We start from the raw sequence: 55,866 nt of genomic DNA, 5'->3' as shown, positions 1-55,866 counted from the left end.
CGGATCTGTGGTGGTCAGGACCTCTTCACCGGGTTGCAGCGCCTGACTGCTGGAAAGCAGATAGGTGTGCCGCTTCAATGTGCCACGGAACTGGCTGCGGGAGATGACCTCCTGCCCCGGATAGCAGCCTTTGGCAAAGTCAATGCCGCCGATGGATTCGTAATTGAGCATCTGGGGCACATACTGCTCCCGGATCTGCTGGCGGACCATGGGAATGCCGCTTTGGATTTCGAGCCAGTCCCAGGTGGATTCTGGCAGCGCGGCAAAGGCCGGCAGGGTTTGTTGTGAGGATGCGACGATCAGGTAACGCTGGGTGCCCGCGGCATCTGGCAGCCGGACCGCCAGGCGTGCATCATGGTGCTGGCAGGCCCATGGCGCAGCAGCCGGCACCAGAAAATCCGGCATGCGTTCTGGAGAACATGCCAGGCCATATAATGACAGTTCGCTGCTGGCATTGGTCAGTTTGACTTTGGCCCGCAGCACAAACATGGATAATCGTTTCAGGGTGGCTTCCAGCAGGTCGGCCGCACAGATCAGCAGCAGTTCTTCCGGGGTGCTTTTGATCACAATGAAGCTGGCCAGCATGCGGCCCTGGGCAGAGCAGTATGCGGCAAGCCTGGCGTGCTGGGCATCCAGGTGTGTCATGTCGTTGCTGAGTTGTCCATGCAGAAAACTGGCGGCATCCGGCCCGGCCGCCCGGATAATGCCCAGGTGGTTCAGTTTGACGATTCCATGCGTGTTCATATGGGAGACATTGCGGGTAAATTGGAGGAAGTACAGTAAGTATTATGGCTGAACAGAAAGCAACCCAGAAAAAAAAGCCGCGCAAACCATCCTTTATAGGCAGGCTATTGAGCCGGCTGATCATGCTGGCTATTGTGGCGGGGGTGGCGCTGGCTGCCGGGGCATGGTGGTGGATTGATGCGCCGGTGTCGATGACGCAGTCCGCGGTGGAGGTTGAGATTGCCCCGGGCACCTCAGCCCGTGTCGCTGCGCAGACCATTGTGAATGCAGGGGTGCAGACGCATCCGGAACTGCTGTACCAGTATTTCAGATGGTCGGGGCAGGCCCGTGCTATCCGTGCCGGGAGCTATGAATTTACCGCAACTGATACGCCGCGCAGCATTTTGGAAAAACTGGTTCTGGGGGCTGAAACCTACCAGACCATTGTGTTTGTGGAGGGGTGGACTTTTGCCCAGATACGCCAGCGGCTGGCACAGGCGCCCGATATCAAACACGATACGGCGCAGATGACCGATGCACAGATCATGGAGGCGCTGGGCAAGCCCGGAGTCCACCCGGAAGGGATGTTTTTTCCGGATACCTATACGTTCAGCAAAGGCAGCAGCGACCTGCATATCCTGCGGCGTGCCATGCACATGATGGATAAGACGCTGGAGCAGGTATGGCAGGAGCGTGACCAGGGACTGCCGCTGAAAACCCCGTATGAGGCGCTGATTCTGGCCTCTATCATTGAGAAGGAAACCGGCCGGCCGCAGGACCGGTTCATGGTGGCAGGTGTTTTCATCAACCGGCTGAACCGTGGCATGCTGTTGCAGACCGACCCGACCGTGGTTTACGGGCTGGGCGACAGTTACACCGGGCGCATTACGCGCAGAAATCTGGATACCGATACGCCTTATAACACCTACACCCGCGCGGGCCTGACACCAACCCCGATTGCCATGCCGGGCCGGGATTCGCTGCTGGCGGCAGTGCATCCGGCTAAAACCAGTGCATTGTATTTTGTATCGCGGGGTGATGGCAGCAGCCATTTCAGCGATTCGCTGAACGACCATAACCGTGCGGTAGACCATTACATCCGGGGCCGCTCCACACCACCGCGCCCGTCTTCAACTGTGAGTGAGCAATGAACAAACCAACTGGCCACGGTATTTTCATTACGTTTGAGGGCATTGACGGCGCTGGCAAGTCCAGCCATATCGAGCGCACGGCGCAAGCCCTGGCTGCTGCCGGCCGCGAAGTGGTGCGCACACGCGAGCCGGGGGGAACCGCCCTGGCTGAAACGCTGCGCTCATTGGTGCTCAATGACCCGATGGATGCGCTGACCGAGTCCTTGCTGATTTTTGCAGCACGCCGCGATCACCTTGCGCAGGTGATTCTGCCTGCGCTGCAACGCGGGGCGGCGGTATTGTGCGACCGCTTTACCGATTCAACCTTTGCCTACCAGGGGTATGGCCGCGGGTTTGATCTGGAGGTGTTGCAGCATCTGGAACAATGGGTGCAGCAGGGTACGCAGCCGGATGTGACCTTGTGGTTTGACCTGCCGGCTGAGCAGGCCGCCAAACGGCTGGGGCCGGTACGGGTGCCGGACCGTTTTGAGAGTGAACCGCAAGGCTTTTTTGAGCTGGTTGCCAAGGGCTACGCAGCCCGAATGCAGCAGTTCCCACAGCGCTTTGCCAGAATTGATGCGTCATTATCAATTGAGGCGGTGGCCGAGCAGGTGCAGCAGGCCCTGTGCAGCAGAGGGATTCTGTAATGGCCGCAGGCAATGAAGATATGCAGCCGGCACAACTGGCGCCCTGGATCAGCAGGCAGCTACAGGCGCTGGTGCAGCGGCAGGGACATGCCTGGCTGCTGGCCGGGCCTGGCGGGCTGAACCAGTTTGATCTGGCGCTGGCGCTGGCGCGGGCCTGGCTGTGTGATTCGCCGCAGGGGGGAGTCGCCTGCGGGCACTGTGAGAGCTGCCACATGGTGAAAGCGCATACACACCCCGACCTGAGGGTTCTGCTGCCGCAGGAGCTGGCCCTTGCTTTGCATTGGGGTGAGGAAGAGCCGGAGGCTGCCGGCAGCGATGATAAAAAGCGCAAGCCCAGCAAAGAAATCCGCATTGAAGCGTTGCGGTCAATGATTGAATTTACCCAGCGCACGGCAGCGCGCCGCCCGGGACAGGTGGTGGTGATTTATCCGGCAGAGCGGATGAATACGGTATCGGCCAACACCTTGCTGAAAACGCTGGAAGAGCCGCCCGGCCATACACGGTTTATTCTGGTCAGTGAAAACGCGCAGCGTCTGTTGCCGACAATACGCAGCCGTTGCCAGGTGTATCAGATGCACTGGCCTGAGCCGGCAGAAGCTTTGGCGTGGCTGGAGCAGCAGGGCGTTGAAGCGCCACAGGTGTTGCTGGCGGCTGCTGGTGGCCGGCCGGCATTGGCGGTGCAATTGGTTGAGCAGGGGATGACTGCGCAGAAATGGCAGCAGATTCCACGCGGACTGGCCCAGGGGCAAATGGCCGTGCTGGAGGATATGACCCCGGCACAGATGCTGGATACGGTCGGCAAACTCTGCCATGACCTGCTGGCAGTGCAAACAGGTGCAACACCGCGTTTTTTTGATCTGAAACACCTGCCGCAAAAGGTCAACCGGCCACTGGTGCTGGCCTGGTCGCAGGAGATCATGCAGGCCAGCCGCAAAGCCGAGCACCCCTGGAATGCGACTCTTTATGCCCAGGCACTGCTCAGCAGGGCACAGCAGGTGCTGTCAGGCTGAAAACGTGCCTGGCGTGTGCAATAGGGGATAAAACTGCTGGTCCTGTGCAGTTTTACCTCAATGCGGTTTGATTCACCCGTTATAATGAGGGTGTGAAGAAGTAACCCGCTGCGAAGACGATCTATTATGAATGCAAGTGCAAATCCTCAGCCCGTGCCATCTGCTGCACGCCCCAGTGTGATTCAATTGAATATCAAAGGGGTGACGGCACTGTATCTGGCGTATATTTCCCAGTTTCGCCAGGGCGGATTGTTTATTCCCACTTCTAAAAAATACCAGATGGGGGATAGTGTGTATGCGCTGGTTTCGCTGCCGAATAATCCGCAGCGTTTTGCGGTAACGGGCAAGGTGGCCTGGATTACACCGGAGCACTCATCGGGCCAAAGACCGCAGGGCATTGGTATTATTTTTCCTGATAACGAGCAGTGCAAGCAGTTGAAGACGCAGATTGAGGCGTTGCTGGCGAGTTTTGTACCGCATGGGCGTGTAACGCATACCATGTAATTGCTGGTACTTGCTGCCTGCCTTGTCTGCCGGGTTGATCCAATAATGAATCGGTTCATTGAATGAACCGATTTTTACGTAATGGGGTTCCATGTTTGTAGATTCACACTGCCATCTCAGCGATGCTTCATTGGTATCGCAAATGGACCAGGTACTGCTGCAAATGCAGCAGGCCAGGGTCACGCAGGCACTGTGCATCAGCACCACGCTGGCAGATTTTGAGCAGGTACGCCAACTGGCGCATACGCACGCCAACCTGTGGGCCAGCATTGGCGTGCATCCGGAAAATGAACACGACCAGGAGCCTTTGAAATCTGACCTGCTGAGCCGTGCTGCTGATGCACGTGTGGTTGCCATTGGCGAAACGGGGCTGGATTATTTTCAATTTGGTGAGCGCAGCCATGCGCAGATGCAGTGGCAGCGCGACCGGTTCAGCACCCATATTGAAGCGGCGCGCGAGGCGGCTTTGCCGCTGGTGATTCATACACGGGCGGCCGCGGCGGATACGGTGGCCATGCTGAAAGAAGCGGTGAACGGGCCAGGGAAAATCCAGGGCGTGTTCCACTGTTTCACAGAAACCATGGATGTGGCCCGGCAGGCGCTGGATCTGGGGTTTTATATTTCTTTTTCAGGCATACTGACGTTCAAGAATGCGGCGCAGTTGCGTGAGGTGGCGCAAATGGTGCCGCATGACGCGTGCCTGATAGAAACCGACAGCCCCTATCTGGCGCCGGTGCCGTACCGGGGCAAAACGAATATGCCTGCCTACGTGCCATTTGTTGCAGCGGTACTGGCTGACCTGTGGCGTACCGATGCAGCGCATGTGGGGGCGCAGACAACGCGGAATTTTGAAACACTATTTGCAAAAGTAAAGGGTACAGCATGAAAAGACATTATCTGATCCATTATGGAATGCTGGTGTTGCTGCTGCTGACAGGAATCAGCAGCCAGGCGGATAGCCGCAGCGATTTTCTGGATGCGGTTAAAGCCGATGATGTCAGCCAGGTCAAAACCATGCTCAGCCGGGGTGTGGACCCCAATACCAAAGATGCCAGCGGGCAATGTGCACTGGTACTGGCGTTGCAGTCAGATGCGCTGAAAGTGGCTGACGTGCTGATTGCCGACCAGCGCACCGATGTGAACTATCTGAACAGCCATGACGAATCACCTTTGATGATGGCAGCCATTAAAGGCCTGCTGCCGCAGGCCCAGGCTTTGATTGCGCGTGAAGCGCTGGTCAATAAGACAGGCTGGACACCGCTGCATTACGCGGCTTCGCAAAATGACCCGGCGCTGATTGCGCTGATGCTGGAAAATTACGCCTACATTGATGCAGAGTCGCCTAACAGCACAACGCCGCTGATGATGGCTGCGCACTATGGCAGCGATGCCGGTGTGGAGCTGCTGTTGCAGGAGGGGGCGGACCCCGAGCTGAAAAACCAGCAGGGGCTGACGGCTTATGATTTTGCCAAAGGTGCGGAGCGTGCCGAAACCGCCGAAATCATTCTGAAAGCAATGCGCGCACGCCAGCCCGCCGGCTGGTAGTCATAGGGCTGCAGGCCTTCTTAGCTGAATGCCTGCGTGGCGCTCAGCATGCGCTCAACATAGCGCGCAATCAGGTCAATTTCCAGATTGACCGGGCTGCCGGCCTGTAACTGGCCCAGCGTGGTGTTTTGTACCGTGTGCGGAATCAGGTTGATGCTGACCACGGTACCTTTGCCCGCAATGTCGCTGACCTGATTGACCGTCAGGCTCACACCATTGACAGTGATCGAGCCTTTATAGGCCAGAAAACGGCTGAGTTCCGGCGGGGCCAGCACTTCCAGCAGCCAGGATTCGCCTACCGGCTTCATTTGCTGTACATGCCCGATGCCATCAACATGGCCACTGACCAGATGGCCGCCCAGACGGTCTTGCAGTTGCATGGCTTTTTCCAGATTGACCTGGTTGCCCGCCTGGTTCAACCCTGCGGTTTTATGCAGGCTTTCGGCAGAAATATCAATGCTGAAAGTATGGCTGGGCTTGTCGATGGATGTGACGGTCATGCAGGCACCGTTCAGGGCAATGCTGTCGCCCAGTTGTACATCGTCCAGATAGCCTTGCGGGGCCTGTATGGTCAGGTGCAGGCCATGCTGTGATGGCGAGCCGGTATTTTGTGCCAGCGGTGTGGCCTGCTGAATGCGGCCTACGCCGGTGATGATGCCTGTGAACATGATGAAACCAGTCAATTCTTAATAGAAAGATTGTAGTGTGAAGCGGCTAAATACCTGTGCGCATGGGTATAACATGCCCTTACGAACGGCGCACATTGGCCGGATAACGGCGCGCCATCAGCCGTATATCTTCACCAAGCACCTCGACCTGTGTGAAGGTGAAGTTCATGGTGTGTGCCAATGTATCGGCCTGAAAACCGGTGATGAAGTTTTTGCCCTCACCCATCAGCCTGGGGGCCATATATACGAGCAGTTCATCGGCCAGTCCGGCTTTCAGCAGGGCGCTGCTGAGCGTGCTGCCGGCTTCCACGTGCAATTCATTGCATTCACGTTGAGCCAGGTCATGCAAAACCCATGGCAGATCGATATGGCCATCGGCAGACAGGGGCGCGGCGCATATGGCAGCGCCCGCCTGTTGCAGTGCCTGCTGGCGTGCTGTATCTGTGCTGGCGGTGTAGATGACCACCTGCGGGCTGGTTTCAAGCAGCATGGCATTTGACGGTGTTTGCAGGTGGGTATCGACAATGGCGTGCCATGGCTGCCTGGGTGTTTCGCAGGAGCGCACATTCAGTTGCGGATTATCCGCCAGGATGGTGCCGACGCCGGTCAGAATGGCGCTGGCGCGTGCCCGCCAGTGGTGCCCGTCGGCACGAGCCATGCTGCCGGTGATCCATTGGCTTTCGCCGCTGGGCAGTGCTGTTTTACCATCCAGGCTGCAGGCCATTTTCAGCCGCACCCACGGGCGCTGGCGCTGCATGCGTGAGAAAAAGCCGATATTCAGTTCTTCACTGTCATGGGCCAGAACGTCGGTTTCTACCTGAATGCCTGCCGCACGCAGCCGTTCAATGCCTTGTCCGGCAACCAGCGGGTTGGGGTCTGTTGCGGCAATGACCACCCGCGCAACGCCAGCCGCAATCAAGGCATCGGCACACGGCGGTGTGCGGCCATGGTGTGAACAGGGCTCAAGCGTGACGTAAGCGGTGCTGCCCTGCACGGCATGGCCTTTGGCATGGGCATCACGCAAGGCCATGATTTCTGCATGCGGGCTGCCAACCGCCTGTGTATAGCCGCGGCCGATACAGTGGTTTTGCGCGTCCACCAGCACGCAGCCTACCCGCGGGTTGGGGTCGGAGAGGTAAATGGCCTGCTGTGCCTGCTCAAGTGCCTGGCGCATCCAGTGAATTGATTGGTTTTTGTTGGGCATGAATGTCATCAAAACAGTTGTCAACTGCATGGTACTTTACCATGCTGCCACTACTGTACGCTATTTGCAAAAAACAATGGTCCAGAGGTTGGGCATGATTCCCGATGGCTGGCCGTAATTTATACAGGCTGCGACGTGCGCAGCAGCACAATCAGTGCGCCTGCACCGCCTTCCGCAGCGCGTGCCTGGGTATAGGCCAGCACATCGTTTTTTTGCGCTAGCCAGCTCATGACCCAGGTTTTCAGTACCGGTGTTTTTCCGGGAGAGCCCAGGCCTTTGCCATGCACAATGCGTACACAACGCAAGCCCTGTTTGGTGGCTTCACGCAGGAATGCCGACAGTGCTTCGCGTGCTTCGTCGCGACGGTAGCCGTGCAGGTCCAGTTGCGCCTGCAAAGCCCAATGACCGCGGCGCAGTTTGCGTACCACATCGGTGCCAATGCCGGATTGCCGGAACGACAGCGCTTCATCGGTATCCAGCAGCGATTCCACGTCAAATTCGTCTGAGAGTGATTCCTGCAGCACACGCTGTTCGTCCTGCTCGCGCTGTTTCGGGTGGGGAGTAGGTTTGGGTGGGCGGAGCACAACCCGGCCCGTGTTTTTCAGCGGTGTCACGTCACCCATGCTGCTGCGAAACAGGTTTTGCTCAGCCCGCACTTTGTGGGCCTGTTCCTGGGCGCGTTTTTTTTCTTCTTCTGCCTGTTGTGTACGCTGTTGTAATTCTTTTTTGAGTTGCTTCAGGTCGGCCAGGCTGTTGACGGCTTGGGCTGGTGAAGAAACAGCAGAGGGGTTTGAGTGGTTGGTTTTTTTCATTGGGGTGTGCATCGGCACCAAAGTGTGTATTTTATAACAGGCCCTGCTCGGCCATGGAGGTGCTTTGCCCTTTGCCCACAATGATATGGTCCAGCACATGAATGTCAACCAGCGCCAGCGCTTTGGTAAGTGCCTGTGTGACCTGCTTGTCGGCTGACGACGGTGCGGTTTGCCCCGAGGGGTGGTTATGCGCCAGGATGACGGCATGTGCGTTATGCATCAATGCGGCAATGACGACTTCGCGCGGGTAAATGCTGCTGTGTGTCAGTGTGCCGTAAAACAGTTTTTTCATCTCAATCAGGTGGTGCTGTGTATCCAGAAACAGTACGGCAAATACTTCATGCTGCAAAGCACCGAGTTGCAGTTGCAGGTAATCGGTCACCGCTTGAAGGCTGGTGAACACGGGCATGGCTTTGAGCTTTTGTGCCAAAGCCCGGCGTGCCAGCTCCAGCACAGCAATCAGTTCTGCGCGTTTGGCGGTGCCGCCCAGCCCCTTGAACTGTTTGAGCTCTTCGGAACTGGTGTTCAGTAGCCCGGCCAGTCCACCGAACTGGCTGAGCAGTTCTTGCGCCATGGTCAGTACCGAGCGGCCTTTGGTTCCGGTGCGCAGCAGTACGGCCAGCAGTTCCACGTCGGCCAGCGAGCTGGCGCCATGGGTGATGAGTTTTTCGCGCGGGCGCGCATCGGCAGGAAGGGATTTGAGTGACATGGGTGTATTTGTATTTAGCAGATCGGGTTGGTGTGTTGTATGAACCAGTAACAGGAGTTTATGCCTGAACCTGCCGTGGGCAAGCATAAACCTTTAAAATAACATATCTTTATAGCATGAACTGATGGTTCAAAAACAATAACAAGACCCCCTACATACTGATCAAAAGGAATGAAATGACTGCTTCTGTTGTCGGGCCTGAATCTTTTTTGACCTTGCATTATCGGCTGGCCGGTTCCGATGGTGCTGACATCATCAATACGTTTGCGGGCAAGCCTTCCACACTGGGAATGGGCAGCGGAGAACTCTCGCCTGCGCTGGAGCAGGTTCTGATCGGATTGTCGGAAGGTACGCGCAAAGAATTTCGTTTAAACGCCGGAGAGGCTTTTGGCGAGCGCAACCCGGAACTGGTGCAGTGGGTGGCGCGCAAGCTGCTTAAGGAACTGGGAGACCATCACGAAGATTACAGTGAAGGTGATGTGGTGCAGTTTCCAATGCCTGACGGCATTGGCACTTATGCCGGTATGGTGCGTGAAGTCAGTGACTCGGCTGTGAAGTTTGATTTCAACCATCCGCTGGCCGGGCAGCCGGTGATTTTTGAAGTGGAACTGATCGGAGTTTTGTAATGCCGGGAACATCGGGCTCCAAGACCATGTCACCTCAACCATCCGGCGCGGCTGAGCAACCGGTAACGTTGGTGCTGGCTGAGCCGCGCGGATTTTGTGCCGGCGTGGACCGTGCCATTGAAATTGTGGAGCGTGCGCTGGCGATTTTTGGCGCGCCTATTTATGTGCGGCATGAAATTGTGCATAACACCTATGTGGTCAATACCCTGCGTGAAAAAGGGGCCGTGTTCATTGAAGACCTGGCCGAAGTGCCGGCCGGGGCAACACTGGTGTTCAGTGCCCATGGGGTGAGCAAAGCGGTTGAGCAGGAGGCGGCGCAACGCGGTTTTCGCATTTTTGATGCGACCTGCCCGCTGGTGAGCAAAGTACATGTTGAAGTGGCCAAGCTGCGCCGTGAAGGGTATGAGTTCATCATGATCGGACACAAAGGGCACCCGGAGGTGGAAGGCACCATGGGCCAGCTGGATGGCGGCATTCACCTGGTGGACAGCCCCGAAGATGTGGCCTTGTTGCAGCCCGAGCAGTCCGAAAAGCTGGCGGTGGTAACACAAACCACGCTCAGTGTGGACGATACCATGGTGATCATGGAAGCGATCAAGGCGCGGTTTCCCAACATCCGCGAGCCGAAAAAGCAGGACATCTGCTACGCCACGCAGAACCGGCAGGACGCAGTCAAACTGCTGAGCCAGCAGGTGGATGTGGTGGTGGTGGTGGGCAGCCCGACCAGCTCCAACAGCAACCGCCTGCGTGAAGTGGCCGAACGCCGCGGAACACCGGCCTACATGGTGGATAATGCCTCAGAACTGCGGGCAGAATGGTTTGCACAGGCCGGTGCAGTCGGTTTGACGGCAGGCGCTTCTGCGCCGGAATTGCTGGTGCAGCAGGTGATTGACCGGCTGCGCAGCTTTGGGGTGATTGCGCTCAGAAATATGGATGGCATCAATGAAGAGGTGCATTTTCCTTTGCCGAAAGGACTCCGGCTGGATAATGAACAGCCGGTTGCCAGCCGGCTGCGGGGCGGCATTACACCGGATACTGACAAGTCGTACTGAAACCATACTGAGGCGTATACAGTACGGATGGAAAAACGGCGATGTGCATGACATCGCCGTTTTTTAATGGGCAGAACGGGGTTTATTGGCCGACGCCTTCAAACAGGGCCGACGACAGATAACGCTCGGCGGCATCGGGCAGAACCACCACAATGGTTTTGCCTGCAAATTCGGATTTTGCAGCCAGACGGCTGGCCGCCAGTGCCGCTGCGCCGGAAGAGATGCCGGCCAGAATGCCTTCTTCTTTGGCCAGGCGGCGGGCAAATTCAATGGCATCTTCACTGCTGACCTGTTCTACCAGGTCAACGATGGACAGATCGAGTGTGTCAGGAATGAACCCGGCGCCAATCCCCTGAATTTTATGCGGCCCCGATTTGATTGGCTGGCCTGCCAGGTGCTGTGTGATGACCGGGCTGGTGCTGGGCTCTACCGCAACGCTGGTGATTTTTTTGTGTTTTTTCAGGAAACGCGATGTTCCGCTGATGGTGCCGCCGGTTCCAACGCCGGAAACCAATACATCCACCTGGCCTGCCGTGTCTTCCCAGATTTCAGGGCCGGTGGTCTGTTCATGAATCGCCGGGTTGGCCGGGTTTTTGAACTGCTGTGGCATGAAATACTGTGAGCCGGAAGCAGCAATTTCTTCCGCTTTGCGAATAGCGCCGGGCATGCCTTCGGCCCCTGGAGTGAGTACCAGGTTGGCACCCAGAAATGCCAGCACACGGCGGCGTTCCAGGCTCATGGTCTCTGGCATGGTCAGCGTTAACTGGTAGCCGCGTGCTGCAGCCACATAGGCCAGCGCAATACCGGTATTGCCACTGGTAGGCTCGATGATATGTGAGCCGGGTTTAAGCAGCCCTTTTTTCTCGGCGTCCCAGATCATGCTGGCGCCAATGCGGCATTTGACAGAGTAGGAAGGATTACGCCCTTCTATTTTGGCCAGCACGGTTGCGTTTTGACCGACGATGCGATTCAGTTTGACCAGCGGGGTATGCCCGATGGATTGTGAGTTGTCTTTGTAAATGCGTGTCATGATCAATTTCTCCTTATGGGTCTTCTGACAAATAGCATTCAGTTTAATGGGTTAGCAACTGAATTTTCTATTTTTTAAAATATTACTAATATGGTAATATTTATAATATTTTATATGTCAAAGTGTGACAGATAAGGTGCCAAAGTGCAAATACAGAGTTGTTATATTCATATACAGGAAAATTTGTATTTGCTGTTTCCGGTAGCAGTTTCAAAGGGAAGACCGCATCATGGGCGTATCGTTAAAGTGCCAGTATGCGCTCAGGGCGCTTTTTGAACTGGGGCTCCGGCAGGAGGGCTCAAAGTGGGTCCGTTTGCAGGAGGTCGCCCGGGCCCAGGCGGTGCCGGCACGGTTTCTGGAAAATATCCTGAACCAGTTGCGGCGCGGTGGTTTTGTGGAAAGCCGGCGTGGCTTAAACGGCGGTTTCCGGCTGGCACGCCAGACCACCAGCATGCATATTGCAGAAATTGTGCGATTCATGGATGGCGATATTTATTCCGTTGATCAGCACCAGGCCGGGGTGCAGGCGGTGGATACCGTATTTGCTGCGTTATGGCAGCAGGCGCAGGCAGCCATAGAGCAGGTGTATCAGGAAAAGACGTTACAGGATCTGCTGGACGCGCAGGCCGTGCAGCAAACGGTGAGCGATTATGCGATTTAAGGTGTTCTGAGCGTCATGACTCTGGGCGACAGGTGCTGTCGGTTTATAAAAGGGTCATGCGGCTGCTTTGTTAGAATGCGCGTACCAGCATCAACCGGACAAGGTGCCATGCATATGCCTGAAAAATCAACAGAAAAAACGATCCGGCTTTATCCGGACAGAAAAATGTACCTGGGTATTGCAGCAGTCTGCGGGGCGGCATTGGTTATGCTGGCCGGGGCGGTCTATCTGGGGGTGATGGCGTATAACGGCCTGACAGCATTCATCGCCGTGATTCTGGTATGTGTGGCGGGCTGGCTCATTATCAATGTAGCATTTCGCAACAGGGTTTATCTGCAGCTTGATGGCGAGGGATTGACCGCAAGCACTTTGACAGGCAGCCTGCGTTTGAAGTGGGCGGACATCGACGGGTTTTATGTGCCACCAACCAATTCAGAAAGTGACTGGTTGCGGGTGAAGCTGCGCCGGGCAGCGGATGCTGACGGTGTCGCCGCAGGCGGGCCATCATCGGTGCATGATATGGATTCTTTTAAAGTGATTTCTCTGAATTACGGCATGAACAGTACGCTGGATCTGGCCAATTTGCTGGGTGCGCATTTGCAGCGTTACCGCCAGCAGCATGCGCAAGATGAAAACGGCAGTGACCAACAGCCATAGGTAAAAGATGTGAGGGGAGAAGCGATGAATCAGAAGATGCAAAATGGCGTGACCCGGCTTTATCCCGATCAGGCGTCGTATTTCATCCTAGCAGGGATGTGCATGACATTTATTCTGCTGGTGGTGTTGGGGCTGGGTGTTAAAACGATTGTGTTCAACTGGATCAGCGGGCTGATCATTGCCGGTGTTGCGCTACTGGCAGGCTGGGCCATTCTGGTGCTGTGTTCTCCTGGCCGGGTTTCTCTGCAGTTGGATCAGGACGGGTTGACGGCCCGCACTTTTTTCAGTTGTTTGAAATTGCGCTGGGCTGATATTGAAGGGTTCTATCTGGTAACAACCGGTGGAGAAACGCCTTCTGAAGAGCTGAGAATTCGTTTATGGGATGTTCCGGGCAAGCTGCCGGAGAAGCAGGACGGGGCGGCTGCGGCAACGTCTTCCGTGCACCAGGTAGGAGACTTCAAGGCGATTCATTGCCGTTATGGTATGCATACGTTTTTGGATCTGGCCAACCTGCTGGATACGCATTTGCAGCGTTACCGCCAGCAGCATGCAGCGGTGGCGGACAACTGAATCACCAGCCTGAATGGGTTGGCTCCATTTTGCTATCTGATCTGTGTACTGGAATAAACGCGGCAAGTGAATCTGTTAGAATGGCGAACACATTTTTAAAGAGGCCACAGGCCCGTATCACCGAGACAAATCTGACATGAAAAGCACGGCAGAGACAGAACAGGCTGCGCCAGCAGGGGCTGCCGCATTGGCGGGGGATGAGCCGCCTCAATTCGGTTTGCTGCGTCTGCTGGGCATGGTGCTGCTGCCGTTTGCACTGGCACATTTTATTTCTTATCTGTTCCGCACAGTCAATGCGGTGGTGTATCCGGAACTGGCGCATGACCTGGGGCTGGAGGCCAACAACCTGGGCCTGCTGACCAGTGCCTACCTGCTGACGTTTGCGCTGGCGCAGCTGCCGATAGGCGTGGCGCTGGACCGTTTTGGTCCGCGCCGGGTGCAGATTCCCATGCTGGCGGTGGCTGCCGCCGGAGCGGCCATGTTTGCCAGTGCCCATACGCTGTGGATGCTGGTGGTGGCCCGCGGGCTGATCGGGCTGGGGGTGGCGGGCTCGCTGATGGCGTCCATTAAAGCCTGCTCGCTCTGGCTGCCACCGCAGAAGTTGTCGCTGGCAACGGCGATTGTGCTGGCTGTCGGTGGCATGGGGGCCATGGTGGCTACCACGCCGGTGCAGTTGGCGCTTACCTATACAGACTGGCGCATCGTGTTTTTATGCCTGGCGGGCGTCACCGTGGCGCTCAGTACAGCAATGTTTTTCATGGTGCCCGAGCATCCTAAAAAACAAAAGACCCGGCTTTCGGATATGACCAGAGCCGTCGCGCAGTTGTACAGCACCTGGTCTTTCTGGCGGCTGGCATTTTATACGCTGTTTGCTCATGCATCATTCATGGCGATTCAGGGGCTGTGGATGGGTCCCTGGCTGCATGATGTCAGGCATCTGTCGCGGCTGGAAGTGGCGAACGTGCTGTTTGCCGGTACCGTGGGCATGGTGGTGGGGTCGCTGGCGTTTGGCTGGCTGACCGATATTTTGCATAAACGGGGATTCAAACCCATACTGGTGTGCGGTGGGGGGCTGGCCTGTTTTCTGCTGATTGAGGTGTTGATGGTGCTGGAGGTGCCGGTCAGCCCGTTTGTGATTGCGGTGGGGTTCAGTTGTTTTGGCTCATCGGCGGCCATGAATTATGCAATTGTGGCGCAGAGCGTGCCGCCGCACCTGATCGGGCGTGTCAGCACATCATACAATCTGGTGATTTTCATGCTTGGTTTTCTGGTGCAGTGGGGGCTGGGCAGCATCATCAATCTGTGGCCGATGGAAAACGGTGTTTATCCGGCAAAAGCTTATCAGGTGGCGCTGGGCATTAATCTGGCATTGCAGATACCGGGATTTCTCTTGTGGCTGAGTTTTAAGCCCTGGCAGCGGGAACGCTAAAACCGTTTGGTTGCTCTGCGAATACGAAAGCAGTGCAGAAAGCATGTATCGGCCAATTATGCTGGCATGGCAATAGTTCATAAGCATTTTGCTTGTATATACGGGTGTGGCAGATTTGCAAGGTGCTAGAATCCGCCCATCACCTGAATTTTAGTGACACATCGTACTACGCTTGGTACCCAGCAGCGTAAAGTGACTCAGGTGTATTCATCATTTCAAGTTGGAAACAAGGACAGATGACAGGCCTGATCCTTAAAGTGAGGCAGTGTACGCCGGCTTAAACAACATGGAGCTGGCTTCGTCCTGGGAACACTATGAAGCAGAAAATTATTGAGGGGCTGCGGCTCGACTACGAGCAGGCGCTCGATCTTGTCAACACGACTCCAAAAGAAGAGCTTTACGCACTGGCCAATGGTCTGCGTAAGCATTTCCACCAAAACCGCATTTCCACCTGCATGATCATGAATGCCAAATCGGGCGCATGTACAGAGGATTGCAAGTGGTGTTCACAATCCAAGTTTTATGAGACCGAGGTCAGCGTGCACCGGTTGGTGGATGTGGACGCGGTGCATGCACATGCCCGGATTGCGCACGATAACGGCGTGCACAACTTTGCCCTGGTGACCAGTGGCAAACGGCTGAAACCGCGCGAGGTCGATCAGCTTGCAGAGATGGTGGTGCAGGTAAAGGCCGATAAACCCCGGATGGAGTATTGCTCGTCACTGGGGTTGCTGCCAAAAGAAGAGTTGCAAAAGCTCTGGGATGCCGGTGTGCGGCGCTACCATTGCAACCTGGAAACCGCGCCATCGTATTTCCCTGAGGTATGCACAACACATACCACAGAGGAAAAAATCGCGACCATCAAAGCTGCGCAGGAAGTGGGCATGAAGATCTGTTCCGGCGGTATCATTGGCATGGGCGAAACCATGGCGCAGCGCATTGAACTGGCCGTGACGCTGCAACAACTGCGAGTGGATTCCATTCCGGTCAATCTGCTGATGCCCATTGCCGGAACGCCAATGGCCAAAATGACGCTGCTGTCTGACGAAGAGATTCTGACCACGTTTGCCATGTTCTGCATTACCAACCCGACAGCGGAAATCCGGTTTGCCGCCGGGCGCGCGCGTATCAAAAATATTTTGGCCAAAGCATTGCAGTGTGGTGTCAGTGCCTCCATGGTGGGGGATATGCTGACAACAGCCAATACCAAAGTCATTGATGATTTTGCATTGTTTGAGCAGATGGGTTATGACTACGCAACCAGACATTGAGCAACTGCTGGCGTTTGACCGTCAGCACATCTGGCATCCGTACAGTCCGGCGGTGCCTGCACAGCCGTGCCACCTGGTGGAGTCGGCACGCGGGGTTTACATTCAACTGGCCAGCGGCGAAAAGCTGATTGACGGTGTTTCATCGTGGTGGGCTGTGATACATGGCTACAACCATCCGCACATCAACAAGGCGATTGTGGACCAGTTGCACAAATTCAGCCATGTGATGTTTGCCGGGTTGACGCACCGGGCAGCCATCTCGCTGACCCGCAATCTGCTGACGCTGGTGCCTGCAAACCTGCAACACGTGTTTTACAGCGATTCGGGGTCTGTTGCCGTTGAAATTGCAATGAAAATGGCTTTGCAATACTGGCATGCGATGGGCCGGCCGCCAAAATGCACGTTTGCCACGGTGCGCTCCGGCTACCATGGGGATACCTGGCATGCCATGTCGGTATGCGACCCGCAGGATGGCATGCACACCATATTCAATAACCGCCTGACCATTCAGCATTTTGCCGATGAGCCGCATTGCCGTTTCGGCGAAACATGGGATGCGCGGGACTTGGATTCGGTGGAGGCGCTGCTTGAGCAGTATGGTGCAGAGCTTGCCGCTTTTATCATTGAGCCGATTGTGCAGGGTGCCGGAGGGATGCGGTTTTATCATCCTGAGTATCTCAAGGCGCTGGCAGCGTTGTGCAGCAGGTATGAGGTGTTGCTGATTGCCGACGAGATTGCCACCGGGTTTGGCCGCACGGGCCGCATGTTTGCATGTGAATGGGCCGGTGTGCAGCCCGATATCATGACGGTGGGCAAGGGGCTTACCGGTGGTTATGTGCCAATGGCAGCGACCCTGGCATCGGCACAGGTGGGCGCGGTTATTTCACAAAATGCGCCTGGAATTTTTATCCATGGCCCGACTTTCATGGGCAACCCGATTGCAGCGGCTGCTGCCAATGCCAGTCTGGAGTTGATTATGGACAGCCCTATTGTGGCGAATGTGGCGTGCATTGAGGCACAACTGAAACAAGGGCTGATGCCGGCCAGAGACAACCCGGCCGTTGCCGATGTGCGTGTGCTGGGTGCCATTGGCGTGATCGAGATGAAAGAGGCGGTGGACCGTGAAAAACTGCAGGCACTGTTTATAGCCAATGGTGTCTGGGCGCGCCCGTTTGGCAAACTGGTTTATCTGATGCCAGCGCTGATCATGGCACCAGACGAACTGGAAAAGCTGATTCGTGGCGTAATGAAAGGTTTGTCAGCCTATGCACCATGATATGCACCCCGATATGCACCGTGATATGCGTCACGAACTGCAGAGGCTCAAAGAGCAGGGGCAGGCACGAGAACTGAAATGCCTTGAATCCAACGGTGCGCTGATTTCGTACCAGGGACGCGATTACCTCAACCTGTCATCCAATGATTATCTGGGTATTTCTGCACGTACAGATTTTCAGAAAGAGTTTATCGAGTCGCTGGACCTGGATCATTTCTGGATGAGCGCATCATCATCCCGCCTGCTGACAGGCAATCACCCTTGCGCGGTGGGGCTGGAAGCGTATCTGGAAAGCCTTTATGGCAAAAGCTGCCTGTTATACAACTCAGGCTACCACGCCAACAGCGGCATTCTGCCAGCCATTACCGGCAAGAAGGACCTGATCCTGGCGGATAAACTGGTGCATGCAAGCATCATTGACGGCATGAGGCTGTGTGCATGTGAATGGCGCCGTTATCAGCACAATGATTACAGCCATCTGGAGCGCCTTTTGCAGCAGGCGCAGGGCAAGTACGAGCAGATTTACATTGTGACTGAAAGCGTTTTCAGCATGGACGGCGACATGGCCGATATTGCCGCACTGGTTGAACTGAAAAATCGCTATGGCGCCAGACTCTATGTGGATGAGGCGCATGGTTTTGGTGTATACGGTGCGCGCGGGCTGGGGCTGGTAGAAGCGCTTGGGTTGTTGGACCATGTGGACCTGATCATGTGCACGCTGGGCAAGGCGGCGGCTTCCGAAGGGGCTTTTGTGGTGTGCGACGCGGAAGTCAGGGAGTGGCTGATCAACCACTCGCGCACGCTGATTTTTACCACGGCGACACCGGCCATCAATCTGGCATGGACGCATTTTGTCATTCGCAAAATTGTGGGCATGACACAAGAGCGTATGGCGTTGCAGGCCATGACAAAGCGCTTTCGCGCACAACTGGCCCGTTTTCAACTATTGGGCAGCTCTCCCATTGTGCCCATGCTGATGGGGGACAACGAGCCCTGCAACCGGTTAGCAGCGCAACTGCAGCATGCAGGGATCTGGGTCATGCCGATCCGCTATCCGACGGTACCTGCCGGGCAGGCACGTATCCGTTTTTCGCTGACGGCAGCACTGAGCGAAGAACAGGTTCAGAAAGCTTATGAAACTGTACTGGCACACACAGAATAATAATTCACGCCTGGTCCTGGTTTTCAACGGCTGGGGTTTTGACGAGCGCGTATTGAGTGCGGTGGATGCGTTGCCGGGTACGGATATTTTGCTGGTGTATGACTACACCACGATTGAGCCGCAGCAACTGGCGTGCGTGCAGCGCTATGCCCGGGTGGATCTGGTAGCGTGGTCGTTCGGGGTGTTTGCCGCCAACTGCTGTGCAGAAGTATTGCCCGTGCTTAACCAATGCATTGCAGTTAATGGAACGCTGCAACCGGTTGATGACCGGTATGGGATTCCCAGGCAGATTTTCCAGTCCACACTGCAAACGTATGATGAGCATAACCGCAAGCGTTTTCAGATGCGGCTGGCCGGGAGTGCCAGTGCATACAAAGCCATGCAGGAACAACTGCCGCAGCGCGATGTGCAAAACCAGTTGGAAGAGCTGAAGGCGTTGGGGCAGTTTTTTCTTACGCCGCCTGCATGCCGGCTGAACTGGACCAAGGCTTTTGTTTCTAACGCGGACAAAATCTTTCCGCCGGAAAACATGAAAGCCGCGTGGGGAGAGTTAGCGTGTGTGCTGGACGGTGAGCACCATGTTGACTTTGCACGTATTTTGCATGAACTGTTATGAGCGCCATTCAACTGGTTAAGTGTCAATTTGAGCGCAGCATGGCCACGTACGACGCACATGCTCAGGCGCAGAAAAAGATTGCATCCAAACTCGCGGAGATGGTGTACAAGACGCTGCCGGACAGGCCAAGGAGGGTGCTGGAAGTGGGCTGTGGCACGGGGCTGCTGACCCGGCAGTTGAATGCCGTTTACCGGCCGGACCAGTATTTTTTAAATGACATCAATGCCAGGGTCAGAGAGATTTTGCCCACGCTGATGCGCGACCGGCCTTATACGTTCCTGTATGGAGATGCGCAGCAGATCTGTCTGCCAAATGAACTGGATCTGGTGGTTTCGGCCTCGTCCTTGCAGTGGATCAGTGATCTGGCGGGCTTTTTGGCAAAAGTGAGGCAGGTGCTGTCTAAAGGCGGGCACCTGTTTTTTTCTTCATTCGGGCCTTCTAATCTGAAAGAAATTGCAGCCATTGAACACCGGGGGCTGGACTACCATGGCCTGAATGAAGTCCGTGCCTTGTTGCAGGCGGATTTTGACGTGCTGTTTTGCTCGGAAGAGGAAATGGTGCTGCGGTTTGATGAGCCACTGGCTGTATTGCGGCACTTGAAATATACCGGCGTGAACGGTGGATTTTCCAGCGTGTGGAGCCGCAGCAGGCTGCAAAGGTTTTGTGAGGCGTATCGGGCAGGCTTTGGCGATGCGCAGGGGGTTTCCCTGACCTACCATCCTACGTATTTTGCAGTGAGGGGACAATGAAACAGACTTATTTTGTGACCGGTATTGATACCGATATTGGCAAAAGCTATGTGACTGGGTTTGTTGCAAAGATGATGGCCGCCCAGGGGCAGAACGTGGTGACCCAGAAGCTGATTCAAACGGGTAACCAGGGCGTTTCAGAAGACATTCAACTGCACCGGCGCATCATGGGGCTTGGATTGTTACCGGAAGATCTGGATGGCACCACATGCCCTGTGGTGTTGAGTTATCCGGCTTCGCCGCACCTGGCCGCAGAAATTGACCACAGCCCGATTGATCTGGAGAAAGTGGTGCAGGCAACAGCCAGGCTGCATCAGCACTATGAAGTGGTTCTGATTGAAGGGGCGGGCGGCATCATGGTGCCGCTAACAGAAGATGTGCTGACGATTGATTTCATTGCGCAGCATCAATTACCTGTGATCATTGCGACAACGCCCAGACTGGGCAGCATCAACCATACACTGCTCACGCTGGAGGCCTGTCGGGTGCGGGGCATTGCCGTGCATATGCTGGCGTATAACGAGTTCCGTGTGGATGATGAAGTTATCAACAAAGGCACCCGGGCGTATTTGCAGCAGTATCTGGTGCGGTTTTTCAGTGGGGCGCAATGGATGGATGTGCCGCACATAGAGGCCTAGCGGACAAAGAGACTGCGCATGGCCGATGGTGTATACAAGGCCTGATCAGGCTTGGGTTTATTGCTGCGTTTGCAATGGCATGCAGGCCAGTGCAGGCATGTATCCGCTTAGGACGAACTTGATTTATCCAGCCCGTGTTCCACCGCATAAACGGCAGCCTGTACACGGCTGTGCAGATCAAGCTTGCGCAGCAGGTTTTGCACATGCACTTTGACGGTGCTTTCGGCCAGGTCCAGTTCACGCGCAATGACTTTGTTGCTGGCACCCTTGGCCAGCCACACCAGCATTTCGCGCTCGCGCGGGGTCAGGCTTTCCAGTTCTTTATTTTGCGTTGAAGGCTGTGGTGAACACAGTTGCGCCACAAGTTTGGTGGTCATTTCAGGCGAGAGTACGCTGTCGCCGTCAACGGCTTTGCGAATGCTGTCGAGCAGGAAATTGGTGTTGATGTTTTTCAGCAGATAGCCTTTGGCACCCATGCGCATACAGTCGCCCAGGTCGGCCGCATCTTCGGATACGGTGAGCATCAAAACGGTCAGGTCAGGGCGGCCGCTGAGTAACTGGGGCAGTGCTTCGCGCCCGTGCATGACCGGCATATCCAGATCCAGCAGCACCACGTCGGGCTGCAACTGCTCTGCCAGCTTGACGCCTTCCAGGCCGTCTGCCGCTTCCCCCACGACTTCAAAATCGCCCTGTTGTGTCAGCAAGAATTTAAGCCCGCTGCGAAAGAGGTTGTGGTCATCAATTAACAGGATGCGTATTTTGTTCTGGCTCATGGGGTACTCCTTTTGGCTCCTGAAATGGGAATGGTCAGCATGACACGGGTTCCTTTGCGGGCATGCGGTGATGAGATGCTGACATTCCCGTTTGCGCGCGCGGCTCTTTCGTGCATGATGCCCATGCCCACGTGGCGGTCCTTTTTCGATAGCAGGGTCTGGGCGTCAAACCCGACGCCATCGTCGTCAATGGTCATGACAAAGTCGTCATTGTTGCAGATGTCTACCCTGACGTGCCGGGCCTGGGCATGTTTGCGTACATTGGACAAGGCTTCCTGCAAAATAAAGACGGCCTGCAACTGCTGCTCTATGTTGAGCTGGGACTCACTGTCTGAAATATGCAGGTCAACCGGTATATTGACCTGCTTTTGAAACCGGTTGATAACGGATTGTACGGCCTGCGGGAAGTCTTCCTGATTGATACGGGTTCTGAAATTGAGCAGCAGTTCCCGCACGTCGTCATAGGATTCCTGCACCCCTTCCTGAATGAACTTGAGGTTTTCAAGCGCCTGTTCACGGTTGTGTTCGCGCAATGCATTTTCGAGCATCTGCACCTGCATGTTCAAGAATGAAAGCGATTGCGCAATGCTGTCGTGCAGGCCTTGTGCCATCAGGTTGCGCTCTTCCACAATGCCGAGCTGTTTTTCCAGTAATGCCCAGCGCTGGTTTTCAATGGAGACGCCAAGCTGGTTGGTGAGTGTTTCAATCAGCCGGATATCCTGTTCGGTCAGGTGGTGGTCGTGTTCAAAATACAGCGTCAGAATACCGATGTCTTTGAGGTTGTGCCGTATATAGAAAATGACGCTGTGGTCAAAAGGCAGCAGGCCGGCATCACGGAACTGTGGGTCATTGGGGTCAATGTGCTGGATGATGATGTTGGACTGGTGCGCGCTGATGCCGCCCAGTATTTTTTCTGATGGCGCTGCTGTTTCGCTGTTGACCAGTGATTCAGGCAAGCCAATGCTGCTGATGTAGTCAAGCTGTTTTTTACCTTTTTCCAGAATTCGGATGCTGCCGGCTTTGGCCTGGCAGATGTCCATGATGTATTTCAGAAAGCCCTTGGCCATGTTTTCCTGCGTTTGTGATTCGTGCAGGAAAGCAGTGATTTCATAAAGCAACTGCAGTTCGTGGTTTTTTTCTTCCAGTGCCAGTGTTTTTTCTTTGACCTTGAGTTCCAGGTTGTCATACAGGTCGCTCAGGTTGGCGGCCATCTGGTTAAACCCGTCGGATACCTCGCCGAATTCGTCATGGCTGATCGGGATGACCCGTGCGGCCAGGTCGCCATGGCTGATTTTCTGGATACCGGTTTTCAGAATGTCCAGCGGACGAATGACAAGCCGCCCCAGGAAGAAGATAGCGACAAATGCCGAAAAGATCACCATACCAATCAGAATGAACTGAAACAAACGCAGCAGCCGGATGTTTTTGGTGTTCTGGATTTCAATGGCTTTGACCAGTGCATCAATCTGGGTGATGAAGTCTTGTGTTCTGTGTAACAGGGCCAGGCTCAGGTCTCCTGTATTGGCCGCCTTTAAAAACTGTTCAATGATCTGGCGCGAGGTCAGGCGGATATCCTGCAGTCGCTGGTGAATTTCTCCGTTTTCGGGGTTTAACCAGCTTTGGGTGTTGATGCGCTCCAGGCGATCCACCACGGTCTCAAAATCGGTCTGTTCCCGGAAGATATCCTGCTGCTGTCCAACCTGACTGGCAAGCGCGGCCATGTGGTACATGCGCTTGCGCAGGCTGCCGGCATCATTGATGGCAACACCGCCGTTTTCAAGCTCCCATGACAGGTTCAGTGTCAGCCCGGTAAACGATACGGCACCAATCAGCCAGATGATGATGGATACCAGCAGTTTGGTCGAAAGGCTGTACAGCGGTTTTTTCATCACAGGGGCCGTTTGTTCTGTCGTCTGTATCAGGGGATATGTCTATGCAGGCTGCCGTAGCGCCCGGCAGGATATGTATGCATTTTATCTCTTATGCATAGCGGTTTGGTAAATGGTTTGTACTAAGCCAGAGTGATTAGAACATCTTACACCGGATGCCAGTGCATTTACTCCCCTTCTGGCCGATAGGTTATTGCAGCGCACAGGCGTATGCTCATCGCATAACTCATTTGTGCAAAAGGTGTGCTTTATGAAAAGTGCTGATTTCAAGGCTTATAGTGTTCTGGCCTCCAGTACGCTGGCCTTTACCGTGTGTTTTATGGTATGGATGGTTTTTGCGGTATTGGGGCTGCCGATTAAGCAGCATCTGGGGCTTTCTGAAACCGAATTCGGGATTCTGGCCGCCACGCCCGTGCTTTCCGGGTCATTGATTCGTGTGCCGCTGGGTATCTGGACCGACCGGTACGGTGGCCGTATCGTGTTCTTTATCCTGATGCTGCTGTGCGTGCCCGCCGTATTCCTGATTCAGTATGCAACGCAGTTCTGGCAGTTCCTGCTGATTGGTCTGTGGGTCGGGCTGGTTGGCGGTTCTTTTTCTGTGGGTACACCTTACGTGGCGCGCTGGTTCCCTGCGCAAAGGCAGGGGCTGGCGATGGGCGTGTTTGGCGCTGGCAACTGCGGTGCTGCGGTCAATAAACTGCTGGCCCCGGCAATCATTGCTGCACTAGGCTGGCAGATGCTGCCAACGGTTTACGCCGTGGTGCTGCTGGTAACGGCGGTTTTGTTCTGGCTGTTTACCTACAGTGATCCGAAGCACCTGGTGCCTTCGACAGTCAAATTTTCTGATCAGGTCAAACTGATGAAAGACATTGCCGTGCTGCGCTACAGCCAGTATTACTCGGTGGTGTTTGGCGGCTATGTGGGGCTGTCTTTGTGGATGGTGCACTACTACCAGGACCAGTACAGCCTGAGCCTGTCTACCGCTGCATTTCTTGCGGCTTGTTTTTCGATGCCGGGTGGGTTGCTGCGTGCGGTCGGGGGCTGGTTTTCTGACTCGTTTGGCGCACGCCGCGTGACGGAATGGGTGTTCTGGATTTGTGCGGCTATTTTCCTGCTGCTGAGTATTCCGCAGGAAAAAATCGGCATGTCGGTCACGATGTTCACGGTGCTGCTGTTTGTGGCCGGTGTGGCAATGGCGGTGGGCAAGGCATCTGTGTTTAAGTTTGTTTCGGACCAGTTCCCGAAAGACATCGGTACGGTATCTGGTGTGGTCGGGCTGGCCGGCGGTTTGGGTGGTTTCTTGCTGCCAATCATGTTCGGTTTTCTGGCCGATATGACAGGCATCCGTTCCAGCAGTTTTGCGCTGCTGTTCGGTACGGTGGCAGTGAGTCTGGTGTGGATGTATATGTCTGAAAGAAAAGATTTTGTGAGGGGACAAGCATGGCAAAATTGATTACTGGTTGGGATCCGGAAGATGCACGGCAGTGGGCCAGTGGCGGGCGCGCCATTGCCCGGCGCAACCTGTGGATTTCTGTTCCTGCGCTGTTGCTGGCGTTTGCGATCTGGCAGGTGTGGAGCGTGGTGGTGGTGAAGCTGCCCAGCGTGGGCTTTGAGTTCACGAAAAACCAGTTGTTCTGGCTGGCCGCACTGCCGGCATTGTCCGGTGCCACGCTGCGTATTTTCTATTCGTTTGCGGTGCCAATTTTCGGTGGCCGGCGCTGGACGGCCGTTTCAACGGCGAGCCTGCTGATTCCGGCGATTGGCCTGGGTATTTGTGTGCAAAATCCGCAGACCAGTTACGGCGTTCTGCTGCTGCTGGCACTGTTGTGCGGGTTTGGCGGCGCCAATTTCAGTTCTTCCATGTCCAATATCAGTTTCTTTTTCCCGAAAGCGGAAAAGGGCAACGCGATGGGGATCAATGCCGGGCTGGGCAACCTGGGGGTATCGGTGGTGCAGTTTGTGGTGCCGCTGGTGATTACCGCCGGGGTTTTCGGCGCGCTGGGCGGTGAGCCGCAACACATGGCGAGCAATGGCGGCAGTACGCCGATCTGGTTGCAGAATGCCGGGTTTATCTGGGTGCCGTTCATTGCGGTATCGGCCATTGCGGCATGGTTTGGCATGAACGATATTGCGTCTGCCAAAGCATCGTTCAAAGAGCAGGCGGTGATTTTCAAGCGCAAGCACAACTGGCTGATGTGCTGGCTGTACATTGGTACTTTCGGTTCGTTCATTGGGTTTTCGGCGGCATTTCCACTGCTGACCAAGGGCGAGTTTCCAACGGTTGACCCGACCCAGTATGCCTTCCTGGGGCCGCTGGTGGGCGCACTGGCGCGCGTGGCCGGTGGCTGGGTGTCTGACCGGGTTCCGGCCAGCAAGGTGACGCAGTACAGCTTCATCATCATGATTTTGGCGGTGGTCGGTGTGATCCTGTGCCTGCCGAATAATGGCCAGGGCGGCAGCTTCATCGGTTTCTTTGTGTGCTTCATGCTGTTGTTTGCCTTTACCGGCGTGGGCAATGCATCGACGTTTGCACAGGCACCGCGTATTTTCTCCACGCTGTTCAGCCGCCGCTCCAAAAACATGGACCCCGCGTTGCAGCACAAAGCCCAGGCCGAAGCCACGCGCGAATCTGCCGCAGTGGTGGGCTTCATGGGCGCTATCGGTGCCTATGGCGGGTTTTTTATCCCGAAAAGCTTTGGTTCTTCCATTGATGCCACCGGCAGCCCGATGCTGGCATTGATCGGGTTTATTGTGTTTTATGTCACCTGTGTAGCGATCAACTGGTGGTTTTATGCCCGTAAAAATGCCGAGGTGCCATGCTGAGGCTGATGAAGTAAAGCGCGTGCAGAAGTAGCCGGGCTACTCCTTTTGGGGGAGCAAGTTTAGCTCTTTTGCACGCCTGACATGCTGCGTTAGGCGAATCGTTTTTTGAGCGCAGTTTAAAGACAATGTAATTATGAAATACCCACAGATGCAATACAACCTACGGAGCGCTGTATGAGTCACATTTTAGACAGGCTGAATTTCTTCAATAAAACAAGAAGCACTTTTTCCGATGGGCACGGCGCTGTTGTAAAGGAAGACCGTCAATGGGAAAACGGCTACCGGCAAAGATGGCAGCATGACAAGATTGTGCGTTCCACCCATGGGGTGAACTGCACCGGCTCATGCAGTTGGAAAGTGTATGTGAAAAACGGGTTGATCACCTGGGAAACGCAGCAGACCGATTATCCGGTAACGCGCCCCGATCTGCCCAACCACGAGCCGCGTGGCTGCCCGCGTGGCGCGTCGTACAGCTGGTATGTGTATTCGGCGCAGCGTGTGAAGTACCCGATGTTGCGCGGGCATCTGGCCCGCATGTGGCGTGAGGCGCGCAAAACGATGTCGCCGCTGGAAGCCTGGGCCTATATTTCTCAGGATGAGAAAAGGGCCAAATCGTATAAAAGCAAGCGCGGTCTGGGCGGTTTTGTGCGCTCCAACTGGGACGAGGCCAATGAAATTGTGGCAGCAGCTAACGCGTTTACTGTGAAAAATTACGGGCCGGACCGGGTGATTGGTTTCTCACCGATTCCGGCAATGTCAATGGTCAGCTATGCATCCGGGGCACGTTACCTGTCGTTGATCGGCGGTGTGCCACTGTCATTTTATGACTGGTACTGCGATTTGCCGCCGGCCAGCCCGCAGATCTGGGGTGAGCAGACCGACGTGGCTGAATCGGCCGACTGGTATAACTCGACCTACCTGATGGTGTGGGGCTCCAACATCCCGATGACACGCACGCCCGATGCGCATTTTTATACCGAGGTGCGCTACAAGGGTACCAAGACGGTAGCGGTGTCGTCCGACTTTGGCGAAATGGCCAAGTTCAGCGATATCTGGATGGCGCCCAAGCAGGGCACCGATGCGGCCATGGCGATGGCGATGGGGCATGTGATCATGAAGGAATTCCATCTGGAAAATCCGTCGGATTACTTTACCGATTATTGCCGCCGCCTGACAGACATGCCTTTCCTGGTGGTGCTGACAGAGGAGAATGGCCGTTTGCTGCCGGGTTACTTCCTGCGCGCCAGCCAGCTGGATGGCAACTGTAACGAAGAAAACAATCCGGAATGGAAAACACTGGTGCTGGATGAAAGCACCGGCGACATTGTGGCACCCAAGGGCTCTATCGGCTTTCGCTGGGGACAGTCCGGCAAATGGAACCTCAAGCATGAGGACGGCAGCGGTAAAGAGATCAAGGCATGTCTGAGTCTGCTGGGTTCACATGATGAAGTGGCGCCAGTGGCATTTGACTACTTTGGCGGTAAAGATGCCAATGATGTATTGCTGCGCAATGTACCGGCGAAAAAGATACGGCTGGCAGATGGTCAAGAGGTTTTAGTGACAACGGTGTACGACCTTTCTGCGGCCAACTATGGTATTGACCGGGGTCTGGGTGGCGCCAATGTGGCAAGCGACTATATGCAGGACGTGCCTTATACCCCGGCCTGGCAGGAAAAGCACACCGGTGTGAAGCCTGAACTGGTGATCCAGGTGGCGCGTGAATTTGCACAGAATGCGCACCAGACACACGGCAAGAGCATGGTGATTGTGGGGGCCGGGCTGAACCACTGGTACCACATGGACATGACGTATCGCGGCATTATCAACATGCTGATGATGTGCGGCTGTGTGGGGCAGAGTGGCGGCGGCTGGGCGCACTATGTGGGGCAGGAGAAGCTGCGCCCGCAAACGGGCTGGACGCCGCTGACGTTCTCGCTGGACTGGCAGCGCCCGGCCCGGCAGATGAACGGGACATCGTTCTTTTATGCACACACCAGCCAGTGGCGCCATGAAAAGCTGGGGGTGGATGAGATTGCCGCGCCGACCTATGGCAATCAGGTGATGCAGATGTCGATGATCGACTACAACGCCAAGTCTGAACGCATGGGCTGGCTGCCTTCTGCGCCACAGCTTTCAAGCAATCCGCTGGACGTGACGCGTGAGGCGGAGGCTGCCGGCAAAGACCCGATTCAGTATGCCGTGGAAGGTTTGAAAAACGGCTCGCTGGATATGGCGTGTAATGATCCGGATAATCCGAAGAATTTTCCGCGCAATCTGTTTGTGTGGCGCTCCAATATTCTGGGTTCATCCGGTAAAGGGCATGAGTACTTTCTGAAGTATCTGCTGGGTACGCAGAACGCCGTGATGAGCGAAGAAGAGGAATGCATTAAACCCAAAGAGATCACGGTACGCCCTGCTGCTGAAGGCAAGCTTGATCTGCTGGTGGTGTTGGATTTCCGCATGTCGACGACCTGCCTGTATGCTGACGTGGTGTTGCCGACAGCGACCTGGTATGAAAAGGATGACCTGAACACATCGGATATGCATCCGTTCATTCACCCGCTGAGTGAAGCGGTGCAACCGCTGTGGGAGAGCAAGACCGACTGGGAAATTTACAAAGGTATTGCCAAGAAGTTTTCCGAGTTGAGCAAAGACTACCTGGGTATGCAGAAGGATCTGGTGCTGACACCGCTGATGCACGATACCCCGCAGGAACTGGGACAGGCGTTTGACGCCAAAGACTGGAAGAAGGGCGAATGTGACCCGATACCGGGTAAAACGATGCCGGCCATGACGGTGGTGGAGCGTGACTATGGCGCTATTTATGACAAGTTCACATCCATCGGCCCGCTGCTGGAAAAAGTGGGCAATGGTGGCAAAGGCATTAACTGGAAGACAGGGCACGAGGTTGAGCTGCTGCGCAAGATCAACAATGTGGTGACCAAGGGCGCGGGCAAGGGGCAGCCTAAGCTGGATACCGCCATCAACGCGGCAGAAATGATTCTGACGCTGGCGCCGGAAACCAACGGGCATGTCTCGGTGAAGGCTTGGGAAGCATTGTCGAAAAATACCGGCATTGACCATACACACCTGGCCAAGCCGCGTGAACATGACCGTATCACGTTCAGAGATGTGCAGGCACAGCCACGCAAGATCATTTCGTCGCCGACCTGGTCAGGGCTGGAAAGCGAAGAGGTGAGCTACAACGCCGGTTATACCAATGTGCATGAACTGATTCCCTGGCGCACGATCACCGGCCGCCAGCAGTTCTATCAGGACCACCAGTGGATGCGCATGTTTGGCGAAGGGCTGTGTGTGTATAAGCCGGCGGTGGATTTGAAGACCACCGAGAAGGTGCTGGGCAAACATGGCAACGGGAACCCGGAAATTGTGCTGAACTTCATCACGCCGCACCAGAAGTGGGGTATTCACAGCACGTATTCGGACAACCTGCGCATGCTCACGCTGTCACGCGGTGGCCCGCATGTGTGGGTGTCGGAAGTGGACGCGAAAAAAGCCGATCTGGTGGATAACGACTGGGTGGAGGTGTTCAACGCCAACGGTACGCTGACCGCACGTGTGGTGGTGAGCCAGCGGGTGCCGGAGACGATGATTCTGATGTACCACGCACAGGAAAAAATTGTCAATGTGCCGGGTGCCGAAGTGTCAGGCAAGCGCGGCGGTATTCATAACTCGGTCACACGCGCCGTGCTCAAGCCTACGCACATGATTGGCGGTTATGCGCAACTGGCCTATGGCTTCAACTATTACGGCACGGTGGGTTCCAACCGCGATGAGTTTGTGGTGGTGCGCAAGATGAAAAAAGTGGACTGGATGGAAGAAGAAGCACAGGGCGCTGTTGCCGCCGAGTGAGTTTGACCCGAACACGATGACGACAAGGATGAGAAAATGAAAATCAGAGCACAAATCGGCATGGTCCTGAATCTGGACAAGTGTATCGGTTGCCATACCTGCTCGGTAACCTGTAAAAACGTCTGGACCAGTCGCGATGGTGTGGAGTACGCCTGGTTTAACAACGTGGAGAGCAAGCCTGGCGTGGGCTACCCGAAGGAATGGGAAAACCAGGACAAATACCAGGGCGGCTGGGTACGGCAAAACAATGGCAAGCTCAAGCCACGCCAGGGCGGCAAGGTGAAACTGCTGGCCAATATTTTTGCCAACCCGAATCTGCCGCAGATTGACGAGTATTACGAGCCGTTCACTTACGACTATGAACGCCTGCAGAATGCGCCGGAGGTGAAGACGCCGCCGACAGCGCGCCCGGTGTCGGTGCTGACCGGCAAGAAAATGGAGAAGATCGAGTGGGGTCCGAACTGGGAAGACGACCTGGGCGGCGAATTTTCCAAGCGCTCCAAGGATGCCCTATTTGAAGGCATCCAGAAGGAGATGCACGCGGCGTTTGAAAATACATTCCTGATGTATCTGCCCCGCCTGTGTGAGCACTGCCTGAATCCGGCCTGTGTGGCAAGCTGCCCGGCGGGTTCGATTTACAAACGTGAGGAAGACGGCATTGTGCTGATTGATCAGGACAAATGCCGCGGCTGGCGCATGTGTATTTCGGGCTGCCCGTACAAGAAGATTTATTACAACTGGACGACCGGCAAATCGGAAAAATGTATTTTCTGCTACCCGCGTATTGAGGGTGGCCAGCCTACCGTGTGCTCTGAAACGTGTGTCGGGCGTATCCGTTATCTGGGTGTGTTGCTGTATGACGCCGACAAGATTGAAACGGCTGCCGCTACGGAAGATACCCAGGATCTGTACCAGTCACAACTGGATGTGTTCCTGGACCCGAATGACCCCGAAGTGCAGGCTGAAGCTCTGAAGCAGGGTATTGCGCAGAGCTGGATTGACGCGGCATGCAAGTCGCCGGTGTACAAGATGGCGATGGAGTGGAAGGTGGCGTTTCCGCTGCATCCGGAATACCGCACGCTGCCGATGGTGTGGTACATTCCGCCGCTGTCGCCGATCCAGTCTGTGATTGAAAGCGGGCTGGTGGGTGAAAAGGGCATTATTCCGGATGTGAAAGACCTGCGTATTCCGGTGCGCTACCTGGCCAACCTGCTGACCGCCGGCAAGGAAGAGCCGATTGTGAAAGCGCTGGAAACAATGATTGCCATGCGCCGTTACATGCGCGCCAAATCGGTTGAAAAGGTAGTGGATGAAAGCGCGCTCAGCGGCACGCATCTGCAGGCCGAGCAGGTGGAGGAAATGTACCGGATCATGGCGCTGGCCGCGTATGACGACCGCTTTGTGATTCCCTCCTCACATAAAGAGCTGGTGGAGAACACGTTTGAAGACAAAGCCTCGTGCGGTTTCAGCTTTGGCAATGGCTGCTCTGACGGCTATAACAAGGACAGTCTGTTTGGTCAGAAGAAAGCGTCTCCAATTGTGTTTTACGGTTCGCGTAAAGACCGGCAGGACAACATTGAAAAGGATAAAAGATGAACGAGACCACAGGCATCTACAAAATTCTTTCAGTGCTGCTCTCGTATCCGCAGCAGGATTTGCTGGATGGCATTGAAGATATCCGCAATGAGCTTAAAAAGCTGTCATTGGGCAATACTTCGCTGAACGTGCTGTTGCACCATTTGCAGCGTACAGACCTGATTGAGTTGCAGGAAGGGTATGTGCTGACGTTTGACCGCACGCCGTCGCATTCGTTGCATCTGTTTGAGCACCTGCACGGGGAAGACCGCTCGCGCGGGCAGGCCATGGTGGATTTGTTGCAGGAGTATCAGCAAGGCGGCTTTGAACCGGCTGGCAATGAGCTGCCTGATTATCTGCCGTTGTTTCTGGAGTTTTTATCGATGTGCTCACTGGACAAAGCGCGTGAGCTGTTAGGAGATGCAATTCATGTGGTGGCGCATATCGGACACAAGCTGGCACAGGCGCAATCGCCATATGCGGGGATTTTCACATTATTGCAGGACCTGTGTCCGGTTCAGGCGCAACCACTGCGTGTGACGCCGGTGCGCGATATGGATGAGGCGCTGGAGAAGTTTGGTCCGAGTACGGAGGGCATGGAGCCGTTGCTGGGCAGCGCCAGTACTGTTCAACCTGTTCACTTTTATGCCAAGGCGCCCGCCGGCGCAGGTCTGAAAGGATAAACAATGAGTTATCTTAATCAATTTGTATTCGGCATTTACCCTTACATTGCCGGCGCGGTTTTTCTGCTGGGTTGTATTGTGCGGTTTGAGCGCGAGCAGTACACTTGGAAAACCGATTCGAGCCAGTTGCTGCACCGCGGTAACCTGAGGGTAGCCAATGTGTTGTTCCACCTGGGTATTATCGGGCTGTTTTTCACCCACCTGGTTGGGTTGCTGACGCCGATTGCGGTGTGGGAGGCGCTGGGCATCAGCCACCAGTTCAAGCAGATGCTGGCGATGGTGGGCGGTGGTATTCTTGGTTCGATCACGCTGATTGGCCTGATCATGCTGCTGTACCGGCGTTTTTCCTCTGACCGGCTGTCGGTGAACAGTACCTGGCGTGATAAGCTGGTGCTGATCTGGATTTTGCTGACGCTGCTGCTGGGGTTGTCGACGATTTTTGTATCAGCCAAGCATACCGACGGGCACGAAATGGTGCGCCTGATGACCTGGGCGCAACACATTGTGACGTTCCGTGGAGACGCTGCCAGCTATGTGGCTGATGCATCCATCATGTTCAAACTGCACCTGTTCATGGGCATGAGCCTGTTTCTGATTTTCCCGTTTACCCGTTTGGTACATATCTGGAGCGGGTTTGGTACGGTGGGTTATCTGGTTCGTCCATGGCAACTGGTACGGCCCAGAAAGTAACCGATTGATTGATAGCTTGCAACAAGCTCCCTTCATTGGCGCGGCATTTGAAAGAGGCCGCGCCTTTTTTATGCAAAAACCAAAGAGGTTAGCGACTTACAGCGTCAACCTTCACCCGTACCGGCTGCGGGTCGGTGCCATCGAGTTTGACGCCGATGTGCTCGGTGTTGATGTAAAGTAACTGGCCCTGCTGCTCAATGCGGGCGCTGATGCTGTAGGTGTGGTTGGCCTGCACCTGGGTCGGATCATAGGTCAGGGTGAAAGAGATGGGCACCTGCTTGCCGGCGGTGTTGATTTCCTGCCGGGACAGCACTTTGGCTGGGGCATCTGCCAGGGAAACGTCATTGAGCGATACGGTCAGTTGCGCATCGGCCGGGAGCGCCATGCGGTTCAGGTAAAACACTTCGCCCCGGATGAAAGCCTGCTGGGCTGCCAGGGGAGCAGAAGTTTTGCCTGCACAGCCTGCGGCAACCATGGCAACAGCGCCTGCGCATAACAGCAGGCCCAGACGTTTGAGTGTATGTGAATGGATCATGGTCTTTTCTCTTTCTGGTCAATAGGAGTGGGAAAATAATACTGGATATACCGGATGCCGACAGGGGCAGTGGTGTAAAGAAACGGCAACAAAGCGGTTTTTGTGAAAACAAAAGAGGGGAAAAGGCCAAAATCACCGTTTGCTGATGACATGAGTGAGAAACGAGGGGGTATGAGACAAATGGTTACCCTTTTCACAGGGTATTTGTTATGATGGAGCTTACCTGATGAAGAGGTCTTCCGGCGTGGTTGCAGACTACAGACCGTGCTGGTTGTCAAACAGGATTGATTGGAAATGACACAGACAAATACTTTGTATGAAATTCACGTGCACGGTGATGTACCGGTGCGGCGGGATATCATGCCAGAGCAGATTGAGCAGGCGTTGCAGCCTTTATGGCGTTTTGCCGGCGCATCGTCGCTGAACGAAGCCGCAGGCAGCCTTTTTCCTGAGGAGCCGGGCGTGACGTTCGACCTCAGTGACTATGTGTTGCGCATGTGCTGGACGGTGGAAGGGGACGATTCTTTTGACCAGGCGGCTGAGGAGCTGTGTCGCAGCCTCAATGAAATTGCGCGCGAAGGCGCCCCTATTGAAGTGAGTTATTTTGATGCCGATGATGACAATGCGGAAGATGAATACCACTTGCTGTTTGTCGGGCCAAACCCGCAGGCGATCCTGAAAGCCCAGCGTGATTTGCTGGTGGAGGATGTGATCGGGGCGATGGAGCGGCATTTTGACGCGGCAGAGCTTGGTGGCGTTGTTGCGGAAATCGATCGTTTATTCAGCCAGCGTGCCCAGCAGATGGAGAGTTCGCTTTTTCCGGTCAATACCATGTGGTCTGAAATTGCTTTGGGCGGCCTGCACGATGCGGGGAAAAGACGGCTGCACTGACGGTGTGATGTCGGCTTTGATGATAAGTATGCGTCGTCATGGCGCTTGTTTTTTTGACCAATAGGGCAGGAGCTTTGCTGCGGGGTAACCACCGCATGCCATGTGCCTGTGACGCCGAAGACGCATGAAAAATTTCATCCAAAACGCGTTGAATCCGGGGGTTAAAGTCCGCGAGGTGCTGGGCTGGGCGATGTATGACTTCGCCAACTCGGGTTATACGCTGGTGGTGCTTACGGCCATTTATGCGCCGTTTTTTACCGGCGTGATTGTGGGCAACGACAAACCCTGGGGGGCAACCGCCTGGTCATGGGCGCTGGCAGTGTCGTATCTGATCGTCATGCTCACAGCCACCACACTGGGGCAATGGGCAGACCGGCATGGCGCCAAACGCAGGCTGTTGATGTTTACTACCGCCGGCTGTGTTGTCACCACGGCGCTGTTGGGGTGGACTGGTGCTGGTGCGGTGGCGCTGGCCATTGCGATGATCATCCTGTCCAACACGTTTTATTCATGGGGCGAAGGGTTCATTGCGGCCTTTTTGCCTGAGCTGGCCAAACGCGAAAAGCTGGGAACCATTTCGGGTTTGGGCTGGGGCATTGGTTACCTGGGCGGCATGCTGACGCTGGGTGTTTGCCTGGCGTATATCCTGTGGGCGATAAAACAGGGCAGAACCGAGGCTGAGTATACGCCGGTGACGATGTGGATTACCGCAGGCATTTATGGCGCATGCGCCTGTGTGACGTTTGCGTTGCTTAAAGAGCGCGCCAAACCGCGCCAGGCACTGCTGCGCAGAGCATCGGTGTGGGCAGAGATAGGGTTGTCTATCCAATCAGTCCGGGCATTTCCTGACCTGCGGCAGATTTTGCTGAGTACCGTGTTTTACCAGGGCGGGGTCGCCGTGGTGATTGCGCTGGCAGCCATTTACGCGCAGGATGTTGTGCACATGACGCAGCAGGAAATTATCCTGATGATGTTTTTGCTTAACATCGCCGCGGCAGGTGGTGCGTTCATGCTGGGCTTTTTGCAGGACTGGCTGGGTCATAAGCTGATGCTGATTGTAGTGCTGCTGGTGTGGGCGATTACCTGTGTTGGCGTATCGATGTGTCACACCAAAGGTGAATTCTGGCTGGCTGCGACCATGGCCGGTTTGTGCATGGGGTCGAGTCAATCCATCGGGCGCGCCATGGTGGGGCTGTTTGCGCCGGAAAAACGGCTGGCAGAGTTTTTTGGGCTGTGGTCGCTGTCGACCCGGCTGGCCTCCATCATCGGGCTGGTCTTGTTTGGCCTGCTGAACTGGATGTTTGGCGCCCGTGTGGGCGTAGGGCTGATTTCCATGCTGTTTGTGGCCGGTATTGTGATGGTGTTGCCGCTGGATGTGCAGCGCGGTATCTGGCTGGCCGAGTTGCAGGATGGATCAGTTGGGGATGAAGAAAAGTCCTGAACGGCAGGGCACAAGCATAGTGTTGTGGGTTGTTCTATAGAAAGGGTACGCAATGAGAAAATCTGTAACGGCTTCGGGTATTGTGGCCACAGGGCCTTATGCGCACGCGGTGGAAAGTGAAGGGCTGCTCTTTTTATCGGGGCAAACGCCGATAGACCCGGTTACCGGCAAGTTGATTCAGGGTGGCGTTGCCGAGCAGACGCAACTGTGTTTTGACAACCTAAAAAGTGTTCTACAGGCAGCAGGGCTGACATTGGACGATGTGCAAAAGGTCAACGTGTACCTGCTGGATATGGGCAATTTTGCGGTGATGAATGCCGTGTATGAAAAGAACTTTTCACAACCTTACCCGGCCAGAACCACGGTTCAGGTTGGTGGCCTGCCGCTGGGGGCGGAGGTTGAAATAGAGATGGTTGCGCGCAGGCCGAAAGCCTGACCTGTGTGTTGAGCTACCACGGCTATTTGCCAGTAACATGATGCTCAAACGGCAGGCATCAAGTCTGGTGTGTCGGCTGGCGCATGTGTTCTGATTTTAAGAAGACCATGTATGCACCTGGGCAGGTGTGCCCGGCAGCCAACGGCTTAATGCCTGGCTCAGCAGTGCAGGGGTTTCATTGGTCCATACGTGAAGTGAGGGCGTTTCGCTAGTTGTCTTGCTGATGGCCGGGGGCGTGGTGGCGCCATTGCCGGCTGAAAATACGGTTTGCGCATGGCGGGCAACGGCAGCGCCGGTATCCAGAATGTGTATTCCAGGCAAAGCCTGCGCAATGCGGTCCCTGATCAATGGGTAATGGGTGCAGCCCAGTACCACCACATCCGGCGATAAAGCCTTTAACTGTGCCGCGTAGCGTTCAACCAGCGTCTCTATTTGTTCGGTGCGGTGGTGTTCAATGGCTTCGGCCAGGCCATCGCACGGGCAAGGGAACAGTTGCAGCGGAATGTGCGTGCTGTCGTGAATGCGTCGTATCAGCGTCTGGTATTTGGCGCTGTTCAGCGTACCGGCTGTAGCCATGATGCCGATGCGGCCGGTTTGGCTGAGCTGTGCCGCAGGTTTGATGCCGGGCTCCACCCCGACAATGGGCCAGCTTTCGCCATACTCATTTCTCAGGGTACTACCGGCTGCTGCCGTAGCGGTGTTGCAGGCAATGACCAGGCCGCAGGTGTGTTGAGTATCGTGCATCCAGCGGGCAATGGTGCGCGAGCGTTCGATCACGTAGGCGTCGCCGCGTTCTCCATAGGGGGCGTAGGCGGTATCGGCCAGGTAGACAAACCGGCGCTGGGGTATGGTTTGCAACAGCGCGCGCAGAATGCTCAAGCCGCCGATGCCGGAATCGAACACGCCGATGGGTGGCAGGGTATCGGGGTTGGGGCAGGGTACAGCAGTGCTGGAAGTGCTGTTGGTGGCGGGTTGCTGCTGGATAAAAAGTGGATCAGTCGACTGCATGGTGCGTGTGCCGGAACAAAACAGGCCATGTGCAGATTATCCGCGCATTTGACAGTCTGTATGAGGGAACGCTAAAAAAATAATGCCAGCAGTGTTTGCTATTTGCTTGGAGTCAAACAGCAACAACTGCTGGCGCAAGACCGGTTTTCGATCAGTTTCAGGCGGTGGCTACCGGGATTTTGCCGATTTTGGCTTGCCACTCGCGCGGGCCGGTAATGTGGGCCGAGGTGCCGGAGCTGTCAACTGCGACAGTGACCGGCATGTCCTGCACGTCAAACTCGTAGATGGCTTCCATGCCCAGGTCGGCAAAGCCAACCACTTTGGCGGCCTTGATGGCTTTGGATACCAGATAAGCGGCCCCGCCCACGGCCATCAGGTAGGCACTCTTGTGCTTTTTGATGGCTTCAATGGCAGTTGGGCCGCGTTCGGCCTTGCCGATCATGGCAATCAGGCCGGTCTGGCTGAGCATCGTCTCGGTGAATTTGTCCATGCGGGTGGAGGTGGTGGGGCCTGCCGGGCCGACCACTTCGTCGCGCACCGGGTCTACCGGCCCGACGTAGTAGATAACCCGGTTGGTAAAGTCCACTGGCAGTTTTTCGCCTTTGGCAAGCATGTCCTGAATGCGTTTGTGCGCAGCGTCACGGCCGGTGAGCATTTTGCCGTTCAGCAACAGGGTGTCACCGGGCTTCCAACTGGCGACTTCTTCGGGTGTGAGTTTGTTCAGGTCCACACGTTTGCTTTTCTGGGTATCGGGTTTCCAGTGCACATTGGGCCACAGGTCCAGGCTGGGCGGGGTCAGGTAGACCGGGCCGGAACCGTCCAGCGTCAGGTGGGCATGGCGGGTGGCCGCGCAGTTGGGAATCATCGCCACGGGTTTGGATGCCGCGTGCGTCGGGTAGGTTTTGATTTTGATATCGAGCACGGTGGTCAGCCCACCCAGGCCCTGCGCACCAATGCCCAGTGCATTGACTTTTTCGTACAGTTCAATGCGCAGTTCTTCCAGTTTGTTTTGCGGGCCGCGTTGCAGCAATTCGTACATGTCAATGTCGTCCATCAGCGCTTCTTTGGCCAGCAATACGGCTTTTTCTGCCGTGCCACCCACACCAATACCCAAAATGCCGGGCGGGCACCAGCCAGCACCCATGGTGGGCACGGTTTTGAGCACCCAGTCAACAATGGAGTCGCTCGGGTTCATCATGATGACTTTGCTCTTGTTTTCCGAGCCGCCGCCTTTGGCTGCCACAATGATGTCGAGCTTGTTGCCCGGCACCATTTCCACATGAATGACCGCCGGGGTGTTGTCTTTGGTGTTTTTGCGCTCAAAAATGGGGTCGTTCAGTACCGAAGCGCGCAGCACGTTGTCCGGGCAGGTATAGGCGCGGCGCACGCCTTCATTGATGGCGTCATTGAAAGATCCGGTGAAACCTTCAAAGCGGATATCCATGCCGATTTTGACAAACACGTTGACAATGCCGGTGTCTTGGCAGATCGGGCGCTTGCCCTGTGCGCACATGAGCGAGTTGGTGAGTATTTGCGCAATGGCGTCTTTGGCGGGGGCGCTTTCTTCACGCTCGTAAGCGCGTGCCAGATGTGCAATGAAGTCTGCCGGGTGGTAGTAGCTGATGTACTGCAAGGCGCCGGCGACGCTTTCGATCAGATCTTCCTGCTTGATGGTAGTCATGATATTTCCGTGGGTTGTATGGTTATTGACGATTCAACACGCGGGCCGCTTTTAAGCTAAAACAATGCTGGCATTGCGATGACTGGTGCCGCATTGGAGAGAAAACCAGCCGGCGTGTATAGTAGCGCATGAAACATTTGCTATTTTGACAAACTTTGTGCCTGGCAGTTTGAGCCAGCACAGGAGACGCACTGATGAATACGAGAATTGAAAAAGATACGTTTGGACCGATTGAGGTTCCTGCTGACCGGTTGTGGGGGGCGCAGACACAACGTTCGTTGCAGAACTTTAAGATTGCCGGCGACCGCCAGCCGCCGGAGGTAATCAGGGCGCTGGCACAGGTGAAGCGTTCTTCTGCGCTGGTCAATCATGCGCTGGGCCTGCTGGATGAGAAAAAAGCCCAGGTTATTGTGACCGCAGCCGACGAGATTATTGCAGGGGAGCATCCGGGGGAGTTTCCGCTGGTGGTATGGCAGACCGGTTCCGGTACGCAGACCAATATGAACGTGAACGAGGTAATTGCCAACCGGGCCAGTGAACTGCTGGGGGGGAAACGTGGCGAAGGCCGCCTGGTGCACCCCAATGACGATGTGAACAAGAGCCAGTCGTCCAACGATGTGTTCCCTACCGCCATGCATGTGGCGGCGGTGGATGCCATCAGCCACAAGCTGTTGCCGGCGATTGATTTGCTGCATGCCACGTTAAAAGCCAAGTCAGAGGCATTTGCCGGTATTGTCAAAATCGGGCGCACCCATTTGCAGGATGCCACGCCTTTGACGCTGGGGCAGGAATTTTCGGGCTACGTGTCGCAACTGGAACACTGCAAGCTGCATATTGAGCTGACGCTGAACCACCTGTGCGAACTGGCGCTGGGCGGTACAGCGGTGGGTACCGGGCTGAATGCGCCCAAGGGCTATGCTGAAGCCGTAGCCAAAGAACTGGCCGGGCTGACAGGCCTGCCTTTTGTGACGGCCCCCAACAAGTTTGAGGCACTGGCTTCCAACGACGCGATGGTCAACGCGCATGGCGCGCTGAAAACACTGGCTGCCAGCATGATGAAAATTGCCAACGATGTGCGCTGGCTGGCCAGTGGCCCGCGCTGCGGTATTGGTGAAATCAGCATTCCGGAAAACGAGCCGGGCTCATCCATCATGCCGGGTAAGGTGAATCCGACACAAAGCGAAGCGGTCACCATGTTGTGCGCCCAGGTGTTTGGCAACGATGTGGCTATTAATTTTGGCGGTGCATCGGGCAATTTTGAGCTGAATGTGTTCAGGCCGATGGTGGCATGGAATTTTATTCACAGCGTGAATCTGCTGGCCGATGGCATTGTGAGTTTCAATGACCATTGCGCGGTGGGCATTGAACCGAACCGTGAACGCATTGCTGATTTGCTGGAGCGTTCGCTGATGCTGGTGACGGCACTGAACCCGCATATTGGTTATGACAAGTCAGCGCAGATTGCGAAAAAGGCGCACAAGGAAGGCAGCAGCCTGCGCGAAGCTGCACTGGCGCTGGGCTATGTGACGGCTGAGCAGTTTGACGCTTGGGTGAAGCCGCAGGACATGGTGGGTGGCCGCCAATAAACCTGTATTTAAGAGCCGCTATCCGATGGGGCGCAATGTCCGGTTGCTGCCCCATTGTTGTTTTGGTATGTTGGGGCGTATGATTCTGCACCCAGCATAATCATTCAAGTTCGGGGGGGGGGGCAGGACTATACGCCACAGAAGATCGCCTTCATCTGGTTAAACAGTTTTTACGGAAATTCTCTGAAAAAACACACTACAATCCGGATAAATTCACTGCAATATAAGTGGCTGCTAAGTGGCCCTCTACACCCATTTGTGTTTAAAAAATGCTTTCATTTATTTTCGCGATCATATGGTTCGGTCTTCTGTTTACGCTCGTTTGGCTAATTAACAAAACGTCGAAAAATGGAAGTTATGGTTTTGGTGCATTTTGTGTCACACTTTTTTTTATATTGACTGGTGTTTTGATAAAAATTTACGCCAGGTTAGGTGGAGATCTGGATACTGGTGGATTGCGTTGCCTGGGTAGGGATTACTTCAACCCTTGTGAAGCAGAACGTTTTGTCGTTGATGGCGCAGACCTTTCATTCTTTGGCTCCATCGTGATCGGCATAGGCGTTATCATCCTGGCGCTTCTTGTCATACGGTATGTACTGGTATTCATATTTTCTTTTTTTAAATAAAACGCCATCAACAGTTAATTTCGCCGTGTCACTGAATGAAAGGCCTCAATAAAAAACGGGTTCTGCGCCAGAATGGCGGCAATATGGGCAGATGGCAAATATCAGCCTAAACAATAAGCAGATAAGTGTTCAGTCGCCAAAGAATACTGATAAAGACAGTCAAAGGCTTATTTTTTAATGATCATCCAGACGATCACGGCGACAACCACGATGACTGCACCGGTGATGAGAAGCCTGACCAGCGGGTTGCTTTCATCATCGTTTTTGCGACCCAGCGAAAAAATATCGATGAAAAAATCGATAATCCATTCGATGATAGACATGGTCTCGTGTTCCTTTGGTTGGCGGTTGGTATGCGCAGCGTATTTATGACACTTTATTGATGATAAGAAAACCGGCGGTGGTCGCAATGATGGCCGTGATGAGGATAGGCCACCAGGGCGAGCGCGATGTGCCCCGTGTCAACCAGTTCAGTGGCTTCACAATGCAGAAATAGAAAAGCTCAACTATGGATGCACACAGTATTTCAACCATGAATGCTTTGTACTTTGCCTGTATGTTTTAGGTGCCTTAAATAAACTTCAATACCACCATGCCGATGACAAGAAGCGCGGCCAGAACCAGCATGAGTTTAAAGAAGAAGGTTCCGGCTTTTCCCAGGGGTTCTGTTCTGTTTTTTTTAGATAAAAGCTCTGGTAAGAGTTCAATCATTGTAAATCCTATCAAAATTTCATGTAACTAAATATATAATTATATGTGAATATAACATGTATATTTTGAAAAATCCTTAAAATAGATGGGGGTGGTCGGAATTGGTTTTCGTGGTCTTAAATGATGAGCCGGCTGGGCTGCATGGAAAAATGGCTACAATGCAAAGCAACGTATCAGCTGATTATTCCCACGTATGAACAACAAAGTGCCAAATCCTGTGCCAAGCATTGGCTGGGTGTCTTTAGGCTGCCCGAAAGCCCTGACCGATTCCGAAGTGATCCTGACGCAACTGAGTGCCGAAGGGTATGCGACATCGCCCAGTTTTGCCGGGGCTGATCTGGTGATTGTGAATACCTGTGGTTTCATTGACGATGCAGTGAAGGAAAGTCTGGATACGATTGGCGAGGCGCTGGCCGAAAACGGCAAGGTGATTGTGACCGGTTGCCTGGGCGCGCGCACCAATGACAAGGGCGGCAACTGGGTGAAAGAGGTGCACCCCAGCGTGCTGGCTGTGACCGGGCCGCATGCACTGCAGGAAGTGATGGATGTGGTGCACGAGCATCTGCCCAAGCCGCATGACCCGTTTACCGACCTGGTGCCGCCGCAGGGTATCAAGCTCACGCCCCGGCATTATGCGTATTTAAAGATCAGCGAGGGGTGTAACCATCACTGCACGTTCTGCATTATTCCGGATTTGCGCGGCACGCTGGTATCACGCCCGATTGGTGATGTGCTGACCGAAGCGAAAAAGCTGTTTGACGCCGGTGTGAAGGAGCTGCTGGTGGTAAGCCAGGACACATCGGCCTATGGTGTGGATATCAAATACCGTACCGGCTTTTGGGAAGGCCGCCCGGTGAAAAGCCGCCTGCTGGAACTGGTGCAGACGCTGGGCGCGCTGGCAGAGCCTTATGGCGCGTGGGTGCGGCTGCATTATGTGTACCCGTACCCCAGTGTGGATGAAGTGATTCCGCTGATGGCGCAGGGGCTGGTGTTGCCGTATCTGGATGTGCCAATGCAGCACGCGCACCCTGATGTGCTCAAGCGCATGAAGCGCCCGGCCAGCGGCGAGCGTAACTTGGAGCGGATTCAGGCCTGGCGCAGCATGTGCCCGGAAATTGTGATTCGCAGCACGTTCATCGCCGGGTTTCCGGGCGAGACGGAAGCCGAATTTCAGTACCTGCTGGATTTCATGCACGAGGCGCAGATTGACCGCGCCGGCTGTTTTGCCTATTCGCCGGTGGAAGGTGCCAAGGCCAATGAACTGCCGGGGCAGTTGCCGCAGGAGGTCAGGGAGGAACGGCAGGCACGCTTTATGGAGGTGGCCGAAGAGGTCTCGGTAAACAAGCTGCAAAAACGCATTGGCGCCACGATGCAGGTACTGGTAGACCATGCGCCGGGCCTGGGCAAAAAGGGCGGGCGTGGCCGCAGCTATGCCGATGCGCCTGAGATTGATGGCGTGGTGCATTTGCTGCCGCCGGAAAAAATCAGTAAGCGGCTGCATGTGGGCGAGTTCACCAAGGCGGTGATTGTGGATGCGCAGGGACACGACCTGATTGCCAGGCCGATCTGAGGCTGTGCTGTCACGAATGCCGTGTTGGCAGGGTACGGTGGTGTTGTATGAGTATACAATGAACAGCATCTATTCTGAATAATAACGGGTGCCATGTATTACCGCTGCGGGCAGTTGGAGCTGATTCATCTGCAGGACTGCCATGTTGCTTATCCTGAGCATAACCATGCTTGCACATTCACGGTGGGAATGGTTCTGGCTGGCGGGGTTATGCTGGAACACCGGCAGCAGGCACGCAGAATTTTACCTGGACAGATGTTCTGGATTGCACCGTATGAAGCGCACGCCATCACGCCTGTATCTGCATATGACATGCTGTCACTGTCGGTTCATACCGACCTGATGCAGCAGGAACATATGCCCACTGTTGTGGGCGTGTTGCAGCAGGCGTTTTCCTGTGTTTTTAGACATGATCATTTGCAGGCTGGTTGCATAGAACGGTTCAGCCAAGCGCTTGAAGCGATATGCGCATGGCAGCAGGTGCATTTTCATACGCCTAGACTTTTGCTGGAAATGAAGCATTTGCAGCAAAGCGCGGGGGATGCAGAAATGAGGCTGGAGCGGTTGGCTGCGCAAGTGGGTGTGAGCAAATACCACCTGATCAGGAAGTTTAAGCGCGAATGCGGGCTGACGCCGCACCAGTTTCAGATTCAGGGCAAGGTCAGAAAGGCCCAGCGCCTGCTGGAGCAAAATGGCGCCATTGCGGGTGTTGCGCAGGATGCCGGGTTCTATGACCAGAGCCATCTGACCCGGCATTTTAAACATCTGTTAGGATTAACCCCCTGCGCATATAAGCGGGTCTTCATACCAATCAGGTTATCAACCGGATATCCGGAGTAATACAGCTTAGTCAAGTGGACATGGTTGTATTTCGAGTGGGTATGTGGAGGTCAAGAATTTTTATCCAAGGGGATTTATATGCCGATGAGTCTACCGCAAGGTATGCAGATGTACTTTCAGAAGTTTGCATTAGGGGAAATGCCTTACAAAGCGTTTGACCAATGGCTATGCTCTCATGCTGCGCAGTTAGAGGAGCATATGGCAGATGAAGCATATTTGAATCTGATATCGACAAATTTCAATGTGTTTGAAGAACGTTTATCAGCTCGAAGGCTGGTTGCGAGTGTACTTCAAGAAAAAGAAATGACATCATGGATAAAAGAGTTAGAAAAAAAAGTTTCTCAAACACTTAAGCAGATAGAGCAGGTATTTCATGGTGTTTCCAGAGAAGGGGGCATTTCACTTTCTCAGGCAGGCGTTTTGGATAAGGGTGGTGCGCATAATGAGTTTGTATCTGTAGCTTTGTTTGATGTGGATAAGTGCTGGCAGGATGTTCCCGACAGTGAGATCGTGCATCATGCAGAAGCGTTGCTTTTTCTAGATGAAATAGGGATACGCTATTATCTTCCCGCATACATGGTGTTTGCATTAAAAAATAGTGGTGTAGAAAAAGGGGCTACCAATATGGATTTTTCATGGTCCATACATATGATTTTGGTTACTCTTTCCTCACCATGTCAAGAAAGAAATGAGCGCTTCCAACTTTTTTCATTGCAACAAAAAGAAGTGGTCTGTCAATTTCTTGCGTTAATGATGATACATCCAATTGGTATTATAGGCGCTGATTACCATGAGGCTGCCTATACAGCCATGACCACGTATTGGAAGCGTTTTTACAAAGAGAGCGAAGGGTTCAAGCTGTCAACATAACGCAGGTATGAATTTGGCAAGCAGGTACAGGCCGTTTTTTTCGGCAATCACTTCGTGCGGCTGTTTTGCAGGTAAAACAGCCAGTGTGCCGGGGCGGTAAGTGATCTGCTTGCCTTCGGTGATGCATTGGCCGGTTCCGGCGATGACTTCATGTGTTTCCAGTTGTGTTGGGTGCGTATGCAGCCCGATGCGTTTGCCTGGCGCGATGCGTACCAGGTGGTAGCTGAATTGCCCGTGGGTATGCGCAGCGGTGATCAGGTGCTTGAGTTCAACGCCTTCAAACTGTGGGTGTTTGTGCCACGGCAGTGTAGCGCAGTTGGTGGTTGAATCGGGTGAGTCGGGTGAATTGGGCAGATGGCATTGGCCTGAGCTGAATTGTTCAAACAGGTTTTGTGTTTGCATGTAGGTGCCTTTCTGAAAAATGGTGTTTTCAGTGTAGGCACGCACTGCGGTTTGGGATTGTACAAAATTGCGCTTTTGGCAATTGAATTGAAAACGCCCCCAAATTCAGGTTTTTGTAACAGGTGGGGCAATGAAATCCATTACCAGTTCGGTGAATTGTTCAGGAACCTCCAGGTTGACGAAGTGCCCGCTTTCTGAAAGTTCTACATAACGTGCGTTGTGCATGGTTTGTGCCATGGCATAGGCTTGTGCGGCAGGAATCAGCGGGTCCTGCCGGCCGGTGATCCACAATGTCGGGCACTGGATTTGCGTGAGTGCATTGCTGCGGTCAAATGCCAACTGGGCTTGCAGTGCCAGTTGGTAAATGCGCGGATGGATGTCGCTCATGCAGCGCATGGCAAGCTCAACGCCCGCAGCATCGGCCTGGGGTGCGGTATAAGAAAGCAGCATGCGGCGCGCCAGTTGCGGCATGGTCTGCCCGCTATTCAACGCCTGTGCGCTATTATCCTGTAGCGTCAGATGGGCTTCGCGTGCATTGCCTTTTACCGCTGGCAGGGTGGCTGCCAGGATGAGTTTATCAACCAGATCAGCACGGCGCAAAGCAACTTCCAGTGCGATCATGCCGCCAATGCCATGGCCTAGCAATACCACCGGGCGTTGTTGTTCATGTTGCAGCGCTTCAATCAGCTGGATGCAACTGCGTGCCATGGTCTGTACCGAATATGGCTCCTGCGGCACGCTGGCCGCATAACCGGGCATGTTCCATGCAACAGAGCGCCAGCGCAAGTTGGCAAAATCTTCTGACTGTGGGGCAAAACTCTGCGCAGTACCGCATGCATCGTGCAGCATCAGAATGGTAGGGCCGGAGCCCAGCAAGGAAAAGGTGGGAAGGCGCATGGAGATGACCCGTCTGCTTAAAATAATTAGATGAAGGTCAATATGAATTATTCAACCCCTGCTCTAAGGAGCGTGTGTTTTTTGGAAAGAGGTCTGTGCAGGGTTCTTCCATACGCATGTGATAGGCAATGCAAACATGCGTATGGAATGAACGGGCGGGTTGACTAACCGATGATGGCCTGGCTTTTAAGCTGTGCAATGGTGTCTTTGGATATGCCAATGGATTGCAGCACTTCGTCGGTATGCTGCCCCAGCGCCGGCGGGGGTGAACTCAATACTGGCGGGGTATCGCTCAGGCGTACCGGGCTGGCCACGGTGTAAACCGGTGCGGTGGTGACGCCATCGACCTGGGTGGGCGGCAGTTCTACACGCAGACCACGGGCCTGCACCTGCGGGTCTTTGAACACGTCAGACATCTGGTTGACCGGGCCGCAGGGTACGGCTTTGCCTTCCAGCGCGTCAACCCACTGCACCGTGGCTTTGGTGCGGGTGACTTCCGAGATCATTGGCACCAGTACCTCACGGTTGATGACGCGTGCCTTGTTGGTGGCAAAGCGTTCGTCTTTGGCCCATTCGGGTTTGCCGATCACGCCACAAAAGCGTTCAAACTGGCCGTCGTTGCCTACAGCGAGCAGCATGTTGCCGTCTGCGGTGGGGAAGGTCTGGTACGGTACGATGCTGGGGTGCGAATTGCCCTGGCGCACCGAGTCGCGCCCGGCGTTGAGGTAGGCCGATACCTGGTTGGCCAGAATGGCGGTGGAAACGTCCAGCAGCGCCATATCCACATACTGGCCTTTGCCGGTTTTGTGGCGCGATTCCACTGCTGCCAGAATGGCCGTGCTGGCGTAGATGCCGGTGAGGATATCAATCACGGCCACGCCGGTACGCATCGGGCCACCGCCTGGGGCATCATCGGGCTGGCCGGTGATGCTCATGAGGCCGCCGGAAGCCTGAATCAGCAGGTCATACCCGGCGCGCGGCGCGTAAGGGCCGGTCTGGCCAAAGCCGGTGATGGAGCAATAGATCAGGCGCGGGTTGAGTTTTTGAAGGCTTTCATAGTCCAGCCCGTATTGTTTCAGGCCGCCGACTTTGTAGTTTTCAACGACGATGTCGCTTTGCTTGGCAAGTTCGGAGATGAGTTTTTGGCCTTCTGGGGTGGAGATGTCCACCGCGACAGAACGTTTATTGCGGTTGCAGCACAGAAAGTAGGTGGCAAGCTGGGTCGGGTCGCCGTTTTCGTCGGCAATGAAGGGAGGGCCCCACTGGCGTGTGTCGTCTCCTACTTTGGGCCGCTCAATTTTGATCACATCGGCGCCCAGGTCGGCCAGTATCTGGGTGCACCAGGGGCCGGCCAATATGCGGGAAAGGTCTAAAACGCGCAGTCCTGCCAGTGCAGAACCGGAGGCGGCGGTAGAAGTTGTCATGCCTTGTCTCCAATCAGATGATTGACCAGGCGAACAGCAGCCAGCCAGACGATATTGGAACGCGGACTGCCTGCCTGTATGTTTGTTATGGAATCGGTTGCGCTTCAAGGGGCGTGTGCCCCTCAAAGTTCAGCAGGACACTTTTGACAGCGCCCTGTTGTCAGCGGTTTCAGTTGGCAAAAGCCGCGAGGCCGGTTTGTGCGCGTCCCAAGATCAGGGCATGGATGTCGTGTGTGCCTTCGTAGGTGTTGACAACTTCCAGGTTGACCAGGTGGCGTGCAACGCCGAATTCGTCGGAGATGCCGTTGCCGCCCATCATGTCGCGTGCCATGCGTGCAATGTCAAGTGCTTTGCCGCAGGAGTTGCGTTTGAGGATGGAGGTGGCTTCCACCGAAGCGGTGCCTTCGTCTTTCATGCGGCCAAACCGCAGGCAGCCTTGCAGCGCCAAGGCGATTTCGGTTTGCATGTCGGCGAGTTTTTTCTGGATCAATTGGTTGGCTGCCAGCGGGCGGCCAAACTGCTTGCGGTCCAGCACATACTGGCGTGATGTGTGCCAGCAGAATTCAGCCGCACCCAGCACACCCCAGGCAATGCCAAAGCGGGCGCTGTTCAGCGCGGTGAAGGGGCCTTTGAGGCCACGGACTTCGGGGAATGCGTTTTCTTCGGGGCAGAAGACTTCGTCCATGACGACTTCGCCGGTGATGGAGGCTTTCAGGCCGACTTTACCGTGGATGACGGGAGCGGACAGGCCTTTCCAGCCTTTTTCAAGGATAAAGCCACGGATCGGGCCGGTGTTGCCTTTTTCGTCAACTTCCTTGGCCCACACCACAAATACGTCAGCAATCGGGCTGTTGGAGATCCAGGTTTTGGCGCCGGACAGTTTGTAACCGCCAGCCACTTTTTGGGCGCGGGTCACCATGCTGCCGGGGTCAGACCCGTAGTCGGGCTCGGTCAGGCCAAAGCAGCCGATGTATTCGCCGGTAGCCAGTTTGGGCAGGTATTTCTGTTTCTGGGCTTCAGAGCCGAACGCGTCAATCGGCACCATGACCAGCGAAGACTGTACGCTGAACATGGAGCGGTAACCGGAGTCGACACGCTCGACTTCACGGGCGATCAGGCCGTAGGCAATGTAGTTCAGGCCGGGGCCACCGTATTCTGGGGCAATGGTCGGGCCCAGCAGGCCCATTTCACCCATTTCACGAAAGATGGTCGGGTCGGTTTTTTCTTCACGGAACGCCATCTGTACACGCGGCATCAGTTTATCTTGTGCGTAGGCCGCAGCCGCATCGCGAATCATGCGTTCTTCTTCTGTGAGCTGCTGGTCAAGTAAAAAAGGATCGTCCCACTGAAATGTGGCGTGCTGCGTAGCGTTAACCATAAAAAGTCTCCATTTATTTTTTAAACATAACCGGATTGGCCATACCGCGGCCCCAGTCTGTAACCGGCAATAATACCGCTTATTCTCTTTTTTGGCAAAGCAGGGGGAACAACTGGTTCCTAACTTGCTAAGGTTTTTGCAGGCACCGGTTTCCAGCAGGTCCAGGCAATGACAATGGCAAGGCACTGCATGGCAACGATACTGGCAACAGAGCCTGGCCAGCCCCAGGCTTCAAATGCCAGCCCTGCGAGCCAGGCGCCGATGGCACCGCCCGAGTAGTATGACAAATTGTAAATGCCTGAAGCCAGTGAGCGGCCTTCATCCACATTGGTTGCAATAAAGCCGATCGAGGCTGACTGGCAGACGAACACGCCTGACGAGCAAATGATCAGGCCGAGAATGACGACCGTTAAAGAGGGAATGAGCGTAATGCAGATGCCTGCAGATGAAAACACCAGCGCCATGATCAGCACTCGCTGGCTGCCCAGTTTGCTGATGAGCCGCCCGGCCAGCGGCGTGACGAAAACGCCAATCAGGTAAACAGCAAACACATTGGCAAGCCCGGCGGTGCTGAGGTTGAAGGGTTCGTGGTTGAGTACGAAGTTGATGTAGGTGAAGCTGGCCACCAGCGAATACAGCACGCAGAACCCGACGGCGCAGGCTGCCAGCAGCCGCTTGTTTTTAAGGTGATGCGACAGCGTGACCAGACCGGCATGAAAGTTGGTGCTGGGTTTGAACTTTTGTGATGGCGGGAGTTGCTTGAACACCATGATCACGCCCATCAGGTTGATGGCTGCTAGCACCAGGAATCCGCCGCGCCAGCCAATCCAGTCGCTGACGTGCCCGGTAATGAAGCGGCCACTGAAGCCGCCCATCACTGTACCGCTGACATAGGCCGTGGTGATGCGGGCGATGTTGGTGGGCGGGAATTCTTCTGCAATATAGGCCATGGTGACCACAACGATGCCCGGCACTGCAAGCCCCTGGCAGAAGCGGAACAGCATCAGCAGATACAGGTTGGTGCATAAAGGAATCAGTGCGGTGGGAATGGTCAGCGCAATGAGTGCAAAACACAATACGTTTTTGCGCCCGATGCGGTCCGACACCAGTCCCATGAAAGGTGATACGGCCGCCATGGCAAACAGGGTGACGCCCACCACCATACCGGCCTGGGTGGCCGTGGTGTCAAAATCGGCTTTGATCATGGGCAGGATGGACTGAATGGCGTACACATCCAGAAAAGCAAAAAAACCGATAAACCAGATAATGACCGGGGATGCGGTCGCGCCTGGCTGGGGTCCTTTGAACAGTGATGAGCTTTTGAGTTTTTGCAAAAACATATGGATCAGGGCCGTGTATGCGGGGGGATATACAGTGCAATGGCCTAAACATTCTGAGTGCTTTGGGGCTATTGCCGACGCCTTTGGGGCTGTTAATCGTACTCTTGCTGCCAAGGGAGAGAAAAACGGTCAATCATTTCAAGCTGCCATTGAGCCGTTGGTACGAGCAGTTCTGGCATGGAAAAAGAGCCCTGAATTTCCGCATCCGACAGGCAAAATGATACGCCAGATAGCCAACTATTGAGGAAAATCATTGTATAGGCCCTGCTGGCATTGCATAATAGAGGGCATCTATGCGTAGAAATATCCCATCCACTCAAGCTTTATTATGTTTTGATGCGGCTGCCCGGCATGAAAGCTACACGCGCGCAGCCCAAGAGCTGGGGCTAACCCAGGGCGCCATATCCAGGCAGATTGCATCACTAGAACGGTTCATGCAGATCCGGCTGTTCCGCCGTACGCGCCATGGCGTTGAGTTGACTGTGGCCGGAAGAGATTATGCCAACCTGGTTGCTGCCAGGCTGGGGGCGCTTGAGCTCGATACGCTGGATGCCATGGCTTATCAGAGCGGCATGGCATTGAATCTGGCAACCATGACCACATTTGCGACCACCTGGCTGATTCCACGGCTGGGGTCTTTGAAGGCGTTGTTCCCGGAAATGGTGATCCATATGGACGCCTTTTCAAAGCCGTTTTTGTTTTCCCAGACCCGGTTTGACGCCGCGCTTTTCTGCGGAGAGCCGGAGGTGATGGATACCTGGTCGGGGGTAACGACCACGCTGCTGATGGAAGAAAAAGTGGTGCCTGTGTGCAGCCTGGATTACATGGCCGAGATTCGGGAGCGCATCGGCAATCGCAGAAAGAAGATGCTGGAGCCGGCTGATCTGATCGGAAGCAACCTGTTGCAGATCACTTCGCGGCCGGATGGCTGGCGGCGCTGGTTTGTTGCACAGGGAACGATACCGCCGGCACAGCCATTCTCCACCCGTGGCCCGCGTTATGAATCGTTTGCGATGATTGTGGCCAGTGCCATTCATAACCTGGGGGTGGCGTTGGTGCCGGAACTGCTGGTGGCAGAGGAATTGCAGGAAGGTAAGCTGATCAAAGCCTGCAAGGCCAAGCGCTGGGGCTACCGGAATTATTATCTGGTGGTGCCTGAGCAGCACCAGAAAAGCAAGATTTTGCAGCGCTTTCAGCAATGGCTGCAAGATGAATTGAAAGCGTATTCCGAGCAGAAATAAGTGTCTTTTACCACGCTGACTCATCATGCAGCGGCGGGCAAAATCTATATTGCTGGACAAAATAAAACGGGGCATCAATGCCCCGCTTCACTTTTTATAGGCTCTGAAAATTTTTCCAGAGCTGTAGGCGCTTATTTTTTGCGCGGTGCTGCAGAATTGATAGCGACCACCGCCTCACTGGTCAGCAGGCGGAACACCAGCGTTTCTTCCAGATACAGCTTGACGCTTTCATCGGAATGGCTCTGGTAGCCAATGGACAGATCGCGCCCCAGGCTGAGTTCAAAGTCACCTCCGCGCATCGACAGGATGAATGCGCCCTGAATTGCCGGAGCCCAGACGATGTCTGCCGGGACCAGGCGGCGAATGTGGCTGATGACCGGGTAGCCGTCGTCGCTGGCTTCGCTCAGGCGGGTGTAGGCTTCGGCGCCCATAACGATGACGTACGGACCTTCCACGCCGGCTAAGCGCAGTTGTTTCAAAGCCGCAGCAATCACATCGGGGTAGTCGTCTGCATCATTGGGCAGCGTCAGTACCGGGTTGGAGGTACCGGCACGCATACCTTCCATGCCCCCGTTGGAGAAGCCTTCAAAAACGATGCGGTCTTCTGCGTAAGCCAGTTTTTCGGCGGCATCTTTGGCAGGCTGCCAGTCGGAATCGTCTGATCCGCGCTCCACCGCATCAATGTCTTCGCGGTTCAGTGTGAAGGGCACACGGAGCTTGACCAGTGGCAGAACCTCATGCTGATAGGTGATCACTTCTTTATCCGAGGTTTTCAGAGGCTTGAGGTGTCCGGTGCCTACCGAAGTAAATTTAGCGCCGTGCGGACCATTGATGTCCACCACGCGGCGCGCGCCCAGGTTGCGCTTGAAGGTGCGAACAACTTCTTCTTCAATTTGCGCCCAGGCTTCATCAGAAACAGGTGCAAGTTCTCTGTGCAGATTATTCATATTCATTCTCCTTGTGCGCAAAGGCTTTAGATCAGTTAATCTTGTTTTGAACAACGTTCATCAAATATTTTGCGGATTTTGCTTCAGCGACCCTATGCTCAATGAGCCATCGGTATTTTTGGATGCAGAGGCCGCAGAGGCTGTCGGTGCGGCAGGCGCCACAGGGGCAGGATTTTCTGCGACATCTTCGGGTGTAATGATCGGTGCTTCTGTCGGCGTAATCGCTTGCGACTCGCGCTCGGCCAGGCTCTCCAGCAAAGGAACAGAAGGAATAAAAAACAATGTGCCCGTGATCGCGGTGCTGAAATCCAGCAAACGGTCGTAGTTTCCCGGTGGGTCGCCAATGAACATGTTGGACAGCATGCGTTCAGTAACTTCTGGGTTGCGAGCATAGCCCAGAAAATAGGTGCCAAATTCACCTGTAGAGGGGCTGCCGAAAGGCAGGTTGTCACGCACGATTTTCAGTTCATTGCCATCTTCATCTGCAATGTTGGTGACGGCATTGTGCGCGTTGGCAGGTTTGACGTCGTCGTCCAGTTCAATATCGTCAAATTTACGCCGGCCAATCGCGCGCTCCTGCTCTTCAACAGGCAGCTTGTTCCATTCATCCATGTTGTGCAGATATTTCTGCACAATCACATAACTGCCGCCCGAAAACTCCGGGTCTTCTTCACCCACGACAGCAAATTCGTAGGCTTCATCGCCGGTGGGGTTCTCCGTCCCATCGACAAAACCCACCATGCTGCGGGCGTCAAAGTAGCGAAAGCCGTGCACCTCATCAACCGGCTCAACGTCACCGCCGAGTTTCACCATGATCTGGCGCGCCAGTTCAAAACACAAATCCATGGTGTTGGCGCGCAGGTGGAAAAAGATATCTCCAGGCGTTGACGGCGCTGTATGTTTATCGCCCCGGTATTCAGGCAAAACATGCAGTTTGGCCGGGCGGGGTGAGCCGAATAAACGGTCCCAGGCGTTGGCGCCAAACCCCATAATCGCTCTGACGCTGCGGCTGGCGTCACGCAAATTGGCGCTTCGGATCAGTGCCGCAAAATCTTCGCAGAACCCTCTGACCGCAGAGGCGCTTTCAGGTCTTTGTGCAATATTGAGCACAATGAAAATGGCATGTAACCCGGCCGGGTCAGTCACTGGCTGATGCTCGTTTGCAATGGATGGTTGTGCAGTATTTGTTGTACTCATGATGTTTGAGGCTTCTTTCATATTGAATTTTCAGCGCAACGGCCATAATGGGCAGCATGAATTATTCTGACTTTATGCCGCCATCGTGTTTGAGTTTAACGTCTATGCACAAGTCCTTGTTATTCAGGCTAAGAGCCCGTTGAATGTGTGTATGTATTTGTCTTGGTATTTGCCCTATTTGGCCGCTGCTGCATCATAAATATAATAAAAGCATTGAAGTGCCACCAGAAAATATCAATGAGCATGGTGCTTATTGAGCGTAACCATGAGGTGGGCTAGGGAATAAATTCGGGTGGCACAATCAAACGGTTTTAAATTGGTAATGGAATGATGGATATTGGTTTAGTCAGTTGGCAGCAGGAGGTTCCTCGTCACTTCACATCTAAAATCAAAAATCTGGCGGTGCAACAATCCTTGACTGGCATGCTGAAAAAAAGGCCACATGCTTTTTCAGTGCAGTTGCTGGCCTTGAAAGCAGATAAAGCTACTGAGCATGGCATATTTTCCCAGGAGCATTCCACATGGATGCGGGAAGTCTTTTTATGCCTGGACGGTGTGCCTGTGGTGCAGGCGCGCAGTGAATGCCGCAACGTACCGGACTCACCGTGGCTGAGCATGCTGGATCGGGGAGAGTCGCCTTTGGGACAGACATTGTTTGGCACACAAGCTCCCACTTTTCAGAGAACCCCGTTTGAATACAACGCAGAGCCCTTGTCAGCCCCGATTTATCAGCAGTGCTGTACGCCAGACGCATTACGCTATTGCCGCCGTTCTGTGTTCCAACTGAACGGCCATGCATTGTTAATGATGGAATCATTTTTGCCTCGGATTGAGCACTTCATGTAAAAAAACAAGCGGTTTGTTGTAATAACATCAAAGATAAACATTGCGGTGTTTGCGGGTGTTCCTCATAGGGCTGACAATCGCTATCGGCTGGTATACGATAGAAGCTTATTGATGTAAAAAACGGGGAATCTGCCCTGTCTTGTAAAAAGTAAAGCCACTGAGAATTAAAAGGAAAATGATCATGAAACTTTATTATTCACCGGGAACCTGTTCACTGGCCTCATCTATCGCGCTGCATGAAGCAGGCCTTCCGTTTGAGCTGGTATTGGTTGACCTGAAAACACATAAAACCAAAGCCGGCGAAGACATGTATGCCATTAACTCCAAAGGCTATGTACCTATTCTTGAACTTGATAATGGCGAGCGTCTGACAGAAGGCGCTGTTATTCTGCAATACATTGCCGATCAGGTTCCGGGCAAAAGACTGATGCCTGAAGCTGGTTCCATGCCACGTTACCGTGCCATGGAATGGTTGAACTACATTGGCACAGAAGTACATAAAAGCTACAGCCCCCTGTTTAACGCCTCTATGCCGGCAGAAGCCAAACAGTTTGCCATAGACAAATTGTCCGTGCGTTTCAAATGGGTGGATGCGCAACTGGCAGGCAAACAATACCTGATGGGCGATGCATTCTGTGTTGCCGATGCTTATCTGTTCACTGTGACCCGTTGGGCGCCAGGCTTGAATGTCCCGCTGGACCATTTTTCAAATCTGAACGAATATATTGACCGGGTAAAAGCGCGTCCGGCAGTGCAGGAAGCGCTGAAAGCTGAAAAGCGGTAACCTTTCTTATTTCCAATTGACAAAAGCCCCTGCCAAGGGGCTTTTTCTTTTTTGGGAGCGTTGAAAGGGGGGAGGAAGGCATTGGATGGAATAGCATAGTAAAAGTCAGGGAGAAGATAGTCACTTGACAATGATGAATGAAGGGTGCTATAGTTCATGTCTTCGCTGAATTACAGCGCAGCTGCAAAGCATGATGAGAGGAAGGCTCCCTGATGAAAAG

At 54.6% G+C, this 55,866-nt stretch carries 56 protein-coding genes (1 of these 56 only partly in view); 35 read left to right on the top strand and 21 right to left on the bottom strand.

Annotated features, from left to right (window positions below; all coding sequences use genetic code 11):
• Positions 1–744, bottom strand: partial view of a CAF17-like 4Fe-4S cluster assembly/insertion protein YgfZ gene (gene ygfZ, locus CUZ56_RS10750; RefSeq protein ID WP_126980401.1) — the 5' portion only. It extends 165 nt beyond the left edge of the window; the window shows 744 of its 909 coding nt (coding positions 1–744); it begins with the start codon at positions 742–744; its stop codon lies beyond the left edge, outside the window.
• A gap of 44 nt (positions 745–788) precedes the next feature.
• On the opposite strand from ygfZ, the gene mltG reads away from it, so the two are divergent.
• The 6 genes from mltG to CUZ56_RS10720 all read left to right on the top strand — a co-directional run bounded on the left by mltG (position 789) and on the right by CUZ56_RS10720 (position 5,559).
• Positions 789–1,874: an endolytic transglycosylase MltG gene (gene mltG / locus CUZ56_RS10745; protein WP_204250883.1), complete on the top strand. Its 1,086-nt coding sequence runs from the start codon at positions 789–791 to the stop codon at positions 1,872–1,874.
• A complete protein-coding gene (gene tmk / locus CUZ56_RS10740; protein WP_126980400.1) occupies positions 1,871–2,500 on the top strand; it encodes a dTMP kinase in 630 nt (209 codons plus the stop codon). Before mltG ends, tmk begins: the two co-directional genes overlap by 4 nt.
• The gene (holB, locus tag CUZ56_RS10735; RefSeq protein ID WP_126980399.1) at positions 2,500–3,510 is read left to right on the top strand and encodes a DNA polymerase III subunit delta'; all 1,011 of its coding nucleotides are present in this window, start codon (positions 2,500–2,502) and stop codon (positions 3,508–3,510) included. The genes tmk and holB overlap by 1 nt, the downstream gene beginning before the upstream one ends.
• Positions 3,511–3,636: 126 nt before the next feature.
• Entirely contained in the window at positions 3,637–4,014 is a 378-nt protein-coding gene (locus CUZ56_RS10730) for a PilZ domain-containing protein (RefSeq protein ID WP_126980398.1), read from the top strand.
• Positions 4,015–4,105: 91 nt separating this feature from the next.
• On the top strand, positions 4,106–4,900 hold the full coding sequence (locus tag CUZ56_RS10725; protein ID WP_126980397.1) for a TatD family hydrolase: 795 nt from the start codon (positions 4,106–4,108) through the stop codon (positions 4,898–4,900).
• The gene (locus CUZ56_RS10720) at positions 4,897–5,559 is read left to right on the top strand and encodes an ankyrin repeat domain-containing protein (RefSeq protein WP_126980396.1); all 663 of its coding nucleotides are present in this window, start codon (positions 4,897–4,899) and stop codon (positions 5,557–5,559) included. Before CUZ56_RS10725 ends, CUZ56_RS10720 begins: the two co-directional genes overlap by 4 nt.
• 20 nt (positions 5,560–5,579) lie before the next feature.
• Here the strand turns inward: CUZ56_RS10720 and CUZ56_RS10715 are convergent, their stop codons facing one another.
• The 4 genes from CUZ56_RS10715 to radC all read right to left on the bottom strand — a co-directional run bounded on the left by CUZ56_RS10715 (position 5,580) and on the right by radC (position 8,952).
• On the bottom strand, positions 5,580–6,227 hold the full coding sequence (locus tag CUZ56_RS10715; protein WP_126980395.1) for a riboflavin synthase: 648 nt from the start codon (positions 6,225–6,227) through the stop codon (positions 5,580–5,582).
• A gap of 79 nt (positions 6,228–6,306) precedes the next feature.
• Positions 6,307–7,461 carry a bifunctional diaminohydroxyphosphoribosylaminopyrimidine deaminase/5-amino-6-(5-phosphoribosylamino)uracil reductase RibD gene (gene ribD / locus CUZ56_RS10710; RefSeq protein ID WP_239442411.1) on the bottom strand — a complete coding sequence of 385 codons (1,155 nt, stop codon included), beginning with the start codon at positions 7,459–7,461 and terminating at the stop codon, positions 6,307–6,309.
• 89 nt (positions 7,462–7,550) lie between these two features.
• Positions 7,551–8,243, bottom strand: a complete 693-nt coding sequence (locus CUZ56_RS10705; protein ID WP_239442408.1) for a Smr/MutS family protein — start codon at positions 8,241–8,243, stop codon at positions 7,551–7,553.
• A gap of 31 nt (positions 8,244–8,274) precedes the next feature.
• On the bottom strand, positions 8,275–8,952 hold the full coding sequence (gene radC, locus CUZ56_RS10700; RefSeq protein WP_126980393.1) for a RadC family protein: 678 nt from the start codon (positions 8,950–8,952) through the stop codon (positions 8,275–8,277).
• 176 nt (positions 8,953–9,128) lie between these two features.
• Here radC and CUZ56_RS10695 point away from each other — a divergent pair, with 176 nt between their 5' ends.
• The gene (locus tag CUZ56_RS10695) at positions 9,129–9,578 is read left to right on the top strand and encodes an FKBP-type peptidyl-prolyl cis-trans isomerase (RefSeq protein ID WP_126980392.1); all 450 of its coding nucleotides are present in this window, start codon (positions 9,129–9,131) and stop codon (positions 9,576–9,578) included.
• Between the two features lie 26 nt (positions 9,579–9,604).
• Positions 9,605–10,630, top strand: coding sequence for a 4-hydroxy-3-methylbut-2-enyl diphosphate reductase (gene ispH, locus CUZ56_RS10690; RefSeq protein WP_126980496.1), 1,026 nt, complete (start codon positions 9,605–9,607; stop codon positions 10,628–10,630).
• An 82-nt stretch (positions 10,631–10,712) separates the two neighbouring features.
• Here ispH and cysK read toward each other — a convergent pair whose 3' ends face one another.
• Positions 10,713–11,660: a cysteine synthase A gene (cysK, locus tag CUZ56_RS10685; protein WP_126980391.1), complete on the bottom strand. Its 948-nt coding sequence runs from the start codon at positions 11,658–11,660 to the stop codon at positions 10,713–10,715.
• A gap of 229 nt (positions 11,661–11,889) precedes the next feature.
• Here cysK and CUZ56_RS10680 point away from each other — a divergent pair, with 229 nt between their 5' ends.
• The 10 genes from CUZ56_RS10680 to bioD all read left to right on the top strand — a co-directional run bounded on the left by CUZ56_RS10680 (position 11,890) and on the right by bioD (position 20,689).
• Complete coding sequence (locus tag CUZ56_RS10680) at positions 11,890–12,321, top strand: RrF2 family transcriptional regulator (protein WP_126980390.1); 432 nt, start codon at positions 11,890–11,892, stop codon at positions 12,319–12,321.
• Positions 12,322–12,435: 114 nt separating this feature from the next.
• Positions 12,436–12,978, top strand: coding sequence for a hypothetical protein (locus tag CUZ56_RS10675; RefSeq protein WP_126980389.1), 543 nt, complete (start codon positions 12,436–12,438; stop codon positions 12,976–12,978).
• A 24-nt stretch (positions 12,979–13,002) separates the two neighbouring features.
• Entirely contained in the window at positions 13,003–13,548 is a 546-nt protein-coding gene (locus tag CUZ56_RS10670) for a hypothetical protein (RefSeq protein WP_126980388.1), read from the top strand.
• A 136-nt stretch (positions 13,549–13,684) separates the two neighbouring features.
• A complete protein-coding gene (locus CUZ56_RS10665; RefSeq protein WP_126980387.1) occupies positions 13,685–14,977 on the top strand; it encodes an MFS transporter in 1,293 nt (430 codons plus the stop codon).
• A gap of 314 nt (positions 14,978–15,291) precedes the next feature.
• The gene (bioB, locus tag CUZ56_RS16030) at positions 15,292–16,248 is read left to right on the top strand and encodes a biotin synthase BioB (RefSeq protein ID WP_126980386.1); all 957 of its coding nucleotides are present in this window, start codon (positions 15,292–15,294) and stop codon (positions 16,246–16,248) included.
• Positions 16,226–17,524, top strand: a complete 1,299-nt coding sequence (gene bioA / locus CUZ56_RS16025) for an adenosylmethionine--8-amino-7-oxononanoate transaminase (RefSeq protein ID WP_126980385.1) — start codon at positions 16,226–16,228, stop codon at positions 17,522–17,524. Before bioB ends, bioA begins: the two co-directional genes overlap by 23 nt.
• A gap of 25 nt (positions 17,525–17,549) precedes the next feature.
• Positions 17,550–18,686, top strand: a complete 1,137-nt coding sequence (locus CUZ56_RS10650; protein WP_204250882.1) for an aminotransferase class I/II-fold pyridoxal phosphate-dependent enzyme — start codon at positions 17,550–17,552, stop codon at positions 18,684–18,686.
• A complete protein-coding gene (locus CUZ56_RS10645; protein ID WP_126980384.1) occupies positions 18,658–19,302 on the top strand; it encodes a pimeloyl-ACP methyl esterase BioG family protein in 645 nt (214 codons plus the stop codon). Before CUZ56_RS10650 ends, CUZ56_RS10645 begins: the two co-directional genes overlap by 29 nt.
• On the top strand, positions 19,299–20,051 hold the full coding sequence (gene bioC / locus CUZ56_RS10640; RefSeq protein ID WP_126980383.1) for a malonyl-ACP O-methyltransferase BioC: 753 nt from the start codon (positions 19,299–19,301) through the stop codon (positions 20,049–20,051). Before CUZ56_RS10645 ends, bioC begins: the two co-directional genes overlap by 4 nt.
• A complete protein-coding gene (bioD, locus tag CUZ56_RS10635; protein WP_126980382.1) occupies positions 20,048–20,689 on the top strand; it encodes a dethiobiotin synthase in 642 nt (213 codons plus the stop codon). Before bioC ends, bioD begins: the two co-directional genes overlap by 4 nt.
• A gap of 107 nt (positions 20,690–20,796) precedes the next feature.
• On the opposite strand, the gene CUZ56_RS10630 is transcribed toward bioD, so the two are convergent.
• Together CUZ56_RS10630 and CUZ56_RS10625 are read right to left on the bottom strand one after the other, a co-directional pair.
• Complete coding sequence (locus CUZ56_RS10630) at positions 20,797–21,462, bottom strand: response regulator (protein ID WP_126980381.1); 666 nt, start codon at positions 21,460–21,462, stop codon at positions 20,797–20,799.
• A complete protein-coding gene (locus tag CUZ56_RS10625) occupies positions 21,459–23,351 on the bottom strand; it encodes a histidine kinase (protein ID WP_126980380.1) in 1,893 nt (630 codons plus the stop codon). Before CUZ56_RS10625 ends, CUZ56_RS10630 begins: the two co-directional genes overlap by 4 nt.
• Before the next feature lie 250 nt (positions 23,352–23,601).
• On the opposite strand from CUZ56_RS10625, the gene CUZ56_RS10620 reads away from it, so the two are divergent.
• From CUZ56_RS10620 to narI, 6 genes are all read left to right on the top strand, one after another.
• The gene (locus CUZ56_RS10620) at positions 23,602–24,804 is read left to right on the top strand and encodes an MFS transporter (protein ID WP_126980379.1); all 1,203 of its coding nucleotides are present in this window, start codon (positions 23,602–23,604) and stop codon (positions 24,802–24,804) included.
• Positions 24,792–26,174 (top strand): NarK family nitrate/nitrite MFS transporter, encoded by a 1,383-nt coding sequence (locus CUZ56_RS10615; RefSeq protein ID WP_126980378.1) that lies wholly within the window; start codon positions 24,792–24,794, stop codon positions 26,172–26,174. Before CUZ56_RS10620 ends, CUZ56_RS10615 begins: the two co-directional genes overlap by 13 nt.
• Before the next feature lie 174 nt (positions 26,175–26,348).
• Entirely contained in the window at positions 26,349–30,047 is a 3,699-nt protein-coding gene (locus CUZ56_RS10610) for a nitrate reductase subunit alpha (RefSeq protein WP_126980377.1), read from the top strand.
• 36 nt (positions 30,048–30,083) lie between these two features.
• A complete protein-coding gene (gene narH, locus CUZ56_RS10605) occupies positions 30,084–31,643 on the top strand; it encodes a nitrate reductase subunit beta (RefSeq protein ID WP_126980376.1) in 1,560 nt (519 codons plus the stop codon).
• Entirely contained in the window at positions 31,640–32,305 is a 666-nt protein-coding gene (gene narJ / locus CUZ56_RS10600; RefSeq protein WP_126980375.1) for a nitrate reductase molybdenum cofactor assembly chaperone, read from the top strand. Before narH ends, narJ begins: the two co-directional genes overlap by 4 nt.
• Positions 32,306–32,308: 3 nt before the next feature.
• Complete coding sequence (narI, locus tag CUZ56_RS10595) at positions 32,309–32,995, top strand: respiratory nitrate reductase subunit gamma (RefSeq protein WP_126980374.1); 687 nt, start codon at positions 32,309–32,311, stop codon at positions 32,993–32,995.
• Between the two features lie 88 nt (positions 32,996–33,083).
• Here narI and CUZ56_RS10590 read toward each other — a convergent pair whose 3' ends face one another.
• The gene (locus CUZ56_RS10590; protein WP_204250881.1) at positions 33,084–33,530 is read right to left on the bottom strand and encodes a YbaY family lipoprotein; all 447 of its coding nucleotides are present in this window, start codon (positions 33,528–33,530) and stop codon (positions 33,084–33,086) included.
• Positions 33,531–33,824: 294 nt separating this feature from the next.
• Between CUZ56_RS10590 and CUZ56_RS10585 the strand changes: the two genes are divergently transcribed.
• The 3 genes from CUZ56_RS10585 (at position 33,825) to CUZ56_RS10575 (ending at position 36,298) form a co-directional block, all read left to right on the top strand.
• Complete coding sequence (locus tag CUZ56_RS10585) at positions 33,825–34,421, top strand: DUF6806 family protein (protein WP_126980373.1); 597 nt, start codon at positions 33,825–33,827, stop codon at positions 34,419–34,421.
• Positions 34,422–34,545: 124 nt separating this feature from the next.
• Positions 34,546–35,862 (top strand): MFS transporter, encoded by a 1,317-nt coding sequence (locus tag CUZ56_RS10580; protein ID WP_126980372.1) that lies wholly within the window; start codon positions 34,546–34,548, stop codon positions 35,860–35,862.
• 52 nt (positions 35,863–35,914) lie between these two features.
• Positions 35,915–36,298 (top strand): Rid family detoxifying hydrolase, encoded by a 384-nt coding sequence (locus CUZ56_RS10575; RefSeq protein ID WP_126980371.1) that lies wholly within the window; start codon positions 35,915–35,917, stop codon positions 36,296–36,298.
• Positions 36,299–36,394: 96 nt separating this feature from the next.
• Here the strand turns inward: CUZ56_RS10575 and murI are convergent, their stop codons facing one another.
• Positions 36,395–37,306: a glutamate racemase gene (gene murI / locus CUZ56_RS10570; RefSeq protein ID WP_239442405.1), complete on the bottom strand. Its 912-nt coding sequence runs from the start codon at positions 37,304–37,306 to the stop codon at positions 36,395–36,397.
• 157 nt (positions 37,307–37,463) lie between these two features.
• Entirely contained in the window at positions 37,464–38,987 is a 1,524-nt protein-coding gene (locus CUZ56_RS10565) for a fumarate hydratase (RefSeq protein ID WP_126980370.1), read from the bottom strand.
• A gap of 194 nt (positions 38,988–39,181) precedes the next feature.
• Between CUZ56_RS10565 and fumC the strand changes: the two genes are divergently transcribed.
• Both fumC and CUZ56_RS10555 read left to right on the top strand, forming a co-directional pair.
• Positions 39,182–40,573, top strand: a complete 1,392-nt coding sequence (gene fumC, locus CUZ56_RS10560) for a class II fumarate hydratase (RefSeq protein WP_126980369.1) — start codon at positions 39,182–39,184, stop codon at positions 40,571–40,573.
• 269 nt (positions 40,574–40,842) lie between these two features.
• Entirely contained in the window at positions 40,843–41,199 is a 357-nt protein-coding gene (locus tag CUZ56_RS10555; RefSeq protein WP_126980368.1) for a hypothetical protein, read from the top strand.
• A gap of 167 nt (positions 41,200–41,366) precedes the next feature.
• Here the strand turns inward: CUZ56_RS10555 and CUZ56_RS15800 are convergent, their stop codons facing one another.
• The gene (locus CUZ56_RS15800) at positions 41,367–41,522 is read right to left on the bottom strand and encodes a hypothetical protein (RefSeq protein ID WP_162615326.1); all 156 of its coding nucleotides are present in this window, start codon (positions 41,520–41,522) and stop codon (positions 41,367–41,369) included.
• A 247-nt stretch (positions 41,523–41,769) separates the two neighbouring features.
• Positions 41,770–41,910 (bottom strand): hypothetical protein, encoded by a 141-nt coding sequence (locus tag CUZ56_RS15795; RefSeq protein ID WP_162615325.1) that lies wholly within the window; start codon positions 41,908–41,910, stop codon positions 41,770–41,772.
• Positions 41,911–42,115: 205 nt separating this feature from the next.
• Between CUZ56_RS15795 and rimO the strand changes: the two genes are divergently transcribed.
• The 3 genes from rimO (at position 42,116) to CUZ56_RS10540 (ending at position 45,190) form a co-directional block, all read left to right on the top strand.
• On the top strand, positions 42,116–43,480 hold the full coding sequence (gene rimO, locus CUZ56_RS10550) for a 30S ribosomal protein S12 methylthiotransferase RimO (RefSeq protein WP_404948036.1): 1,365 nt from the start codon (positions 42,116–42,118) through the stop codon (positions 43,478–43,480).
• A gap of 93 nt (positions 43,481–43,573) precedes the next feature.
• The gene (locus CUZ56_RS10545; RefSeq protein WP_126980366.1) at positions 43,574–44,320 is read left to right on the top strand and encodes a helix-turn-helix domain-containing protein; all 747 of its coding nucleotides are present in this window, start codon (positions 43,574–43,576) and stop codon (positions 44,318–44,320) included.
• A 78-nt stretch (positions 44,321–44,398) separates the two neighbouring features.
• On the top strand, positions 44,399–45,190 hold the full coding sequence (locus tag CUZ56_RS10540; protein WP_126980365.1) for a DUF6714 family protein: 792 nt from the start codon (positions 44,399–44,401) through the stop codon (positions 45,188–45,190).
• On the opposite strand, the gene CUZ56_RS10535 is transcribed toward CUZ56_RS10540, so the two are convergent.
• From CUZ56_RS10535 to CUZ56_RS15790, 6 genes are all read right to left on the bottom strand, one after another.
• Entirely contained in the window at positions 45,182–45,592 is a 411-nt protein-coding gene (locus CUZ56_RS10535) for a cupin domain-containing protein (RefSeq protein ID WP_126980364.1), read from the bottom strand. The genes CUZ56_RS10540 and CUZ56_RS10535 overlap by 9 nt on opposite strands.
• 105 nt (positions 45,593–45,697) lie before the next feature.
• Positions 45,698–46,489, bottom strand: a complete 792-nt coding sequence (locus tag CUZ56_RS10530) for an alpha/beta fold hydrolase (protein WP_126980363.1) — start codon at positions 46,487–46,489, stop codon at positions 45,698–45,700.
• Positions 46,490–46,653: 164 nt separating this feature from the next.
• Positions 46,654–47,913 (bottom strand): CaiB/BaiF CoA transferase family protein, encoded by a 1,260-nt coding sequence (locus CUZ56_RS10525; RefSeq protein WP_126980362.1) that lies wholly within the window; start codon positions 47,911–47,913, stop codon positions 46,654–46,656.
• A gap of 169 nt (positions 47,914–48,082) precedes the next feature.
• Positions 48,083–49,291, bottom strand: coding sequence for an acyl-CoA dehydrogenase (locus CUZ56_RS10520; protein WP_126980361.1), 1,209 nt, complete (start codon positions 49,289–49,291; stop codon positions 48,083–48,085).
• A 119-nt stretch (positions 49,292–49,410) separates the two neighbouring features.
• Entirely contained in the window at positions 49,411–50,631 is a 1,221-nt protein-coding gene (locus CUZ56_RS10515; protein WP_126980360.1) for an MFS transporter, read from the bottom strand.
• Between the two features lie 92 nt (positions 50,632–50,723).
• The gene (locus CUZ56_RS15790; RefSeq protein ID WP_162615324.1) at positions 50,724–50,885 is read right to left on the bottom strand and encodes a hypothetical protein; all 162 of its coding nucleotides are present in this window, start codon (positions 50,883–50,885) and stop codon (positions 50,724–50,726) included.
• 39 nt (positions 50,886–50,924) lie between these two features.
• Here CUZ56_RS15790 and CUZ56_RS10510 point away from each other — a divergent pair, with 39 nt between their 5' ends.
• Positions 50,925–51,872 carry a LysR substrate-binding domain-containing protein gene (locus CUZ56_RS10510; protein ID WP_126980359.1) on the top strand — a complete coding sequence of 316 codons (948 nt, stop codon included), beginning with the start codon at positions 50,925–50,927 and terminating at the stop codon, positions 51,870–51,872.
• A gap of 131 nt (positions 51,873–52,003) precedes the next feature.
• Here CUZ56_RS10510 and CUZ56_RS10505 read toward each other — a convergent pair whose 3' ends face one another.
• Positions 52,004–52,819 (bottom strand): family 1 encapsulin nanocompartment shell protein, encoded by an 816-nt coding sequence (locus CUZ56_RS10505; protein WP_126980358.1) that lies wholly within the window; start codon positions 52,817–52,819, stop codon positions 52,004–52,006.
• Between the two features lie 60 nt (positions 52,820–52,879).
• Positions 52,880–54,016 carry a Dyp-type peroxidase gene (locus CUZ56_RS10500; protein ID WP_126980357.1) on the bottom strand — a complete coding sequence of 379 codons (1,137 nt, stop codon included), beginning with the start codon at positions 54,014–54,016 and terminating at the stop codon, positions 52,880–52,882.
• A gap of 327 nt (positions 54,017–54,343) precedes the next feature.
• Here CUZ56_RS10500 and CUZ56_RS10495 point away from each other — a divergent pair, with 327 nt between their 5' ends.
• Together CUZ56_RS10495 and gstA are read left to right on the top strand one after the other, a co-directional pair.
• Positions 54,344–54,862, top strand: coding sequence for a chorismate--pyruvate lyase family protein (locus CUZ56_RS10495; protein WP_126980356.1), 519 nt, complete (start codon positions 54,344–54,346; stop codon positions 54,860–54,862).
• Between the two features lie 181 nt (positions 54,863–55,043).
• Positions 55,044–55,646: a glutathione transferase GstA gene (gene gstA / locus CUZ56_RS10490; protein WP_126980355.1), complete on the top strand. Its 603-nt coding sequence runs from the start codon at positions 55,044–55,046 to the stop codon at positions 55,644–55,646.
• Positions 55,647–55,866: the final 220 nt, after the last annotated feature.

It is taken from the genome of Saezia sanguinis (genome assembly GCF_003991585.1).
GTDB lineage: Bacteria > Pseudomonadota > Gammaproteobacteria > Burkholderiales > Burkholderiaceae_C > Saezia > Saezia sanguinis.
Note: the sequence above shows the minus strand (reverse complement) of the source record. Positions and strands in the feature narration are given on the sequence as shown.

Bases quoted from the DNA above. Each gene is read 5' to 3' on its own strand.
- CUZ56_RS10615 (WP_126980378.1), top strand. From the start codon at position 24,792: ATGGCAAAATTGATTACTGGTTGGGATCCGGAAGATGCACGGCAGTGG.
- CUZ56_RS10675 (WP_126980389.1), top strand. From the start codon at position 12,436: ATGCCTGAAAAATCAACAGAAAAAACGATCCGGCTTTATCCGGACAGA.
- CUZ56_RS10680 (WP_126980390.1), top strand. From the start codon at position 11,890: ATGGGCGTATCGTTAAAGTGCCAGTATGCGCTCAGGGCGCTTTTTGAA.
- CUZ56_RS10650 (WP_204250882.1), top strand. From the start codon at position 17,550: ATGCGTCACGAACTGCAGAGGCTCAAAGAGCAGGGGCAGGCACGAGAA.
- CUZ56_RS10730 (WP_126980398.1), top strand. From the start codon at position 3,637: ATGAATGCAAGTGCAAATCCTCAGCCCGTGCCATCTGCTGCACGCCCC.
- narH (WP_126980376.1), top strand. From the start codon at position 30,084: ATGAAAATCAGAGCACAAATCGGCATGGTCCTGAATCTGGACAAGTGT.
- CUZ56_RS10725 (WP_126980397.1), top strand. From the start codon at position 4,106: ATGTTTGTAGATTCACACTGCCATCTCAGCGATGCTTCATTGGTATCG.
- CUZ56_RS10695 (WP_126980392.1), top strand. From the start codon at position 9,129: ATGACTGCTTCTGTTGTCGGGCCTGAATCTTTTTTGACCTTGCATTAT.
- CUZ56_RS10590 (WP_204250881.1), bottom strand. From the start codon at position 33,530: ATGATCCATTCACATACACTCAAACGTCTGGGCCTGCTGTTATGCGCA.
- ispH (WP_126980496.1), top strand. From the start codon at position 9,605: ATGTCACCTCAACCATCCGGCGCGGCTGAGCAACCGGTAACGTTGGTG.
- CUZ56_RS10535 (WP_126980364.1), bottom strand. From the start codon at position 45,592: ATGCAAACACAAAACCTGTTTGAACAATTCAGCTCAGGCCAATGCCAT.
- CUZ56_RS10505 (WP_126980358.1), bottom strand. From the start codon at position 52,819: ATGAATAATCTGCACAGAGAACTTGCACCTGTTTCTGATGAAGCCTGG.
- CUZ56_RS10610 (WP_126980377.1), top strand. From the start codon at position 26,349: ATGAGTCACATTTTAGACAGGCTGAATTTCTTCAATAAAACAAGAAGC.
- bioD (WP_126980382.1), top strand. From the start codon at position 20,048: ATGAAACAGACTTATTTTGTGACCGGTATTGATACCGATATTGGCAAA.
- CUZ56_RS10510 (WP_126980359.1), top strand. From the start codon at position 50,925: ATGCGTAGAAATATCCCATCCACTCAAGCTTTATTATGTTTTGATGCG.
- CUZ56_RS10495 (WP_126980356.1), top strand. From the start codon at position 54,344: ATGATGGATATTGGTTTAGTCAGTTGGCAGCAGGAGGTTCCTCGTCAC.
- CUZ56_RS10715 (WP_126980395.1), bottom strand. From the start codon at position 6,227: ATGTTCACAGGCATCATCACCGGCGTAGGCCGCATTCAGCAGGCCACA.
- CUZ56_RS10525 (WP_126980362.1), bottom strand. From the start codon at position 47,913: ATGACAACTTCTACCGCCGCCTCCGGTTCTGCACTGGCAGGACTGCGC.
- CUZ56_RS10620 (WP_126980379.1), top strand. From the start codon at position 23,602: ATGAAAAGTGCTGATTTCAAGGCTTATAGTGTTCTGGCCTCCAGTACG.
- tmk (WP_126980400.1), top strand. From the start codon at position 1,871: ATGAACAAACCAACTGGCCACGGTATTTTCATTACGTTTGAGGGCATT.
- CUZ56_RS10645 (WP_126980384.1), top strand. From the start codon at position 18,658: ATGAAACTGTACTGGCACACACAGAATAATAATTCACGCCTGGTCCTG.
- fumC (WP_126980369.1), top strand. From the start codon at position 39,182: ATGAATACGAGAATTGAAAAAGATACGTTTGGACCGATTGAGGTTCCT.
- narJ (WP_126980375.1), top strand. From the start codon at position 31,640: ATGAACGAGACCACAGGCATCTACAAAATTCTTTCAGTGCTGCTCTCG.
- CUZ56_RS10540 (WP_126980365.1), top strand. From the start codon at position 44,399: ATGCCGATGAGTCTACCGCAAGGTATGCAGATGTACTTTCAGAAGTTT.
- cysK (WP_126980391.1), bottom strand. From the start codon at position 11,660: ATGACACGCATTTACAAAGACAACTCACAATCCATCGGGCATACCCCG.
- CUZ56_RS10575 (WP_126980371.1), top strand. From the start codon at position 35,915: ATGAGAAAATCTGTAACGGCTTCGGGTATTGTGGCCACAGGGCCTTAT.
- holB (WP_126980399.1), top strand. From the start codon at position 2,500: ATGGCCGCAGGCAATGAAGATATGCAGCCGGCACAACTGGCGCCCTGG.
- bioC (WP_126980383.1), top strand. From the start codon at position 19,299: ATGAGCGCCATTCAACTGGTTAAGTGTCAATTTGAGCGCAGCATGGCC.
- narI (WP_126980374.1), top strand. From the start codon at position 32,309: ATGAGTTATCTTAATCAATTTGTATTCGGCATTTACCCTTACATTGCC.
- CUZ56_RS10630 (WP_126980381.1), bottom strand. From the start codon at position 21,462: ATGAGCCAGAACAAAATACGCATCCTGTTAATTGATGACCACAACCTC.
- CUZ56_RS10545 (WP_126980366.1), top strand. From the start codon at position 43,574: ATGTATTACCGCTGCGGGCAGTTGGAGCTGATTCATCTGCAGGACTGC.
- murI (WP_239442405.1), bottom strand. From the start codon at position 37,306: ATGCAGTCGACTGATCCACTTTTTATCCAGCAGCAACCCGCCACCAAC.
- CUZ56_RS10625 (WP_126980380.1), bottom strand. From the start codon at position 23,351: ATGAAAAAACCGCTGTACAGCCTTTCGACCAAACTGCTGGTATCCATC.
- CUZ56_RS10580 (WP_126980372.1), top strand. From the start codon at position 34,546: ATGAAAAATTTCATCCAAAACGCGTTGAATCCGGGGGTTAAAGTCCGC.
- ribD (WP_239442411.1), bottom strand. From the start codon at position 7,461: ATGCAGTTGACAACTGTTTTGATGACATTCATGCCCAACAAAAACCAA.
- gstA (WP_126980355.1), top strand. From the start codon at position 55,044: ATGAAACTTTATTATTCACCGGGAACCTGTTCACTGGCCTCATCTATC.
- CUZ56_RS15790 (WP_162615324.1), bottom strand. From the start codon at position 50,885: ATGATTTTCCTCAATAGTTGGCTATCTGGCGTATCATTTTGCCTGTCG.
- CUZ56_RS10520 (WP_126980361.1), bottom strand. From the start codon at position 49,291: ATGGTTAACGCTACGCAGCACGCCACATTTCAGTGGGACGATCCTTTT.
- CUZ56_RS10720 (WP_126980396.1), top strand. From the start codon at position 4,897: ATGAAAAGACATTATCTGATCCATTATGGAATGCTGGTGTTGCTGCTG.
- radC (WP_126980393.1), bottom strand. From the start codon at position 8,952: ATGTCACTCAAATCCCTTCCTGCCGATGCGCGCCCGCGCGAAAAACTC.
- CUZ56_RS10565 (WP_126980370.1), bottom strand. From the start codon at position 38,987: ATGACTACCATCAAGCAGGAAGATCTGATCGAAAGCGTCGCCGGCGCC.
- mltG (WP_204250883.1), top strand. From the start codon at position 789: ATGGCTGAACAGAAAGCAACCCAGAAAAAAAAGCCGCGCAAACCATCC.
- CUZ56_RS10530 (WP_126980363.1), bottom strand. From the start codon at position 46,489: ATGCGCCTTCCCACCTTTTCCTTGCTGGGCTCCGGCCCTACCATTCTG.
- bioB (WP_126980386.1), top strand. From the start codon at position 15,292: ATGAAGCAGAAAATTATTGAGGGGCTGCGGCTCGACTACGAGCAGGCG.
- CUZ56_RS10500 (WP_126980357.1), bottom strand. From the start codon at position 54,016: ATGAGTACAACAAATACTGCACAACCATCCATTGCAAACGAGCATCAG.
- CUZ56_RS10515 (WP_126980360.1), bottom strand. From the start codon at position 50,631: ATGTTTTTGCAAAAACTCAAAAGCTCATCACTGTTCAAAGGACCCCAG.
- CUZ56_RS10670 (WP_126980388.1), top strand. From the start codon at position 13,003: ATGAATCAGAAGATGCAAAATGGCGTGACCCGGCTTTATCCCGATCAG.
- bioA (WP_126980385.1), top strand. From the start codon at position 16,226: ATGACTACGCAACCAGACATTGAGCAACTGCTGGCGTTTGACCGTCAG.
- CUZ56_RS15800 (WP_162615326.1), bottom strand. From the start codon at position 41,522: ATGTCTATCATCGAATGGATTATCGATTTTTTCATCGATATTTTTTCG.
- CUZ56_RS10665 (WP_126980387.1), top strand. From the start codon at position 13,685: ATGAAAAGCACGGCAGAGACAGAACAGGCTGCGCCAGCAGGGGCTGCC.
- CUZ56_RS10585 (WP_126980373.1), top strand. From the start codon at position 33,825: ATGACACAGACAAATACTTTGTATGAAATTCACGTGCACGGTGATGTA.
- CUZ56_RS15795 (WP_162615325.1), bottom strand. From the start codon at position 41,910: ATGATTGAACTCTTACCAGAGCTTTTATCTAAAAAAAACAGAACAGAA.
- CUZ56_RS10705 (WP_239442408.1), bottom strand. From the start codon at position 8,243: ATGAAAAAAACCAACCACTCAAACCCCTCTGCTGTTTCTTCACCAGCC.
- CUZ56_RS10555 (WP_126980368.1), top strand. From the start codon at position 40,843: ATGCTTTCATTTATTTTCGCGATCATATGGTTCGGTCTTCTGTTTACG.